This is a genomic window from Streptomyces sp. NPDC059957, assembly GCF_042730015.1.
Lineage (GTDB): Bacteria > Actinomycetota > Actinomycetes > Streptomycetales > Streptomycetaceae > Streptomyces.
The window spans coordinates 20129-60964 of sequence record NZ_JBHWMB010000056.1 but is presented as its reverse complement, the minus strand read 5'-3'; the positions used below and the strand labels follow the sequence as shown (position 1 = coordinate 60964).

Below are 40836 nucleotides of genomic sequence, written 5' to 3'. Positions count from 1 at the left end.
TGTAGGCGCGGTTGACGGCGATGTCGACGGCGCAGTCGGCGAGCATGCCCTGGATCAGCTGGAAGTCGGCGATGGGGGAGCCGAACTGGCGGCGGTCGACCGCCCAGTCGCGGGCGAGCTCCAGCGCCCGTTCCGCCGCACCGATCGTGCGCGCGGCGATCATCAGCCGCTCCTCGGTGAACCAGGAGCGGGTGATGTCGTAGCCGGTGCCCACCTCCCCGAGCACGGCGTCCGCGGGCAGGCGGACATCGGTGAAGGTGAACTCGGGGTGCTCGTAGACGAAGGTGTGCATCCAGCGGGGCACCCTGGTCATCTCGATGCCCGGGGTGTCCTTGTCGACGAGGAACAGGGTCGGCGCCCGCTCCTCCCCGGCGGCCGCGAGCACGATCATGAAGTCCGCGTGGTCGCCGACGGTGACGAACCACTTCTCGCCGTTCAGCACCCAGCCGCCGCCCTGCGTACGCGTCGCGGTGGTCCGCAGGCTCTGCGGGTCGGAGCCGGCCTCGGGCTCGCTCACCGCGTAGCAGTCGCGGCGCTGCCCCCGGATCACCGGGACGAGGTACCGCTCGCGCTGCTCCGGCGTGCAGAAGGACAGCGCGTTGGCCGGACGCCACACCATGTCCCACAGGGCGCCGGTGAGCCGTCCGAGCTCGGCCTGGACGGTGACCTGCTCCAGGATGCTCAGGCCGGCGCCGCTCCACTCCGCGGGCATGTTGACGGCCTGGAGGCCGCTGTCGAGGACGGCGTCGCGGATCTCGGTGTGGGCCTGCGGGGGCAGGCCGTTGTTCTCCTCGCAGTCGAGCTCGTACTTCATGATGAACCCGGTGAGGGCGCGCGCCGAGTCGCGGAGCTCTTCCTGACGGGCGGTGAGGCGGAAGTCCATGGTGTGTTCGTCCTCGTGGTCGCGATGGTGATCGTGGTGTGGTCGTGGTGACGGGGGCCGCAGGCGGTGGCGCGGGCGGGGTGGTGCAGGGTCCGTCAGGAGCGGCCGGGCAGCGCGAGTGCCCCCGTACCCCGCTTGACGAGCTCGTTGGCGATGATCAGGCGCTGGATCTCGGAGGTGCCCTCCCAGATCCGGTCGACGCGCAGCTCCCGGTACATCCGCTCGACGGGGTACGAACGGTCGTAGCCGCGGCCTCCGAAGATCTGGACGCACCGGTCGATGACCCGCCCCGCGGCCTCGCTCGCGGCGAGCTTCGCCGTCGACGCCTTGGCGTGCAGGGTCTTGGGGTCGGTGTGCGGCTGGTCGGCCTCCCAGGCGACCTGGTGGGTGTAGGCGCGGTTGACGGCGATGTCGACGGCGCAGTCGGCGAGCATGCCCTGGATCAGCTGGAAGTCGGCGATGGGGGAGCCGAACTGGCGGCGGCCGACCGCCCAGTCGCGGGCCAGTTCCAGGGCCCGCTCCGCCGCCCCGACGGTCCGGGCGGCGATCATCAGACGCTCGTCCGTGAACCACTCCTTCGTCAGCTCGTAGCCGTTGCCGACCCCGCCGAGCACGTCCTCGTCGGCGACGAAGACATCGGTGAAGGTGAACTCGGGGTGCCCGTTCACCGCGGAGTGCATGAACCGGGGGACCCGCGTCATCTCGACGCCCGGCGCCTGCTTGTCCACGAAGAAGAGGGTCGCGGCCCGCTCCGGGCCCGCATCGGCCTGCACCAGCAGGAAGTCGGCGATGTCACCGCAGGTCACGAACCACTTCTCACCGTTGAGCAGCCAGCCGCCCCCGGTGCGGGTCGCCGTGCTCGTGCACGAGCCGGGGTCCGATCCCGCCCCGGGTTCGGTGACCGCGAACGCGTCGAACCGCTCGCCCCGGATGACGGGCAGGAGGTACTTCTCGCGCTGCGCCTCGGTGCCGTGGGCGAGGACGTTCGCGGGCCGCCAGGGGATGTCCCAGAGGCAGTTGGTGACCTTGCCGAACTCCTCCTCGACGATGACCTGGTCCAGCAGGGACAGGCCGGCGCCGCCCCAGGCGGCGGGCATGTTGATCGCGTAGACGCCGGCGTCCATGGCGGCGCGGGTCAGTTCGCGGACCGTCTCGGCGGGCAGCGGGCCGCCCGCCTCCTCGGACTGGTCCTCGTACCCCATCAGGAGCTGTGCGTAGGCGGCGGCGCGGGCCTTGAGGGCGGCCTGCTCGGGCGTGTAGCGGAAGTCCATGACGTTCTCCAGGCCTAAGGGGCTTGATCTTTGCGAGGGTTGAGGATGGGGAGGGGCGTACCGGGTCAGCCCAGGACGGCCCGTGCGTCCAGTGCCAGGGCGCCGTCCGGGCGGACCAGCAGCGGGTTGACCTCCAGCTCGGCGATCTCCGGATGCGCGGCGGCCAGCGTCGTGATGCGTTCGATCACGGCGGCCGCGGCGGCGACGTCGACGGCGGGCCGGCCGCGGACACCCGCGAGCAGGGCGGCGCTCCGCAGCCCCCGCAGCAACTCCTCGGCCCGCCGCGCCGGTACGGGCGCCAGCGCGAAGGCCACGTCGCGCAGGGTCTCGGTGAGGACCCCGCCGAGACCGACCATGGCCACCGGTCCGAAGCGGGGGTCGTGGTTCACGCCCACGATCAGCTCGACGCCGTCCGAGAGGTCCGCCATCGCCTCGACCGAGTACGAGCCGGCGCCGAGCCGGGCACGCATGTCCCGGTAGGCGGCGAGGAGCGCGTCCCGGTCGTCCAGGCGCAGCGCCACGCCACCCGCGTCGGACTTGTGCAGGAGGTGCAGGGCCTTCAGCACGTACGGTCCCTCGAACTCCGCGGCCGCGGCCCGTACTCCGGCCTCGTCGGTGACCTCACGGGCAGCCGGGAACGGCACGCCTGCGGCACCGAGCAGCCCGCGCACCTGGTGGTAGCCCGGGTCCCGCAGCGGCGCGGCGGCGGGGGGCAGCGAGGGCAGCGCGGGCAGCGTCCGCGGGGTCGGCGGGGTCGGCGCGGAGCCCGAGGCCCGACCGGTCATCGCCGTCAGCGCGCGGGCGGCGTCCTCGGTGGCGGCGAACACCGGTATCCCGGCCCAGGCCAGCACCCGGCAGCTCGGCGATTCGGGGTACATCGACTGCACCACCAGGGGCTTCGGCGACTCCGCGAAGTGGGTGACGATCTTCTCGGCAGCCCGCATCTCGCCCTCCGCGAGCACGGAGCCGCCCGCCTGGCCGCCGCCCAGACCCCCGTCGGACGCGGCGTACCCGCCGAAGTAGCCCGTCATCAGGACCGCGTCGACCTCCTCGGCGGCGAGCAGGTGCCCGACCGCGTCGGCGTACGAGAGGGGCTCCTGCTCGCCCATCCCCGCCAGGTCGACCGGATTGCCGACCGCGGACTGCGGCCACAGCACGGTCCGCAGCCCCGCCTGGGTCGCCTCGGCGAGCTCCGGCACTTCGAGCCCGGCGTCCTCGGCGGCGTCGGCCGCGATGGCCCCGTGGCCGCCGCCGTCGGTGAAGACGGCGGTCCGGCGGCCTCCCGTACGAGGTCCGGGCCGGCTGCTCACGGCGGCCAGTACGACGGTCATCTCCCGGGGGGTGCGCACGAGTTCCACCCCCGCGTCGCGGCAGGCGGCGGCCACGACGTCGGCCGAGGTGGTGAGCGCTCCGGTGTGCGACCGGGCGCTGCGGGCGGAGGCGGAGCCGCGCCCGGCAGTGAGCAGGACCACCGGTTTGCCCGCCGCGGCGGCGGCCGCGGCGAAGGCCCTGCCGTCGCCGAAGTCCTCGGCGTACACGGCGATCGCGGTGGTGGCCTCGTGGCGGGCGCAGTCCTCGACGAGGTCGACGAGGGTGACGTCGGCCTGGTTGCCGAGGGAGACGAACCGGGAGAAGCCCAGGCCGTGCGGAGCGCCGCGCAGCTGCAGTTCGAGGGCGAGGTTGCCGCTCTGGCTCAGCAGGGCGGTGCCGCCGGGCGCGAAACGGTCCGAGGCGAGGTACAGCTCGGTCGTGTTGTCGGCGATGCCAAGGCAGTTGGGGCCCACGAGCACGGCTCCGGCCTCCCGGACCCGGGCGACGACCGCGCGCTGGCGGGCCGCTCCCGCCGGGCCGGCCTCGGCGAAGCCGGCGGTGATGCCGACGATCGCCTTCGCCCCGCAGGCCAGGGCGTCCTCCACGGCCGCCTCGAAGCCACTGCCGGGGACGGAGATCACCACCAGCTCGACGGGTTCGCCGATCGCGGCGAGGGACGGGGCCGCCGGTCTGCCGAGTACGGTGCCGCCGCGCCGGTTCACCAGGTGCACCGGGCGCCGGCCATCGGCGCGCAGCGCCTGGGAAGCCACCGCGTGGCCGTACTTCGCCGGGTCGTCGCTGGCGCCGACCACGGCGACCGAGCGCGGGTCGAAGAGGGCAGTCAGATCGCGTCCCATGTCACTTCTCCACTCGGAGGGCGGAGTTGGGGCAGCTCGCGGCGCAGGCGTGCGCCGCTTCCTCGGCGCCGGGCGCCACGGCGACGGCGATGACCTTCGCGTAGCCCCACTCGTCGAGTTCGACCAGGTGGGGTGCGTGTTCCTGGCACAGTCCGTAGCCCTGGCAGCGGGTGGAGTCCAGCAGGAGTTTCACGGGGGTTCCTTTCAGCACGGGCAAGCGGGGTACGAGGCGTCGTCCATGGCCGCGTCGTCCACGGCTGCGTCGTCTACGGCCGCGTCGGCGACCTCCGGTACGGACACGGCGAGGCGACCTCCGTGGCCACGGCCGGGCAGGGCGGCGGTGCAGTGTGGACAGGGCCCCCGCAGGTGGGACCGGACGGGTCCGGGGAAGGCGGTCAGCAGGCTGCCGGCGATGCCGGCGGCGGCGTCGAGCAGGCCGCACGCGCCGCGCCCGCGCAGCCCCAGCGACCACCGCTCCAACTGGGCGGGGGTGCCGGGCGGGGCGGTGCCCGCGGCGAGGGCGTACACGGCGTCGCGGACCGCCGAGGTGCCCGAAACGCAGACCCCGCACTGCCGCGCGTTCTCCGCGGCGAGGTGGCCCACGGCGTCCGCGGCGGTGCTCACGGGGCAGGCTCCGGAGGCGAGGAAGCGGATCGCTCCGCAGCCCAGTGCCGTGCCCGCCGCGGCGAGCGCGTCCGGTTCGAGGGGGAGGTCCAGGGCGCGGGCGTCGACGAGTCCGCCGAACAAGCCGCCCATCAGGGCCCCGGCCGGGTCGGGGACGCCGAGCTCGGCGGCCAGCGTGCGCAGGGGGACTCCGTAGCGGACTTCGGTGAGGAGGGGGGCCACGAGGCTCCCGCCGGACAGCGTCACCAGGGTGGAGCGGGCGATCGACTGCCGCAGGCCGGGGTGGGCGGCGGTGAGGGCGATGCGGGCGAGCGTCTCGACGTTGGACACCAGGGTCGGTGCGCCGCCGACCCCGCGCTCGAAGGGGCGGGGCGGTTTGGCGGTGGGCAGGGCCGGGCCGCCGTCGATCCGGCGGACGACCGCGGTCTCCTCCCCGGCCACGTAGGTGTGGGCGGTCTCGACGACCTCGACGGGCAGGCGCGGCTCCCGTTCGGCGAGGGCCCGGCGGACGCGGTCGGCGGCCACCGGGTCCGACAGGTAGACGTAGCCGCGTACGGCGCCGGTGACCGCGGCGGCGTGTGCGAGGCCGTCGAGGACCAGATGGGGTCTGGCGCGCAGCAGCCAGCGGTCCTTGACCGAGCCGGGCTCGCCCTCTTCGCCGTTCGCCACCACCACCGGGGCGCCGCCGCGCTCGCGGACGGCACGCAGCTTGACGGCGGCCGGGAAGCCGGCCCCGCCGCGCCCGCGCAGACCGGATGCGGCGAGGTGGCGCAGCAGCTCGTCCGGGCCGGTGGCGTCGGCGTAGCCACCGGTGGCGAGGTAGGCCTCGGCGTCCTCCGCCGCGCCCGGGGCGGCTCCGAGCACGGAGCCCGGTGACCGCCCCGCAGGGAATCGGATCGTGGTCATCTGCTGCTTCCTGTCCTGGAGTTGGCGCGGAGGGTTCGTACGGCGCCCTCGAGTGCGGCGCGGTCCCCGGCGGTTCGGGCGTATCCCGTTCCGGGGAGGCCGATGAGCATGCGGTGGTGGTCGAGGACCACCTCGCCGGCGAGCAGGGCGGCCGGGCCGGCGTCCTGCCCGGCGCCGCCGGCGCCGCCGGCGACGGCGGTGACCAGCGCGGTGACCTCGGCCAGGTACCGCAGCCAGTCGCGCCGGCTGCCCCGTAGGACCAGGCGCTCCAGGCGGCGCCGCTCCGAGGCCACCAGCTCCGGGGGCGGTTCGGGATCCAGGGGGTGCGTGGGACGGGTGGGCCCGGTGGGCTCGGTGGGGCGGGTAGGCCCAGTGAGCCCGTTGGCCGCGCTGGGCCCCGTACGCCCATTACGCCCCGTGCGCCCCGGATGGTGTGAGGAGGCGCGAAGGGCGGCGACCGCAGCGGGCAGTTCCCGCTCCGGTTCGGGGGTGAGCCCGAGCCAGTCCAGACGCCGACGACCGCTCATGCGTGCCTCCGGGAGGGGTGGGGTGCCGTGAGCGACCGGGCCGGTGACGGGGAGCCGGGGGCGGGGTGGGGATGCCCGGGGTTCACCGCGGGGACGCCGATGGCGTGCGGCAAGAAGGGATGGAGTGGGGTGCGGGTCCGGGCGGGTGCCCGGGCGGCGGGGCTGCATTCGGCCAGACAAATGGCCCAGAAGAGGATGAACACCGGTGCAGCGACGAGAATTACGCTAGCTGACCGATCGGTCAGCGTACAAGTCTTGACCCAGCGGAAATCAGCCAGCAATCTGGCTGTCCAATCGGTCAGCAAGGCCTCGGCGTCGCCCCGGCCCGCTGCCCACCGCTGTGTCGTCTCGACGTCCACCGCCGAGACCGACCGCCGCACCGCCGGTACGGAGGAGTCACCCGATGCACTCCAGAGCCCCCGAAAAGCCCCCGGCCGACCAGTCGGTCCCGCCCGACGGGCAGGCCCCGCCCGACCAGCCGGTCCCGGACGTCCAGCCGGTCCCGGACGTCCAGCCGGTCCCGGACGTGCCCGGGCCCGCCCTGTCGGCCCGCTACTACACCGATCCCGCCACGGCCGCCGAGGAGATGAGCCAGGTCTTCGCGAAGGCCTGGCAGCTCGTCTGCCACGAGTCCGACCTGCCGAACCCGGGAGCCCGGCTCGCCGCCACCGTCGCGGGCCGCGAGGTCCTTGTCGTCCGCACCGAGGACGGCGGCCTCGCCGCCCACCTCAACGTGTGCCGCCACCGCGGAACGCGCCTGGTCACGGCCCCCAAACCGGAGGGGAAAGCGATCCGCTGCCCCTACCACGGCTGGACCTACCGCCTCGACGGAACCCTGGTCGGAGCCCCGGAAGCGCGCCAGATCCCCTGCCTCGACAAGCCCGCGCTGGGCCTGTTCCCGGCCCGCGTCGAATCCTTCCTCGGCTTCGTGTTCGTCAACCTCGACCTCGACGCGGTTCCCCTGGCCCAGCAGTGCGCCGGGCTCGCCGAGGCCGTGGGCCACTACGCCGGGGCCGGCCTGGTCCCGGTCGGCCGCGCCCGGATCCACGACCTGGCCGGATCCGAGGTGCAGGAGGCCAACTGGAAGGTGACGGTCGACAATTACCTGGAGGGCTACCACGTGCCGGTGGCCCACCCCGGCCTGATGCGGCTGCTCGACTACCAGGCGTACAGCTGCGAGATCGAGGAGTCCTACGCACTGTTCGCCTCGCCCCTGCGGGACAAGCCGTCCTCGAACTGGGCCGAGCGCCTCTACCAGCGCATCGCCGCCCCCATGCCCGGCCTCGCCGAAGCCGACCGGCGGGTCTGGCGGTACGCGGTCATCTACCCGAACACCCTGATCGACTTCTACCCCGACCACGTCCTGGCCTGGACGGCGATCCCGACGGCGGTGGACCGGGTGGCCGTCCCCGGAGCGTTCTACACCCGGCGCGGTACGAGCCTGCGCACCCGCCTCGCCCGCCGCCTGAACATCCACATCGGCTGGATCACCAACGACGAGGACGTCGAGCTGGTCGCCCGGGTGCAGAAGGGGCTCTCCACCCCCGGCTTCGAGCCCGGCCCGCTGTCCCGCCGCGAGTCGGCGGTCGCCTGGTTCGCGGGCCGCATCCGAGCGGACCTGGCCGCCGGCGCCTCTCCCGCCGGCGCCTCTCCCGCCGGCGCCTCTCCCGCAGGCACCGCTCCCGGCACCGATCCCGACGCGGCCGCCACCGAGCGCTGAACCACCCCTGAGGCACCTTCCGTTCACTCCACGCCCCAAGGCCCCCTACGGAGAGGACCCCGCATGTCCCCCGAGGCACACCCCCTGTCCAGACGCTCCCTCCTCCGCGCCGGCACCGCCGCCGCGTTCGGCCTCGCCGCAGCCGGCTGCGGATTCGCGTCCGAGGACGACCCGGCCGGCAAGGCGGCCGGGGAGACGCCGATCGACGTCAAGGTCGACGGCGACCTCGTCTACTTCAACTGGGCCGACTTCGTCGACCCGGCCGTCTTCGAAGGCTTCGAGAAGGAGTACGGCGTCAAGGTCGTCCAGTCGAACTTCGACTCGATGGAAGGCATGGCCGCCAAGCTCAACTCCGGGAACCAGTACGACATCATCTTCCCCACCGCGAAATGGTCCCAGCGCCTCGCCGCCGGCGGCAGGCTCCGGTCGATCGACCACACCCGGCTGAAGAACGCCGAGGCCGTGTTCGGCGGCTACGACTACTTCGCCGACCCCTGGTACGACCCCGGCTCCCGGCACACCGTGCCGTTCACCATGTACAAGACCGGCATCGGCTGGCGCCGCGACCGGCTCGGGGACCTGACCGGTTCCTGGGACGACCTGTGGAACGAGAAGGCCAAGGGCAAGGTCTTCGTGCTCGACGACCGCGACGAGGTGCTCGGCATGGGCGCGCTCAAGCTCGGTCTCGGCCTCACCACCGACGACCAGGACGACCTCGCGCGCGTCACCGACACCCTGCGCTCGCTCCGCCCCCGCCTGCGCGGCTTCTCCAGCGACAGCTACAACAACCTGCTCAACGGCAACGCCGACATGACCCAGGCCTGGAGCGGGGACATGGCCGCCATGCTCGCCCAGGCGGAGGATCCCGCCGTCTTCGGCTTCGAAGTCGCCCGCGAGGGCGCCCCCGTCAACTCCGACTGCTACGCCATCCCCGCCAACGCACAGCACCCCGGCACCGCGATGCTCTTCATCGACTACATGCTCCGCCCGGAAAACGTGAAGAAGAACATCGAGTACATCGGCTACCCCATGCCGGTCCGCGGCACCGAGGACACGTACGCCGCGCTCGTGGAGCCCTTCCCCCAGTGCCAGGTGACGGCGGCCGACCTCAAGGACGACCTCTACTTCCGCAACGGCACGGCGAAGGGCGAGCAGCACCGCGACGCCGCCTGGACCGATGTGAAGGCCGGCTGACATGCCACGACCTGACCCCCAGGATCCCCAGGATCCCCAGGATCCCCAGGATCCCCAGGATCCGCAGGGCCGATCCGGCCCGCCCCGTCCGCCGCGCGGGGGCCGGGCCCGGGCGGAGGCGAGGCTGTGGACCTGGTTCATGCTCCCCGGCACCCTGTGGATGACCGGCTTCCTCCTCGCCTCCCTGCTCCTGGTCGCGACCCTCGCCTTCGGCACCACCGACCCGCTCGGCAACCCGCGCTTCGGGCTCAACTTCGAGAACTTCGCCGCGCTCGCCGATCCGGCGTACCGCACCGTCCTGCTGCGCTCGATCGGCTACGCGCTGATCACCTGCCTCATCTGCCTGGCCGTGGCCTACCCCGTCGCCTACGCCATCGCCCTGCGCGGCGGCCGCTTCAAGAACCTGCTGATCGCCGCGATCGTCGTGCCGTTCTTCGCCAACTACCTGGTGCGGATGTACGGCTGGTCCGTCGTGCTCTCCGACGACGGACCGGCACTGAAGGCCCTGCGCGCGATCGGCCTCGCCGACGGCGACACCAAGATCCTCCAGACCGGCCCGGGGGTCGTCGCCGGACTCGTCTACGGCTTCGTCGTCTTCATGATCATCCCGCTGTACGCGGCCATGGAGCGCATGGACACCTCGCTCATCGAGGCCGGACGCGACCTCTACGGCGGCCCCTTGAGGACCTTCCTCTTCGTCACCGTGCCCGCCACCCGCCAGGGCGCGGCCGCCGGCTGCGTCCTCGTCTTCCTGCCCGCCATGGGCGACTTCGTCAGCGCACAGCTCATGGGAGGCCCCGACCAGATCATGATCGGCAACCTGATCCAGGACAAGTTCTTCCAGGGCCAGAACTGGCCGCTCGGCTCGGCCCTGACCATCCTGCTGATGGGGGTCCTGCTGCTCGGGATGCTGGGCTACCTGAGGCGCACCCGCAAGGACGAGGCGGAGGCGGTCCGATGACGACCCCGCGCCCCGTTCCCCGTACGACGCCGCCACCTCCTACGCCGCACGGTGCGAAGACCGTACGCACCGCCCTCCGCGCCGCCGGTGAGGCGAAGGGGAGGCCCGCCGCCCGGCCGCGCCGCCCCGGGAGACGGCGCCGCGGAGCCGACCGCCGGCCCCGGTTCGCCATCGCCGTCACCGCGGTCTTCTTCGCACTGCTCTACCTCCCCGTCGTCGTCGTCGTCCTGTTCTCCTTCAACGCGCAGAAGTCCCTCACCGTCTTCGAAGGGGCGAGCCTGCGCTGGTACGCCGCGTTCCTGCGCGACGACGCGCTCATCGACTCGCTCGGCATGAGCCTGCGGGTGTCCCTGGTCGCCATGGCCGCCTCGCTCGTCCTCGGAGTGGCCCTCGCCCTCGGACTGGTCCGCGGCCGCGGCCGGCTCGGCTCCTTCGCGGGCCTGGTCATGCTCGTACCGCTGATCACCCCGGAGATCGTCACCGGCGTCGCCGCGATGATGCTCTTCAAGGGCCTCGGCATCACCCTGTCCACCACCACCGTGATGCTCGCCGAGATCACCTTCTCCATCTCCTACGTCACGGTCATCCTGCGTTCCCGCATCGCCGCCCTCAACCCGGAGGTCGAGGAGGCGGCGATGGACCTCGGAGCCACCCGCCGACAGGCCCTGCGGCTGGTGACCCTGCCCGCGCTGCTCCCCGGCATCCTCGCGTCCGGGGTACTGATCTTCGCGCTGGTCTTCGACGACTTCGTCCTCGCCTACTTCACCACCGGCGTCGACCCGCAGCCGCTCTCCGTCCGCATCTACTCGGCGATCAGGTTCGGCGTCCAGCCCACCATCAACGCCGTCGGCACCCTGATGCTCGTCGGCTCCATCGCCCTCATCGCGTTCGCCCTCGCCATCCCGCGCCTCTTCGGCCGCCGTGGCGGCCTCGACCTCCTCCCGGGGAAGTGACACCCATGCAGCACCCGAACCCCGACCCGCCAGTGGACGCGCACCCCGCCGTCCGCCTCGACCGGGTCGCCAAGCAGTACCGCAACACGGACGCCTACGCCGTCCACGACGTCACCCTCGACATCGCCCCGGGCGAGTTCTTCTCCCTCCTCGGCCCGTCCGGCTGCGGCAAGACCACCCTGCTGCGCATGACCGGAGGCTTCATCGACCCCACGGAGGGCAGCGTCCTGCTCGACGGCGAGGACGTCACGGGGCTGCCGCCCAACAAGCGCAACGTCAACACCGTCTTCCAGAGCTACGCCCTCTTCGACCACCTCTCGCTCGCCGACAACGTGGCCTTCGGCCTCAAGCGCAGCGGCGTTCCCCGCGCCGAGATCCGCCAACGGGTCGGCGACATGCTGGACCTCGTACAGCTCGGGGAACTGGCCGGCCGCAAACCGCCCACGCTCTCCGGCGGCCAGCGCCAGCGCGTCGCCCTCGCCCGCGCCCTGGTCAACCGGCCCCAAGTCCTGCTCCTGGACGAGCCGCTGGCCGCCCTCGACCTGAAACTGCGCCGCAGGATGCAGGTCGAGCTCAAGCAGATCCAGCGGGAAGTCGGCATCACCTTCGTCTTCGTCACCCACGACCAGGACGAGGCCCTGACCATGTCGGACCGCCTCGCCGTCATGAACGAGGGCCGCATCGAGCAGTGCGGCACCCCGGAGGACGTGTACGAACGCCCCACGAGCAGCTTCGTCGCCTCCTTCATGGGCACCTCCAACCTGGTCCCGGGGACCTACCGCTCCGGCCGCGTCCTCCTCGACCAGGGTCCCGCCCTGCCCGTCGGTCCCCGGTCCGGCGTCCCCGACGGCAGCCGGGTCAGCCTCTCGATCCGCCCCGAGAAGATCTGGCTCTCCGGCTTCGAACCGGGCATGGCCCAGGTCAGCGGAGTCGTACGGGAGACCGTCTACTCCGGCCCGACCACCACCTACCTCATCGAACTGGCCCCGGGCGTCACCGTGTCCGTCCTGGAGCAGAACACCGTCCGCTCCCGCATGGAGGACCGCTGGAGCGGCGGAGAGCGGGTCGAGATCGGCTGGAACCCCGAACACTGCCTGGTCCTCGACTGACGGGTCCCCAATGGTTCCGGCCCCCCGCAACCCACCCCCCCGCCCCCGCTGCCGTCCGGCTCCGGCACCGACACGGACACCGACCGAAGGAAGCACACCCATGAACCACGACGTCATCGTGCTCGGCGCCGGACTGGCAGGTCTCGCCGCCGCGCGCGACCTGGCCGCGGGCGGGGCCGACGTCCTCGTCGTCGAGGCCCGCGACCGCGTCGGCGGACGCGTCGAGCAGACCACCCTCCCCGACGGCCGGCTGGTCCAGCTCGGCGGGGAAGTGGTGGGCCGGGCCCACACCGCCTACACCGCCCTGGCCGCGGAACTGGGCCTCACCCTGGTTCCCAGCTACGTCGCCGAGCCCGGCGCCCTCGTCCGCGCCACCCCCGAAGGAGTCAGTGCCACGGACCCGCCCCACTGGTTCGGCCCCGGCGACGACGCCTGCCACGCCAAGGTCACCGCCGCCTTCACGGGGCTCGCGGCCACCGTCGACCCGGCCGACCCCTGGTCCCATCCCGAAGCCGTGCACCTCGACCGGCTGTCCGTCGGTGACTGGCTCCGCGCCCAGGGCGCCACCCCGGCCGTCGTACGCCTGTGGGAGATCGGCCAACTCGCCCTCGCCGACGGCTCCTGCGAACGGACCTCCCTGCTCGCTGCCCTCCGCAAACACGCCGCCGTACCCGGCACCGGCCACTACGAGTACGACGCGTGGGAGGGCCTGCGCGTGGCCGAGGGCTCGGCGACCGTGGCCCTGCGCATGGCCGAGTCCCTCGGCGGCCGGATCCGTACGGGCTCACCGGTCGAGGAGATCGCGGTACGGCGGCCCGGCCGCAGCTCCGTACGCCTGGCCGGCGGCGAAACCCTCACCGCCGCCGCCGTGGTCAGCGCCCTCCCGGCCGGCCCGCTCCGCGCGGTCGCCGTCACCGGGGTGTCCGACGAGCGGCTCTCCTCCCTGCACCGCCAACGCCACGCCCTCGCCGCCAAGTTCACCGCCGCGTACACCAGACCCTTCTGGCGCGACCGGGGCCTCAGCGGCCTCTCCGAAAGCGAAGGCGTCCTCGGCAGCACCTGGTCGCAGAGCGAGGGCATCCTCTCCGCCCTCGTCCCGCCCGAACGCTACGGAGTCCTCCTCGGCATGCCCGCCCCCCTGCGCACCGCCGAACTGCTGGCCGACATCGCGCGCCTCTACGGCGACGAGGCGCACCGGCCGCTCGCCACGTTCACCCGCATGTGGGGCACCGACCCGTGGACCCAGGGGTACGTCACCCAGTGGACACCCGGAGACGTCATGGCCGTCGGCCCCCGGCACGGCACCCACGAACCCCCCTTCTACGTCTGCGGATCCGACCAGTGGGTGGCCGGCTACATGGAAGGCGCCGTCCGCACCGGACGCGCCGCCGCCGAGGAGGCGTTGCGCCGTGGCTGACACCCCGCACGACCTTGTGGAACCCCCGCACGACCTCGTCGGGCCGCCCCTGCGCAACCACATCGGGGGAGTGGACCAGCCGGCCGCCTCGGGCGCGACCATGGCCCTCACCGATCCCGCCACCGGTCGCGTGCACCGCCACGCCCCCCGCTCGGGCCCCGCCGACACGGACGCGGCCTGCTTCGCCGCGGCGGCCGCGTACGGGCACTGGTCCACCACCACGCCGGCGGAGCGGCAGCGCGCCCTCCTCGGCATCGCCGATGCCGTCGAGGCGCACGCGGAGGCCTTCACCGCCGCCGAGACCGGGGACACCGGCAAGCCCGCCGGGCAGTTCCGGGACGACGAACTGCCCGGGATCGCCGACACCTTCCGCTACTTCGCCGGAGCCGCCCGGAACCTCCCCGGTGCCGCCGCGGCCGAGTACACCGAGGGCCGCACCTCCCTGCTGCGCCGCGAACCGGTCGGGGTCTGCGCCCAGATCACCCCCTGGAACTACCCGCTGATGATGGCCGCGTGGAAGATCGCTCCGGCCATCGCCGCCGGAAACACCACCGTGCTCAAGCCCGCCGACACCACCCCCTCCTCGTCCGTGCTCCTGGCCCGGATCGCCGCGCAGCACCTGCCGCCGGGCGTGCTCAACGTCGTCTGCGGAGACCGCGACACCGGCCGCGCCCTCACCGCCCATCCGGCGGTCGCCCTGATCGCCGTCACCGGCAGCGTCCGGGCCGGACAGGAGATCGCGGCGGCCGCCGCGGCCGGCCTCAAACGGGTCCACCTGGAACTCGGCGGGAACGCGCCCGTCATCGTCCACGAGGACGTGGACGTGAAGGCCACCGCCGCCGCCCTCGCCGAGGTCGCCTACTACAACGCCGGCCAGGACTGCACCGCGCCCACCCGGTTCCTGGTCCACCGCCGGATCCACGACGCGTTCCTCAATGCCTTCGCCGCCGAGGCGGCCGGGCTCCGCGCGGGCGCCGACTTCGGCCCCCTCAACAACACCACCCAACTGGCCTCCGTGCAGGGACTGCTGGACCGCCTGCCGTCCCACGCCGCGATCGTCACCGGCGGCAGCCGGCTCCCGCGCCCCGGCTTCTTCCACGAACCCACCGTGGTCGCGGGCGTCCGCCAGGACGACGAGATCGTGCAGGAGGAGATCTTCGGACCCGTCGTGACGGTCCAGTCCTTCGCGGACGAGGCCGAGGCCCTGCACCTCGCCAACGGAGTCCGCTTCGGCCTGGCCGCGAGCGTGTGGACCACCGACCACGACCACGCGATGCACGCCACCCGCGTCCTGCACACCGGCATCGTCTGGGTGAACACCCACGGCACCACGGTCTCCGAGATGCCCCACGGCGGAGTCAAGCACTCCGGCTACGGCAGCGACCTCTCCCTGTCCGGCCTCCTGGACTACACCCAGGTCAAGCACGTCATGCTGTGAGCGGGGCCGCCAGGGACGGGTAGTCCAGGACCAGGCCGTCGTCGTCGAAGCCGACGTCCGCGCGGAAGCCGTCGGACTCGTAGCGCACGCGTGCGCCGTGCTCGGTGCGCGCGAGAGGCGTGTACGTCTGCCGGTTCGCGCTGACGGCGAGGTCCGGGACCGAGACCCAGGCCATGAGGAAGTGGTGCGGTCCGGTTCCGGGCCGCCGGTGCAGGCCGTGGCGGAGCACGGGCATGGTGTTGGTCAGCGGGCAGAGGCCCAGGTCGCAGTCGAGGGCGCCGTCGAGATCGGGGCGGTACGCGCCGTCCACCGTCCAGCGTCCGCGGTCGCCCCGCAGGTCCAGCTCCCGGGCCGACGCCGCCGTCTCGACCGTCACGTGGAGGCGCGAGGTCACGTAGCCGTCGACGGTTTCGAGGGTGTACGCCAGCCAGTACGGCTCGGGGTCCAGACCGACGGAGCGCCCGCGCGCGGTCAAGGCGCCCTGGGTGAGGTCGACCCAGGCGGTCGAGTAACCCGAGCCGGGGAAGACCTCCCAGGTGCGCACGAGGCGCCGGGATCCGCTCATGCGGTCACCGTACCGGCTGCTCAGGCCCCGTCGGCGGAAGCGGGGTCGTCCAGGGCCAGGAGCGTCAGCGGTACGTTGCCGCGCACGGCCTGAGAGTAGGGGCAGACCGCGTCCGCCCGGTGCAGCAGCGGCTGGAGGTCCGCCGCCCGCCACCCGGGCAGGCTGACGGTGAGGGCCACCGCGAGGCCGTAGCCGGCGGGCGTGTCCGTGGTGCCGAGCTGCACTTCGCACGCCACGCGCGCGGCGGAGGCGTCCGCCCCGAACTCGGCGGCGACCTCCGCGAGCGCGGAGGTGAAGCAGGCGGCGAAACCGGCCGCGAACAGCTGCTCGGGGTTGGTGGTGCCCGGGACCTTCTTGCGCGGCGGGGCCAGCCGGACGTCCAGGCGCCCGTCGTCGGTGCGGACGGATCCGGTACGGCCCCCGGCGGCGTGCGCGGTCGTCCGGTACAGGCTGCGGGTGAGTGGCACGGTCATGGCGTACGGCCCATCTTGCTCGACGAGGACGCTGCCCGGGTGCGGACAGCGGAAGGCGCCGCTCGTGCGGCACCTCGCGCGTCGTCGTGCGTAACCGGGTACGGCGCATCTCGTCCGGGGCCTCGGGTCTCGCGTCGGCCGCCGGACAATCTAGCAACGCGGACGGTCCTGCGGGGAGCCGCCCGCGGTGACCCTCCTCACCCGGGGCCGGCCACTTCGCGATCCGCGGACGCGGGCCGGTACCGGCTCCTGTACACCCCCGGAGGCATGCCCTCCCACCGGTTGAAGGCGCGGACCAGGGCCGTCGCGCCGCTCAGGCCGACGAGCGGCGCTATCCGGTCCAGCGGCAGGTCGGTGGTCTCCAGCAGCCGCCCGGCCCGGCCGTGGCGGGAGGTGTCGAGGAGCGCGCGCCACGACGTGCCCTCCGCGTGCAGGGCCCTGCGCAGGGTCCGGACACTGAGGCTGAGCTCCGACGCGGGCCCCTCGATGCCCGCGTCCGCGAGCGCGGCGCCCTCCAGCCACTGCCGTACCCGCTCGGCGACGGGCACCGCCGCCGACAGCCGGTGCAGGAGCCGGTCGGCGTACGCCCGGTGCAGGGCGTTGAGCGCCGGGTCGTAGAGGGGGCGGCGCCGGTCGAGGTCCTCGCCGGCGACCGTGATCGCGGTCTCCGGGGCGTCGAAGGCGACGGGGCAGCCGAGGACGTGGGCGTAGGGCTCCGCCGAGCCCCTGCGGGGGTGGGCGAACGACACGGCCACGGGCGCCCAGCCGTCGCCGGCGATCCAGCGGCCCGCCCGCACCATGCTGCTGACGATCGCCTCCACCCGCTGGGGGTGCATGGCCGCCGGGTCGGCGGCCGGCCGGAAGCAGACCCGGCCGACGCCGCCCTGGCGGTGCAGGGTCACCCTGCCCGACCGGCTCACCAGGGGGTGGTAGCGCTCGGCCGCCCGTGCGGCGTCCGCGAGGCTGGCGCAGGTGAGGACGAGGTGGCCCAGGATGTGCAGGCCCTCGGGCCTGATGCGGTCGCCCACGAGGAGCCCGGTGTGCGGGCCGGCGCCCACGGCGCCGAGCACTTCGTCCCACAGCGCGCGCACCTCGCCGAAGTCCGGCCCCTCCGTGGGCGAGGCCCGGGGAGCCGGATCGCCGGCGCCCTCCGCCGTGGCGCTGAGAGCGGCGAGGGCGTAGCACGCGGTGACGAAGGGCGGCTCGTTGGCTGACACGCCGGTCAGTCAATGCGCGTGCACCATCCCCGTCAACACCGCCTGCGGGACGAAGCCGGTGCCGGTCCGGAGAGTCAACGCCTTGGCCGCCGGGGTGAATGACGGCGCCGCGGGCAGCTCCTAAGGTCGGCCTTCGGCCCCGGTCCGCGCTCCTGTCATGCCCCCGCCCTGCCTGTGCGGTGCCCTTGCCGTGCTCTTGCCGTGCCCTTGCCGTGCCATGTCATGAACGCATCATGAAGGAGAAAGGGATGGGGATGAACCGACGAAGAGCCCTCGGGCGAAGCCGGTACCTGTTAACCGGCCTGGTCCTCGCGCTGGTCGCCCTGCTGCTCGGCCCCTCGACCGCCGGCGCGGCGGCGGGCCCGCAGTGGTGGGAGCCCGTGGCGCGCCCGGCACCCGACTCGCAGGTCAACGTCACGGGGGAGCCGTTCACCGGGACGGACGCCCAGGGCCGGGTCCGCGGATACGTCGACGGGCACGTGCACCTGATGTCCGACGAGGGCTTCGGAGGCCGCCTGGTCTGCGGAAAGGTCTTCTCTCCGGCGGGGGCGGCGGACGCCCTCAAGGACTGCCCCGAGCACTACCCCAACGGCGTCCTCGCCCTCTTCGACATGATCACCAAGGGCGGTGACGGGCGGCACGACCCGACCGGCTGGCCGACGTTCCGCGACTGGCCGGCCCACGACTCCGCCACCCACCAGCAGACGTACTACGCCTGGGTGGAGCGGGCCTGGCGGGGCGGCCAGCGGATCCTGGTGAACGACATGGTCACCAACGGCGTCATCTGCTCCCTCTACTTCTTCAAGGACCGCGGCTGCGACGAGATGACCGCGATCAGGCTCCAGATCCAGAAGACGTACGAACTCCAGGACCACGTCGACGCCATGTACGGCGGCGCCGGCAAGGGCTGGTTCCGGGTCGTCACCGAGCCCGACCAGGCCCGCAAGGTCATCCAGGAGGGCAAGCTCGCCGTCGTCCTCGGGGTGGAGACCTCCGAACCGTTCGGCTGCAAGCAGGTGCTGGACGGCGCCCGCTGCACCATGGCCGACATCGACCGCGGCCTCGACGAACTGCACCGGCTGGGCGTGCGCAGCATGTTCCTGTGTCACAAGTTCGACAACGCCCTGTGCGGCGTCCGGTTCGACTCGGGCACCCAGGGCATGGCCATCAACGTCGGCCAGTTCCTGTCGACGGGCACCTTCTGGAGCACGGAGCCCTGCCCCGGCGCCGAGCACGACAACCCGATCGGCTTCGGCCTGGCCGCCGCGGGCCACGGGTCGGGCCATGCGGAGGCGGGCGCCGCCGCTGCGACGGCCGGGGACACCGGCACCTCCGAGGCGCAGGCGCAGGCCCGGATCCGGGGCGCCCTGCCGGAAGGGGTCGAACTGCCGCAGTACGGAGCCCCCTTGCAGGCCGCTGCCGCACAGTGCAACCGCCGGGGCCTGACCGCGCTGGGCGAGTACGCGGTGCTGGGCATGACCAAGCGCAACATGATGCTGGAAATCGACCACATGAGCGTCAAGGCGGCCAACCAGGCGCTGCGCGTCCTCGAAACCGAACGCTACTCCGGCGTTCTGTCCACCCACGGCTGGATGGACGACAACTGGACCGAGCGGGTCTACCGCCTGGGCGGCTTCATCACGGGCCACATGTACGAGGCGCCCGCGTTCACCGCCGAGGCGCGCAGGCACGCCGCCCTGCGCGCCAAGTACGGTGCCGGGTACGGGATCGGCACCGACATGAACGGCTTCGCCTGGCTCCCCGGCCCCCGGGCCGCGGCCGGCAACCCCGTCCGCTACCCCTTCCGCAGCCCCAACGGCGGCTCGGTCCTCGACCGGCAGGTCACCGGCTCGCGCGTCTGGGACGTCAACACCGACGGCGGCGGCACCCACTACGGCCTCGTACCCGACTGGATCGAGGACATCCGGGTCACCGGCGGCCAGGACGTGGTGGACGAGCTCATGCGGGGAGCCGAGGGGTACCTGCGCACCTGGGAGGGAGCCGACGGCCACACCACCCCGTACGTACCGCTGGTCCGCGGCCACCGCCCCCACGCCGGGCACCTCGCCTCCTCACGCTCCCTGCCCGCCGGGTTCACCCACGAGGGGGTGTGGAAGGTGCTGCGGGACCCCGCGCCCGGCACGGTCCGGCTCTACGAGTGCAAGGTGGCGAACCACTCGCTGCTGACCCGCGACCCGGGATGCGAGGGCCAACAGCCCCTCGGTGCGATCGGATACGTGTACACCGGCGCGGTCCCGGGCTCGGTGCCCCTCTACCGGTGCTACGCACCCTCCGTGTTCGACCACTTCGTCTCCAACAGGGCCGACTGTGAAGGGCCTTACGTGAAGGAGGGCCTGCTCGGCCACGTCATGCCGGTAGCGGCCGCTCCGTAGCGACCGGCCCGTCAAACGGGGGGCAGGGCCTGTTCGGACCAGACGGTCTTGCCCCCCACCGTGTAGCGGCTGCCCCAGCGGTGCGAGAGCTGGGCGACGATGTACAGGCCGCGCCCGCCTTCCTCGTGGCTCCTCGCACGCCGCATCCTCGGCTGGGTGTTGCTGGAGTCCGAGACCTCGCACGTCAGGGTGTCCGCCCGGATCAGCCGGAGCCGGACCTCGCCGCCGGCGTGCCGAATGGAGTTGGTGACCAGCTCGCTGACGATGAGCTCCGTGCTGAAGGCGAGCTCGTCGAGGTCCCAGGCGGTCAGCTGCTCCAGGACGAGATGGCGCGCGTCGCCGACGACCGCCGGGTCGGCGGCGAGCACCCATGTCGCGACGGAGGCGTCGTCCACCACCCGGGTACGGGCCAGCAGGAGGGTGACGTCGTCCTTCAGCCGGCCCGGTGGCAACCCCTCCACGATGTCGTGCCGGGCCTCGCGCAGCGGCCGGCCCAGTACGTCCGCGCGCAGCAGGCGGTCCGCCAGGTCGCGCATTCCCTGGTCGATGTCCCCCGCTCCGCGTTCGATCAGGCCGTCGGTGTACAGGGCGAGGACGCTCCCCGGAGGCAGATCCCGTTCGACCGGCTCGAAGGGCCAGCCGCCGACCCCCAGGGGCGGCCCGGGGCTCAGCTCGACGTACTCCACGGTTCCGTCCGGGCCGACCACGGCCGGCGGCGGGTGCCCGGCGCTCGCCATGACGCACCTGCGGGTGACCGGGTCGTAGACGGCGTACAGGCAGGTGGCACCGGCCGGTCCGCCGCGCAGCGGCGTACCCGCCTCGCCGTCCTCCGAGTCGTCGCTCTCCGCCTCGGCGGCGACCTGCAGGACCATGTCGTCGACGTGCGCCAGCAGTTCCTCGGGCTCCAGTTCCAGGTCCGCCATCGCGCGTACGGCGCTGCGCAGGCGCCCCATCATGGCCGTGGCGTGCAGCCCGTGACCGGCGACGTCCCCGACCACCAGGGCGACCCGGGCCGACGACAGGGGGATGACGTCGAACCAGTCGCCGCCCACTCCGCTGTCCGCGTCGGCGGGAAGGTAGAGGCCGGCGGCCTCCAGCGCGGGCGTTTCCGAGGTGGCCGGCGGCAGGAGGCTGCGCTGCAGGCCCACGGCAGTGCGGCGCTCCTTGGTGTACCGCCGCGCGTTGTCCACGGCGACGGCCGCCCGGGCGGCGATCTCCTCCAGGAGCACCAGGTCGTCCTCGTCCAGCGGGCGAGCGTTCCCGGTGCGCCAGAGCGTGATCCTTCCGAACCCGATGCCCCGTACGGACAACGGCGCCGTCATCGCCGAATGCGCACCGGGTACGGCCGCGGCCCACTCCGGGGCGGCGTCGCTCAGGGGCGCGGTGGGGCGGGTTCCGAGGCCGGTGACCAGTTCTCCCCGGCACTCCCGCACCGCGGGTCCGCCGGCCTTGGGCACGCCCGCCTCGGGCACGCCGGCCTTGGGTACGCCCGGCTCGGGCACGCCCGCCGCGAGGGGAGCGGCGAAGCGGGCCGTACCCGTACGCAGCACGTCCGCGTCCGCTCCGGCGACGGCCATCCGGATGAGTGGCGGCGCGGGATGCCCGTCAGCGGCCGGCTCGCCGCCGGTCAGGACGGTCTCCGCGAGATCGACCGCGGCACAATCGGCGAACGCGGGCGCCAGGATCTTGACCAGGTCCTCGACGGTGCGCAGGACGGACAGCGAACCGCCCAGCGCGCCCGTAGCGCGGTACAGCAGGTCCAGGCGCCCGCGCGACCGCTCGTGGTCGGTGACGTCCGTGAAAACCGCCGCCACACCCATCGGACGTGCGTCGGGTTCCTGCAGCCGGAACGCCTGGATGGTCACGACCCGGCCGCCCCTCGAGTCGTCCAAGGTGCGCGCGGTCGCGTTGAAACCGATCAGGGGGCTTCCGCTGCGCAGCACCTCCCGCAGCCGGTCGTCGATGATCCGCGCGTCCTCGGCCCACAGGAAGTCGGCGAGGCGCCGGCCCTTCAGGTCGACGGGCACCCCGGTGTACGGCAACAGGTGCGTGTTCGTCCGGAGCAGGCGCAGGTCCGCGTCGAAGACGGCCAGGCCCACGCGGCCCTGCAGGAACAGTTCGTGCGTGAAGGCGTGGTCCTGCCGCCAGCGGGTGACGAGCTCCAGGGGTGCGCCGAGCACGAGGCAGCGGCCCTGGTCCCCCGGCGCGCCGTCGTTCAGCGGAACGACGCGGAAGCCGATCTCCACCTCGCCTCCCGCCCCGTGCCGCAGCACGGCCCTGCCCTCCCACCCGGCCCCTCTTCCGCCTCGCCCCTCTCGCCCCTCTCGCCCCTGAGCCAGAACCGCTGCCCAGCCGCTCGGGTCTGCCAGGAGCTCCCGTGCCGGCCGTCCGCACACGTCGGCGGACCGGCGCTCCAGGAGGGCTTCGGCGACAGGTGTCCAGGCGACGACGGTCCCGGCACCGTCCAGCAGTGCCGCGGCCGTGTTGGTGACAGCGAAGGGGTAATCCTGGTTGCCCTCAGTGGCGCGCATGCGTGCCCATCTCGTCCGCCGGTCCCGCTGTGCCCATGCTGGTCGAAGTCCGCAACGAGGGCCAGAGGCGCTACGCCATCCGGTACCGGCTTGCAGCGGTCAGCGGGGGCCTACGCGTCCCCGGTCTCCCGGGCTCGGACGCGGCTCGGCCTCTTCAGCCACTCGTAGACGCCGGTACCGAGCACCCCGCAGGCAGAGGGGACGGCCAGCGCGTAGAACCACCATAGGTCGAGGACGGCCCCGAAGAACACGCACACACCGCCGAGCGCGGTGAGCATGGCCATGGAGAACAGGCTGGCGTAGTAGGTGGCGGAGCGATCGTTGGACATGGGGACCCCCGGGCGTCGGTATAGGCGCAGAGCATAGACACCCCTTCCGGCCGGGCCACGAGGCCATCCGGAGCGTCCGCCTCGGAGGTGAAGCCGGCCCGTTCCGGGAACCTTCGCTTCCGCCCGAGGGCCTGCTAAGAGTTGATCATGAATGTTGAGACCACTCCGGACCCCATGGAACGTCTGCTGGCCGAGCGGGCCTGTGAGCGACTGATCATCGAGTTCGTCCACCGGCTCGACCTCGGGACCCCGAGCTCGGTGGCGGAGCTGTTCACGCCGGACGGGACCTGGCAGTGGCCCGCCGGGGATCGCCGCATAACGGGCCGCGAGGCCCTTCGCGACTACTTCGGCGCCCGGCCCGAGGACCGGCTGTCGCGTCGTATGTGCACCAACATCCTGGTCACCGTGACCTCCCCGGACACGGCCACCGCCACCGCCTACTTCTCCACGTACCGCGTCGACGGCTACTCCGGGGGCCTGGTGCCACCCCGGCCCCCGACACAAGTGGGCCACTACGAAGACACGTTCCGCAAGGTGGACGGAAGCTGGCTGCTCGCCACCCGGACCCTCTTCCTGTCCTTCGCCGGCCCTACGGAACGCCTCGATCCCCCCGACCCGGGTACCGCGAGCCGATGAGCGCCGGGCGAGTGCGGGTTCGTGAGGTGGCCGGCCCCGGAACGGGCAGTGGTGCGCGCCATCCGCGACGTGGGGTGGATTCGATCCGGGCCGACCGCAGTCGGTTTCGGGGCGCACGGGTGCCCGCCCCGGGTGTGGCTCCGGGGCGGGCACCTTCCGGGCTGCTGAGGGAAGGGGTCCCCGGGGTGGTGCCGGCTGGTCTCAGAGGAGGGATACCCGGTACTTGGCGAGGGCCTCGGGCACCGGCTGGTAGAACGTCGTGCCGCCGACCGAGCAGTTGCCGCTGCCGCCGGAGGTGATGCCCAGCGCCTTCGTGCCGTCGTACAGGGCGCCGCCCGAGTCGCCCGGCTCCGCGCACACGTTGGTCTGGATCATGCCGCGCACCGTGCCGCCGCCGCTGTAGTGGACGGTGGCGTTCAGGGCCGTGACCGTACCGCTCTTCGTGCCGGTGGTGGACCCGCTCCGCTTGACGGGCTCGCCCACGTAGGCGTTGGCGGCGGTGAAACCGCCGGGGTGGCTGAGCGAGGCGTTGTCGTAGCGGACCAGCGCGTAGTCGTTGCCCGGGAAGCTGGACCCGACGGTGGGGCCGATCAGCGTGCTCTGGGCGGAGTTGGTGTACCAGGTACCGGCCACGTCGCCGCCGGCGACCGGCGGCCCGCGGATGACCGTGGGCCAACTCCTCCACGCGACCTACGCAGGGGACGGCTTCCGGTTCTACGACTACGCCGGCACCTTCTACGAGTACCTGTGGCGGGACAAGCCCTCCGAACTCCAGGCCATGTACCGGTTCCTGCGGTCCAACGACGTCGCCGGATTCGACGCCTGGCGACGTCGCCTCGGCGCCGACGCAGCCGTCCAGAGCGGCTACGACGCCTTCCTCGACGAGCAGATGGCCAAGGTCGGCGAACTGTACGTGCCGAACACGGCGTTCGGTGAGGGCCCGCTGCGGGGCTGATGTCCGCCCGGCGACCCGACACGGAAGTCCGCGCAGATACGACCTAGTCGACGTCTTCGCGCGTGGTGCCCATCTTCAGTCCGTCCACCCAGTTGACCGACTCGACGCCGGTGATGGTCGAGCCGTAGGTTCCCCAGCGGGGCACGTTGCCCTTGAGGTCCCAGGTCCGTGCGTCCTGTCGGTCGGCCACCAGCCGGCCGTTGACGTAGAGGGCGAAGGAACCGCTGGTGGACGACCGGGCGTTGATGCCCAGCTCGATCTTGTTCCAGGTGCCCGGGGGCCAGGGGACGCTTCCGGCGGCGATCCATTCCTCGCCCGGTGCGACGTACCAGATCTTCAGCAGGCTGTCCTCCACCTTCATCAGCACGGGGTAGTTCTGGTCCTGCTCCGCATCGGTGCCCCACGATTTCCACTGGAAGACGGTCTGCGCGTTCCCCGTCTTGGTCATGGACTCCCAGCCGAACCAGTACGTCCTGCCCTCCGTGAGGGTCCGGCCGGCGATGCCGAGGCCTTCGCAGCGTTCGGAGCCCGCCGGTTTGGTGAACGCGAAGATCTTGCCGCGGCCGTCGTTCCAGTCGGGCTGGTAGACGTAGGACGGGTCGTCGCACACGACCGTGGCGAAGACGGCGGTCCCTGCGTTGTCCGCGTCGCCGTCCCACTCGACCGCGGCGTGCGCGGGTGATGTCGTGGCGAAGGTGAGTGCGGCGGCCAGGGCGGTGGGGGCGATGAGTCGGACGTTGCTTCGCTGCATGCTGTCCTCCTGGGAGTGGGGGGAGTGGGGGGGAGTGGGGCGCGGGGGAGTGGGTGAGGGCCGGGCTGGCAACGTTGTCAACCCGACGGTGGAGGGCCCCTCCACCGGGCGGTTCAGCCGAGTCGGACCGTGATGGACTGCGGCCCCCCGGCCTGGGCCGTGAGGTCGCCGAACGTGAGGGTCAGCGCATCGCCGGTGGTGGCCCCGGTGACGGTGGACGGCTTGGAGAGGACCTTGGAGACGCGGCGGTTCCACCGGACCTCCAGCGAGGTCGCCTGCCGGGCGGGGTCCGAGACGACGACGGTCGCGGTTCCGTTCCGGTTCTCCCGGATCAGGACGGAGGCGGGGGCGTTCGTGGTGATCTTGTCCACGGTGCCCGGCGACCAGAAGTTGACGGCCGTGAAGCCGAGCTTGGCGACGCGGACGCCCTGCTGGTCGGCGGTGTTGGCGAGGATCTTCAGCCGGCCCCGGTCGCGGGAGCGCTGCTCGGTCGTCCGTATGCCGGCGCCCGGCAGGAGGACGTAGGCGTAGCCGGCGTCGGAGGGGTCCGTGCCGTGGTCGGTGAACAGGGTGAGGTAGCGGCGGGTGATCGGGTCGGCGGAGCCGCCGGTGTTGATGTCCTTCCAGGCGCCGGTGCGTTCCTCGCGTACGGCGCCGAGCCTGGCCCCGGCGGGGAAGACGTAGCCTGCCTGGCCTTCGATGTGCGCCCACTCGGCGTCCTCGAAGGTGGCCGTCCAGCCCTGCGTGGCCGGCTGCGGCCTGCCGTTGACGGTCAGGGCGGGGGCGCCGGTGGTTCCGAGGTGTCGGTTGTCGATGGTGGTCTCGACGGGGAACCCGTCGGTGGAGCCGATGCCGGCTCCGAGACAGACGATGGAGTCGTCCAGCCAGAACCAGGACTTCTTGGCGCTCATCGTGCCGGCCAGGCCCTTGAGGTGCTGGCCCGTGGCGCCGAACTCGCCGTCGGTGGTGCCGCCGACCCAGGCCGCGTCCGGACGGGGGCTGCCCCAGTTGCCGCCCTGCCCGTCCGCGAGGGGCTTGCGGGACGCGGTGATGCCGGGCAGCCGGTACGGGTCGACCGTGGGCCAGTACGCGTCGGAGTACTGCTCCAGGCCGAAGTCGCTGCCCCACCAGGACAGCCAGCCGGCGCCCGTGTGGTAGCCGCGGGCGTGCTCGCCGTTGCCGAACTCGTAGTGTGCGATGCGGTTCGACGCCATGCTGACCGAGGCCGCCCAGCCGCGGCGCCGGTGGGTGACCCGGTCCATGTTGTGGAAGAGCCGGTGCCCGACGGGCTCGGGAGCCGCGGTGACCGAGGTGTCGTCCTGCAGGCCCTGCAGCAGCGAGGCCCGGATCAGGCTCAGGCCGGGGTTCTTGAGGGCGGGGTAGTGGTAGTCGCGCCGGAGCCAGCCCTTGACCATGGCGCGCCACCGCGCGTTCTCCTCGGGGGAGGCGCCCTGACCGAGAAGGACGAGGGTGGCGAGGAGGCCGTGGGCGCGCAGGTGGTCGCTGCCGCCCTGCCGGCTGATGCCCCGGGAGGAGACGTTGTCCATCATCAGGCCGTTGTAGATGAACGGTGCGACGGCCGATTCCACGGTGTCGAGGAAGAGCTGGGTGTTGGGGTCGTTCAGCTGCCAGGCGGATCCGCGCAGCAGCGCGAGGATGCGGCCCACGCCGTCGTGCAGCACCGAGCCGTAGCCGCCGATGTACGGGACGGAGGTGTGCTGGATGAAGGAGCCGTCGGTGTAGAAGCCGTCGCCGGAGGTGACGTACGGGAAGACGGGCGTCAGGGCCCGGGCTGCCAGGGCGATCTTGTCAGGGTTCTCTCCGACGACCCCGCGCAGGATGATGCCGCGGCACAGGTCGACACGGTTCGCGCCGGTGCTGGTTCCGGTGTACGCGGCCACGGCCGAATCGGGCAGGAAGTGGTCCACGGCCGCGCAGAAGCGGGTCTTCTGGTCCTGCGTCAGGTGGTCGTGGATCAGTACGCAGGTGTCCATGAGGGCCTGCGGGGCGCCGATCTGCCAGTTCCACCAGTTGCCGTACGGGACGGTGGCCGGGTTGTAGACCTGGTCATGGAGGTGCTCGAGTCCGGTGATGACCGCTTCGAGCAGGGCGGTGTCGCCGGTGAGTCCGGTTCCGGGCTGGCAGAAGGCCTGGGCCATGACGTTCAGCCTGGTGTAGCTGTCGTTCATGCGGGCCGAGAAGGCGTACGACTCCGCGTCGAGATCCGGATCCGGGTCGGCCCAGATCACACCGGGCCACAGGGAGCCGACGGCGGGGGCCATCGTCGAGAGGTAACCCCGGGCCGTGGCACCGAGGTTGGCGAGCAGCGTTCTGAAGGGTTCGGCCGTCGGACTGAATCCGGTGCCCAGGATCAGGTTCCGCCACTTCGCGCGCAGGGCGGCGAACTCCTCGCCGGTGGCGGCCGCCCCGGCCGCAGTGGCCGGGAGGGAGGTCCATCCCGTGAGCCCCAGCGCGAGGGCGCTTCCCCCTGCCGCATGCAGGAAGGTACGACGGGGCCAGGCGGAAGAAGTCATGGAGGAACCAATCTGGTGCGGCGGTATCCGGTGCGGCGTTGGTCTCGCTGGTCGGCCAGACTTCGATTCCGGTGACCGGAAGTCAATGCTCCGCTCCCATTCGGTCAAGAAGCGGTCACCGGGCGGCCGTTCGGGTCACCGGGCCGCCGATCGGTCACCGCGCCGCCGTCCGGGTCAGCGACCCGCCGTTCGGGCCGGCCGGCCGCGGAGCCGGGTCCCGTCCGCGACGGGGGAGGGGGCGCCGCAGGAGCTGCGCACCTTCAGCCGCGGCAGCAGCGCGACGTGCGAACTCTCGGCCCCGGGGTTCTCCAGCCGGCGCAGCAGCAGGTTCAGCGCTGCTTCGCCGACCGCGCCCTTCACGGGTCCGACCGAAGTCAGCGGAACGTCCGCCAGCGTCGCCAACTCGTCGTCGTAGCAGACGATCGAGAACTCCTGCGGCACGCGCAGGCCCCGCTCGGTCAGCCGCTGGAGCAGGACGATCGCGGCGGAGTCGGGGTGTACGAGAGCGGCGCGCACCTCGCCCGCGCAAGCGAGGTCGAGCAGCCGGTCGAGGCGCCGCTCGAAGTCGTCGGCCCCGCCCGGCCCCGGCCCTCCGGCCGGGGAGAGGTCGTGCTCGGGCAGCCCGAGGGACCCGACCGCGGCGCGGTACCCCTGCCGCAGGGCGGGCGAGGTGTGCGTGGCGCGGGACAGCAGGGCCACGCGGCGATGGCCGAGGGCCGCCAGGTGGCGCACGCCGGCGGCGGCGCCGTCCGCATGGGCCGAGCTGACCCGGTCGATCTCCGCTCCGGGCGAGCCCGCCGGCACGTGCCGCTCCACCAGCACGGCGGGGACCGGCAGGTCCGCGAGCTCCTGGAGGTCGCCGGGGCCCGGGCCGTCCATGCCCCAACTGGGGGTGAGGAGCAGGCCGGTGGCGCCCGCCTCGATGAGGGTGTCGATCCGCGTCTTGTCCTGGTCCCTGTCGTACTCGGTGGTCGCGACGAGCAGCCGGGCGCCGACATCGGCGGCCGCGTCCCGGGCGCCGCGAATGACCGACGGGTAGAAGTACCCGGCCGCCGGGACCACCATCCCGAGCACGAGGGGTGCGGCCGCGGGCACCTCGGGCGCCAGGCGTGCCAGGCGCGCCTCACGGGGGCTCAGCCGTGCGGTCGGCCACAGCGCCGACCCGTGCAGCCTCCGTACGAGCCCCGCGTCGGAGAGCGCCGCGACGTCCCGCCGCGCGGTTTCCACGGAGATCCCGAGCTCGGTGGCGAGGTCGGAAATCCGCACGCTCCCGTACTCCCGCACGAGCCGCAGCACCCTCTTGTGCCGCTCGTCGACCCTCTCCCGCATGCGATCTCCCTTGACCCCTCGGGCTGCTTCAGCCTAGCGTGATCCGTGGCCCGTAGAAAGCGCTTTCTATGCGGGGCTTTCCTCCTGCCGGAGCCCCGTCGGCCGACGAGTCGAGCACCACCGGAAGTCACCGAAAGAGAGCGCTCACGTGAAGCCACCCCACCCGCCGGTCACGACGTCGATCACGGCGCCCGCTGCGACCCCGGTCACGACGCTGGCCACGGACGCGACCGGCTTCCTGCGGAACGGCCGCCCGCACCGGATCGTCTCCGCCGCCATCCACTACTTCCGGGTGCACCCCGACCTCTGGGCCGACCGCCTGCTGCGCCTGCGCGCCATGGGCGTGAACACCATCGAGACCTACGTGGCCTGGAACGTCCACGAGCCCAGCCCCGGCGCGTTCACCTTCGGCGGGCCGAACGACGTGGCGGCCTTCATCCGAACCGCCGGCGACCTGGGTCTCGACGTCATCGTCCGGCCCGGCCCCTACATCTGCGCCGAATGGGACTTCGGCGGACTGCCCGGATGGCTGCTGGCCGACCGCACCATCAGGATCCGCCGCCGCGACCCCGCGTACCTGGCCGCCGTCGACGCCTGGTTCGACACCCTGGCCCCCGTACTGGTCCCCCTCCTCGGCAGCCGGGGCGGGCCGGTAGTGGCCGTGGGGGTCGAGAACGAGTACGGCAGCTTCGGCAACGACACCGGCTATCTGGAACACCTCCGCGACGGCCTGGTCCGACGGGGCATCGACTGCCTGCTGTTCACCACCGACGGCGCCGACCACGGCTTCCAGCTCGGCGGCCGCATCCCCGGCGTCCTGACCACCGGCACCTTCGGCTCGCGCCCCGAGAGCTCGCTCGCGACCCTGCGCACGTACCAGCCGGAAGGACCTCTGGTCTGCGTGGAGTACTGGCACGGCTGGTTCGACCACTGGGGCGAACCGCACCACACGCGCGATGCCGAGGACGCCGCCGCCACCCTGGACAGCCTGCTCGCCGCAGGCGCCTCGGTGAACATCTACATGGGCCACGGCGGCACCAACTTCGGCTGGTGGAACGGCGCCAACCACGACGGCGCCACCTACCAGCCCGACGTGACCAGCTACGACTACGACGCCCCCGTCGGCGAGGCCGGCGAACTCACCCGGAAGTTCCACCTCTTCCGCGAGGTCATCGGCCGGCACACCGGCCCCGTCACCCACGAACCCCCCGCTCTGCCCCCGCGCGTGGTTCCCCGGCTGCTCTCCGTGGACGGCCGCGCCTCGCTGGCCGACTCCCTGGACGCACTCTCCAAGCCCGTGCACCACGTCGAGCCGCTGACCATGGAGGAAGCGGGCCAGTCCCTGGGCCTGATCCACTACCGGACCCGCCTGCGCGGACCCCTGCCCGAGGCGGCGCTGCGCATCGACGGGCTGGCCGACCGGGCTCAAGTCTTCCTGGACGGACGGGAGATCGGGCTGCTGGAGCGGGACGAGCCGCTCGCGGCCCTGACCGTCGCCGTGCCCGACGGCGGTGCGGAGCTCGACATCCTGGTGGAGAACCAGGGGCGGATCAACTACGGCCCCCTGCTGGCCGATCGCAAGGGCATCCGCGACGGTGTCAGGCTGGACAACCAGTACCAGTTCGGCTGGGAGATCAGGCCGCTGCCCCTCGATGACCTGTCCGGACTCGAGTTCGGCCACGGCGCGCTCCCGGACGGGCCGTCCTTCCACCGGGTCACCGTCGAACTGGACTCCGCCGCCGACGCGTTCGTCGCCCTCCCGGGCTGGACCAAGGGCATGGTCTGGCTGAACGGCTTCGCCCTGGGCAGGTTCTGGGACCGCGGCCCGCAGAAGACGCTGTACGCACCGGGTCCGCTGTGGCGCGCGGGCGAGAACACCCTGGTGATCCTCGAACTCCACCGGCCCGGGGCCACCGTCGAGCTCCGCGACGCACCGGACCTCGGCACGGAGGCGCCCGCGCCCATTCCCGTCTGGTAGGCCGCGCCGGCCGGTGCCGAACGGGCCCCCGCGGTCCAGTGCGGCGCCGCGGCCGCGGAGGTAGCCGACGGGATCGATGCCGGTGCCGTATCCGGGCGGGCCGGTGCGGACCTCGAAGTGGAGGTGGGCGCCGGTCGAGTTGCCGGTGCTCCCGGAGAGGCCGATCTCGGTCCCGGCGGTGATCTGCCCGCCGGTCCGGACGGCGATCGTGGAGAGGTGGGCCGCCACGACCCGATACGGCCGGAAGGACACTCCGTACCCCGGCGAAAGCCGGCCGTCAGGGCCGGATGGGCCACGGCCCGCCCGCGTGCGGCCGTGTCGCCGCCGGCCCCGGTGCGGCCCCTGCCATGGTGGGCCACCGCGTCCGTCTTCCCCGGGAGGTACCTCCGTGTCCCGACGCCCGCACGGCCAATCCGGCCGGATCCGCCCGTCGCTGCGCCTGGCCGCCGCCACCGCAGTGTGCGGCGCCCTGCTCGCCGTCTCCGTCCAGCCCGCGCAGGCCGGAGCGGACCGCAACCCGCCCCCCGGCGGCGCCCTCCAGCAGGAGCTGCGGGAACTGGTGGAACGGCCCGACGGGCCCCCCGGGGTCATCGCCGTCCTGCGCGACGGCGACCGTACGAAGGTCTACCGGGCGGGCGTGGCCGACGTGGAGAGCGGCCGGCCGCCGCAGGCAGGAGACCACATGCGGATCGCCAGCGTCGCCAAGGCCTTCAGCGGAGCGGTGGCCCTCGGGCTCGTCGACCGCGGCAGGCTGCACCTCGACGACACCATCGGAAAGGTGCTGCCCGGGCAGCCGGCCGCGTGGCACCAAGTGACGCTCCGTCAACTGCTGAATCACACCAGTGGGTTGCCCGACTACTCCTCCTCCCAGGGGTTCATCGACATCGTCTCCGAGGACCCCCGACACCGCTTCGACTCCCGCCGCCTGCTGGAGTTCGTCGCGGACCAGGACCTCGCCTTCCAGCCGGGCAGCCGCTACGCGTACTCCAACTCCGACAACATCGCCGTCGCCCTCATGGCCGAGGCCGCCACCGGACGCCGGTACGAGACGCTGCTGCGCGAGCTCGTCTACGAGCCCCTGGGCCTGCGGGCCACGAGCCTGCCCCAGGGATACCGACTGCCCGAGCCCTACCTGCACGGCTACCAGATCGATCCGCAGGAGGGGCCGATCGACGTCAGCGAGGCCGTGGGCGCCTCGGGAGCCTGGGCGTCCGGAGGCATCGTCTCGACGCCGAAGGACCTGACCGCCTTCATCCGCGGCTACGCGGGCGGCGCCCTCGTCTCGGAGCGCACCCGGCGCCAGCAGTTCAAGTTCATCCCCGGCGCCCTGTCCCAGCCCCCCGGCCCCGGCCGCACCGAGGCGGGCCTGGCGATCTTCCGCTACACCACCCGCTGCGGGGCGGTGTACGGCCACACCGGCAACACCGCCGGCTACACGCAGTTCGTGGCGGCCACGGCGGACGGCCGGCGCTCGCTGACCTTCTCCATCACCGCGCAGACGTCCCTGACCATCAACCCCGACCTGCTCGAACAGGTCCGGCAGGTCCAGGAGGACTTCGTCTGCGCCCTGCTGCGCAAGTGACCGGCAAGCTCGCACCCGCACGGTTCCCGCGGGTGCGAGCTTCACCCCCATGGGGGAAGCTGGGAATACCCCGGTGATACCGGCGGCGCGCACAGTGGCGAGGAAGGTCTTCCGTGAACGTTTCCGCAGGTGGCCGCCCCGAACGCGCATCCCGGCACACCGCATCCCCGCGCACCGCCTCCCGGCGCAGGGTGCGCACCGCCGCCCTGCTGTGCACGGTGGCGGCGATGACGGCCGTCGTGCTCCCGGCCTCCGCGGCCCCCTCCGCACGTACCGGCGGCGCCGCGTCCTCCGCCCGGACCGCGGTCTCACAGGATCCGGTCGTGGTCGTCGACTGCTTCGCGCAGGCCCAGATGCGCCCTCCGGAGTACCTCCTGGCCTGCGGCGACGGGAACAACCGGCTCGTCGGTCTGCGCTGGGAGACCTGGGGGCCGGCCGGCGCCACGGCCACCGGCACCGACATGGTCAACGACTGCCGCCCGTACTGCGCGGCCGGACGCTTCCACGCCTACCCGGTCAGGGTGACCCTGGGCAATCCGCAGGCCTGGCCCGACCACCCCGACCTCCTCCGCTTCACCACGATCCGGCTCGTCTACACCGACACCGCACCGGACCCGGTCCCCAAGGACGTGACCTACAAGCTGGTGTACTGACGCGGAATCCGGGCTCCCGGGTTACGGTCGGCGGCATGGACCTTGATCGGCAAGGGTGGCGCAGGTGTCTGCTGAGCGGGGCGGTGTTCGCCGTGTGCATGGCCGGCACCACGCTGCCGACCCCCCTCTACGGGCTCTACCAGGAGAAGTTCGGCTTCTCGGCGCTGATGGTGACCGTGGTGTACGCCGTGTACGCCTTCGGTGTCATCGGCGTACTGCTGCTGGCGGGCAATGCCTCGGACTCCGTGGGCCGGCGGCCGGTCCTGCTGGCGGGGCTCGGGTTCGCCGCGGCGAGCGCCGTCTGCTTCCTGTGCGCCGAGTCGATGCCCTGGCTGTACGCGGGACGGCTGCTGTCGGGTCTGTCCGCCGGCCTGTTCACCGGGGCCGCCACCGCGTACGTGATGGAGCTGGCACCGCCCGGCGGCGCCTCGCGGGCCACGTTCGTGGCGACGGCCGCCAATATGGGCGGACTGGGCTGCGGCCCGCTGCTCGCCGGGGTCCTCGCGCAGTACGCCTCCTGGCCGCTGTACCTGCCGTTCGTGGTGCACCTCGGGCTCGTGGCGGGCGCGGCCGTCGTCCTGCTGCGGCTCCCGGAGACGGTCCGTGAGCGCCGGCCGCTGAGCACCGTACGACCGCAGCGGCCCGCCCTGCCTCCGCAGGTGCGGGCGGTGTTCGGGCCGGCGGCGATCGCCGCGTTCGTGGGCTTCGCCCTGTTCGGGGTGTTCACCTCGGTCAGCCCGGCGTTCCTCGCGCAGTCCCTGGACGTGCACAACAAGGCGTTGAGCGGGCTCGTGGTGGCGCTGGCCTTCTTCGCCTCGACCGCCGGGCAGCTGGCCGTCGGCCGCGTCGGCGTGGAGCGCTCGCTGCCGCTCGGGTGCGTCGCGCTCCTCGCCGGACTGGCGCTGCTCGCGGGCGCGCTGTGGTGGGACCTGCTGGCGCTGGTGGTGCTGAGCGCCCTCGTGGGCGGACTCGGGCAGGGGCTGGCCTTCCGCGGGGCACTGTCCGCGGTGGCCGGGGCGTCGCCGGCGGACCAGCGGGCAGCCGTGATCTCCACCCTGTTCCTGGTGGCGTACACGGGCATCTCGCTGCCCGTGATCGGGGTGGGCGTACTGGAAGGACCCCTCGGGCTGGAGGGTGCGGGACTGGTGTTCATCGGCTGCATGGCGGTGCTCGTCCTGACCGCGGTCGGCTACCTGCTCAGGCGCCCGGCGCGGGCCGCCGCGCACTGAGCGGACGAGACCGCCCGGCCCGGCGGCGGCCGGCGCGCGGGTCCGGGGGACTCACGCGCCGCCGGCGGCCGCGGGGTACGCCACCTCGGCCATCGTGTCCGGGACCGCGACCGGGGGCGGGACCGCCCAATGGCGGTCCTGCTCGAAGGTGCGGAGCAGGTCCGCCGCCACGCTCACCGCGATCGTGGCGGGCTCCTTGCCCGTGATCTCGGTCAGCCCGATCGGGGTCGTGATCCGGTCGATGGTGCCGGCGTCGTGACCGCCCTCGGTGGCCAGGCGCTGCCGGAACCGCGCCCACTTCGCGGAGGAGCCGATCAGACCGATCGAGCCGAGACCGTCGGTGCGCAGGGCGGCGTCGCACAGTGCGGCGTCCTCGGCGTGATCGTGCGTCATGATCAGGACGTGGGTGCCGGGCGGCAGCTCCCCGAGCACCGTCTCCGGAAGCAGCGGGGTGTGGTGCACGTGGACCTGCGCCACCGCGTCGCCGAGCACCCCCAGCCGCTCATCGGTGAGCATGTCCGGGCGGCTGTCGACGAGGTGCAGGTCGAGGTCCTGACGGGCCAGGATGCGCGCCAGTTCCAGACCGACGTGCCCGACACCGAAGACGGCCACCGCCTGGACCACCGGCAGCGGTTCGAGCAGCACGGTGACGGCTCCGCCGCAGCACTGCACGCCGTGCCGGCCGGTGACCTTGTCGTTGAGGGCGAACTCCATCAGCTCCGGCTCAGGATCGGCCGCGCCGCTCAGTTCGCGCGCCCGGTCGATGGCGACGGCCTCGATGTTGCCGCCGCCGATCGAACCCCAGGTCCCGGTCCGCCCCACGACGAGCTTGGCACCGGCCCGCCGGGGCGCGTGGCCGCGCACGGCCGCGACGGTCACGAGCACGCCGGCTTCCCGGCGTGCCCGCAACCGCGCGACCGCGGCGACCCAGCTCATGTCAGACATTGCTCAAGGCGCTTGCGTCGGCGAGGACCGGGCCGCCGTCGGCCGCCGCCTGCCCGTCGCGGAACGCACCGCCCCGGCGCGCTCCTTCGATCGCCCAGTACACCGCCTCGGGCGTGGCCGGCGAGGCCAGCTCCACGCTGATCCCGGCGGGCCCGAACTCCGCGGCCGCCTGCCGCAGGGCCTCCCGTACGGAGAAGGCCAGCATCAGCGGGGGCTCACCGACCGCCTTGGACCCGTAGACCGCGCCCTCCTCGGTGGCGTTCTCCAGCAGCCTGACGTTGAACTCCTCGGGCATCTCCGAGAAGCTGGGCAGCTTGTACGTGCTCGCGGCCTGGGTCAGCAGACGGCCGCGGTTCGGGCCGTCGCCGGAGTCCCAGCGCATGTCCTCCAGCGTCAGCCAGCCCGCGCCCTGGACGAAACCGCCCTCGACCTGACCGATGTCGATCATCGGTGAGAGGCTGTCGCCGACATCGTGGACGATGTCCACCCGCCGGATCCGGTACGCACCGGTGAAGCCGTCCACCTCCACCTCGGTCGCGGCCGCACCGTAGGAGAAGTACTTGAAGGGCGAGCCGTGGAACGCCTTCGCGTCCCAGTGCAGGCCCTCGGTCCGGTAGAAGCCGGCCGCCGAGAGCTGGACCCGCTGGAAGTACGCGGTGCGCACCAGGTCGTCCCAGGCGAGTTCCTTGTCGTTGCCGAGGGCGCGCGCGACGCCCTCGACGATGCGCACGTCCGAGGCGTTCGTACCCAGCTGCGTGCCGGCCACCTGGAGCAGCCGCTCGCGGATCTGCTCGCAGGCGTTCTTCACCGCCGCGCCGTTGAGGTCCGCCCCCGCACTGGCGGCGGTGGCCGAGGTGTTGGGCACCTTGTCGGTGCGCGTCGGGGCCAGCCGGACCTTGTGCAGCGGGATGCCCAGCGTGGTCGCGGCCACCTGCAGCATCTTGGTGTGCAGGCCCTGCCCCATCTCGGTGCCGCCGTGGTTGATCAGGACGGAGCCGTCCTTGTAGACCAGCACCAGCGCACCGGCCTGGTTGAAGGCGGTGAGGTTGAAGGAGATGCCGAACTTGATCCCGGTCATCGCGAGCGCCCGCTTGGTGTTCGGGTGCGCGGCGTTGAAGGCCGCGATCTCGCGCCCGCGTTCGGCCAGGGCGGCGTCGTCCTTGACCTGCTGCCAGATGACGGAGATCCGCTCGGGGTGGGGGACGGGCTGCCCGTACGGCGTCGACTGGCCCTGGCGGTAGAAGTTGCGCTCGCGCAGCTCCATCGGATCCAGGCCGAGCAGCGGGGCGCACCGGCCCATGATGTCCTCGATCACCAGCATGCCCTGGGGGCCGCCGAAACCGCGGAAGGCGGTGTTGGAGACCTTGTTGGTCTTGGCGATGCGTCCGGCGATGCGCGCGTTGGGCAGCCAGTAGGTGTTGTCGATGTGGCACAGCGCGCGGGCCGTCACGGGCTCGGACAGGTCCAGGCTCCAGCCGCCGTCGGCGGTCAGGGTGGCGTCCAGTGCCTGGATGCGGCCCTCGGTGTCGAAGCCGATCTTCCAAGTGGCGTGGAACCCGTGGCGCTTGCCGGACATGGTCAGGTCCTGGGTCCGGTTGAGCCGTACGCGGACCGGCCGGCCGGTGAGCTTGGCACCGAGCGCGGCGATGGCCGCGAACCCGTGAGGCTGCATCTCCTTGCCGCCGAAGCCGCCACCCATCCGCAGGCACTGCACGGTCACCTCATGGCTGTGCAGGCCGAGTACGTGGGCGACGATCTCCTGGGTTTCCGAGGGGTGCTGGGTGCTGCTCTGGATGAACATCTGCCCGTTCTCGTCGAGGAGAGCGAGCGCCGCGTGCGTTTCCAGATAGAAGTGTTCCTGGTCGGAGAACTGGAACTCCCCGGTGAACACGTGCGCGGAGTCCTCGAAGCCCGCGTCCACGTCGCCGGTCACCATCAGGGGCCGGGCGCCGTGGAAGCTCTCGGTCTCGATCGCCTCCCGCAGGGTGATCACGGAGGGCTGTTCGTCGAGCTCCACCTCGACGGCCGCCGCACCGAGCCTGGCCGCCTCCACGCTCTCGCCCAGGACCCAGGCGACCGCGTGCCCGTGGAACATGACCGTGTCGGGGAAGAGGGGCTCGTCGTGCTTCATTCCGGCGTCGTTGACGCCGGGCACGTCGGCCCCGGTCAGTACGCGGACCACACCGGGCACGGCGAGCGCCGGCTCGGTGCGCAGCGCCGTGATCCTGCCGTGGGCCTTCATGACCTGGACCGGGTAGGCGTGCAGGACGTCCTTGGTGCGGTGGACCAGGTCGTCGGTGTAGAGCGCCGCACCGGTGACGTGCAGGTTCGCGCTCTCGTGCGGCATCGAAACCCCGACGACGGGCTTTTCGGGGCGCTGGGACAACTGGCTCATGACTTCGCCGCCTCGGTGGTGTGCGCGTACAGCTTGAGCAGGCTCTGGCCGAGCATCGCGGAGCGGTAGAGGGCGCTGGCGCGGTGATCGTCCATCGGGGTGCCCTCGGCCCGCAGGATCCGGGCCGCGGCCTCGACGGTTTCCGCCGTCCAGGCGTTGCCCTCCAGGGCCGCCTCGGTGCTGAGCGCGCGGATCGGGGTGGCGGCCACGCCGCCCAGGCCGATGCGCGCCTTGCGGACGGTCCCGTCCTCGATGTCGAGGGCGAAGGCGACCGCGACGCTCGAGATGTCGTCGAAACGCCGCTTGGCGATCTTGTGGAAGGCCGTGACGGGCGACAGCGGCAGCGGGATGCGCACCGCGCGGATCAGCTCGCCGGGACGGCGCACGCTCTGCCGGTAGCCGGTGAAGTAGTCGGCCAGGGGGACCTCGCGCTCGCCGTCGCCGCCGGCCAGCAGCAGCGAGGCCTCCAGCGCGAGCAGCACCGGCGGGCTGTCGCCGATGGGGGAGCCGGTGCCCAGATTGCCGCCGAGGGTGGCGCTGTTGCGGATGAGCCGGGACGCGAACTGCGGGAACAGCTCCGCCAGGAGCGGGACGCTGCCGTCGAGCCGGCGTTCGATCTCGGTCAGCGTCTGCGCCGCCCCGATCTCGATGTGGTCGGACTCGACGCGCAGCTCCCGCAGTTCGGGCAGTCGGTCCACCGCGATCACGCAATCGGCCCGACGGGAGCGGATGTTCACCTCCACGCCCCAGTCGGTGCTGCCGGCGACCACCACCGCCCCGGGTCGCTCGCTCAGCAGCCGCACCGTCTCCGCGAGGGTGCCGGGCCGCAGGAACACGCTGTCGTCCTTGGCGTATTCGGTGGCGGCGGGCTCGGGCGGGGACTGCTCGCGGCGCTGCGCCAGGACGTCGTCCTCGGTCGGCGAGCCGACGGCGAACGCGGCATCGCGGATCGGGCGGTAGCCGGTACAGCGGCACAGGTTGCCGCTCAGCGCGTGCAGGTCGAAACCGTTCGGGCCGTGCTCGGGGTCGACGCCGTCGGCCGGGTCGGTGGTCGAGTCGGCGGCCGGGTCCGCGTGTGCGCAGCGGTCGGGCCGGTAGTACTCGGAGGCCATGCTGCAGATGAACCCCGGTGTGCAGTAACCGCATTGGGAGCCGCCGCGGACGGCCATCTCCTCCTGTACGGGGTGCAGCGCGGTGGGTGCGCCGGACGCGTCGACGGTGGCGAGGCCCTCGGAGGTGACGACCTCCTGACCGTCGAGGGCCAGGGCCGGTACCAGGCAGGCGTTGACGGCCACCCAGTCGGTGGGCTTGTTCACCCCCGGCCGGGCCACGAGCACCGAACAGGCGCCGCATTCGCCTTCGGCGCAGCCCTCCTTGGTGCCGGTGAGGCCGCGGTCGCGCAGGAAGTCCAACACCGTGGTGTGGGCTGCGGCCGGAGAGATCGGTGTTTCTTTCCCGTTGACCGTGATCCGCGCCGCTACCACGGCACGTCCCCGTTCCGGGGCGCGGTCGATCGGACTGTCCTAGTTGCCATGGCAGGAGCTTTCTCGTTCAGTGGCCGCGGCTCGACAACCCGGAGCGCGGCAGATCGGCACGCGAGGAGGCGCCGTAAGTGGTGACAGAGTGGTGGAGAACTTCCGGGGCCGCGAGCGGGCACGCCGGGGAATGGGGGCTGTTCAGCAGCCGTGTGCGACCCGACCCGGAGCCCAGGCGGTCTGGTGTGCGAGGCGAAGCGGTACGGAGATGGTCGACATCCGGCTTCGCCTCCTTCCAGTGGCCCTCGAGTTGGTTCGGTCGAAGTTACGTGCCGAAGATTGATCGGTCAAGCACATCTCGGTCGATAATACGAGGGCCGGCGACGTCGAGGGTGAGGCCGTGCGGCTGGAGGATCGTGCGGGTGTCGAAGGTCGTCGCGGTGCCGGGGGACTGGCTGATCCGGTAGTCGCGGGTGAGGGTCGCGGCCGCGATGGTCATGGCCGTCGTGGCGAAGTGCGTACCGAGGCAGTTGCGCGGTCCGCCGCCGAAGGGCATGAAGGCGTACTTGGGCAGAGGGGTGTCGGGGCGCTCGATCCAGCGGTCCGGGTCGAAGGCGGCGGGCCGGTCGTAGTGGTGCGGGTCGCGGTGGAGGACGAAGGGGCTGACGCCGACCCGCTGGCCGCGGCGGAGCGGGAAACCGGCGAGCTCGGTGGGTTCCTCCACGGTCCGCTGGACGAGCCAGAGCGGGGGATACAGCCGCAGGGTCTCCTTCACGACGGCCCCGGCGACGGGCAGCCGGGGCACATCGGCCGCGGTGGGGGGTCGCCCGGCGAGTTCCCGGTCGGCCTCGTCCCGTACCCGGCGGCGCAGGTGCGGGTGCCGGTCGAGGAGGAGCAGCAGCCAGGAGAGCGCGGCGGCCGTGGTCTCGTGGGCGGCGAACAGGTTGGCGACGATCACGCTGGTCGCGCCCTCGCGGGTGAGGGCGCCTTCCTCGCAGGCGGTGTCCAGGAGGTCCGCGACCGCGGGCGGGGAGTCCTCCCGCCGGGTGGCACGGCGGCGGCGCATCAGGGCGGAGACCTCGTCGGCGAGGTCGCGGGAGGCGCGGCGCAGGCGGTGTCGGCGCAGTGCGTGCCAGCGGGCCGGCAGGGGCAGGGCGGGAGGCAGCAGCGCGTCCTGCAGCCGGGCCAGGAGGTCGGGGACCGCGCCCGTCTCGGGTCCGAGGCAGAATTCCGCGATGAGGTGGGCGGTGAGGTCCTCCAGCGCGGGGATCGCCTCGATCCTGCCGCGTGCGCGCCAGGTGTCCGCGTGACGGGTGACGGCGGCCGCGAGGCGGTCGCCGGCGGCCCGCGTACCGGTCCGGTTCAGGCCGCGTCCGGCAAGGGCGCGGGCCCGCATCCACAGGGCCAGGTCTTCGGAGGCGCGGCTTCCGTCGGTCGCCTCGCCCAGCAGGTCCCGGGCGATCGTGTAGGTGGTGTTGGTGTGCTTGAGCACCTGTTCCGCGAGGACGGGCGAGTTCACGAGGTACAGGTCGTCGTCGACGCGGACCAGGTCGCCGTACCGCTGCTGGTCGAGCAGGAAGCCGAGGCGGTCCCGCTCGAACGCACGCCTGTTGCCGTGGGGGGGGGGGGCAAAAAAAGAAGAGAGGGAAAGGGGGGGAAAAAAGAGAGGAGGGGCCCCTCCCCCTGCAGGAGCAG

The 40836-nt window shown here is 72.7% G+C and carries 33 protein-coding genes, 2 pseudogenes and 1 riboswitch; of the genes and pseudogenes, 15 read left to right on the top strand and 20 right to left on the bottom strand.

Features of this window, described 5'->3' with window-relative positions:
• From ACFWBW_RS30285 to ACFWBW_RS30260, 6 genes are all read right to left on the bottom strand, one after another.
• On the bottom strand, positions 1-883 hold an 883-nt coding region (locus ACFWBW_RS30285; RefSeq protein ID WP_385379055.1), incomplete at its 3' end, for an acyl-CoA dehydrogenase family protein.
• Between the two features lie 95 nt (positions 884-978).
• Positions 979-2154: an acyl-CoA dehydrogenase family protein gene (locus ACFWBW_RS30280; RefSeq protein ID WP_385379052.1), complete on the bottom strand. Its 1176-nt coding sequence runs from the start codon at positions 2152-2154 to the stop codon at positions 979-981.
• Positions 2155-2219: 65 nt separating this feature from the next.
• The gene (locus tag ACFWBW_RS30275; protein WP_385379050.1) at positions 2220-4322 is read right to left on the bottom strand and encodes an acetate--CoA ligase family protein; all 2103 of its coding nucleotides are present in this window, start codon (positions 4320-4322) and stop codon (positions 2220-2222) included.
• A gap of 1 nt (position 4323) precedes the next feature.
• Positions 4324-4515 carry a ferredoxin gene (locus ACFWBW_RS30270; protein WP_385379047.1) on the bottom strand — a complete coding sequence of 64 codons (192 nt, stop codon included), beginning with the start codon at positions 4513-4515 and terminating at the stop codon, positions 4324-4326.
• 11 nt (positions 4516-4526) lie between these two features.
• Positions 4527-5852 (bottom strand): NADH-ubiquinone oxidoreductase-F iron-sulfur binding region domain-containing protein, encoded by a 1326-nt coding sequence (locus tag ACFWBW_RS30265; protein WP_385379044.1) that lies wholly within the window; start codon positions 5850-5852, stop codon positions 4527-4529.
• On the bottom strand, positions 5849-6379 hold the full coding sequence (locus ACFWBW_RS30260; RefSeq protein ID WP_385379041.1) for a hypothetical protein: 531 nt from the start codon (positions 6377-6379) through the stop codon (positions 5849-5851). The genes ACFWBW_RS30265 and ACFWBW_RS30260 overlap by 4 nt, the downstream gene beginning before the upstream one ends.
• Before the next feature lie 403 nt (positions 6380-6782).
• Between ACFWBW_RS30260 and ACFWBW_RS30255 the strand changes: the two genes are divergently transcribed.
• From ACFWBW_RS30255 to ACFWBW_RS30225, 7 genes are all read left to right on the top strand, one after another.
• Positions 6783-8099 (top strand): aromatic ring-hydroxylating dioxygenase subunit alpha, encoded by a 1317-nt coding sequence (locus ACFWBW_RS30255; protein ID WP_385379038.1) that lies wholly within the window; start codon positions 6783-6785, stop codon positions 8097-8099.
• Positions 8100-8162: 63 nt separating this feature from the next.
• Complete coding sequence (locus tag ACFWBW_RS30250; RefSeq protein ID WP_385379035.1) at positions 8163-9293, top strand: spermidine/putrescine ABC transporter substrate-binding protein; 1131 nt, start codon at positions 8163-8165, stop codon at positions 9291-9293.
• Positions 9294-9432: 139 nt separating this feature from the next.
• Positions 9433-10254 (top strand): ABC transporter permease, encoded by an 822-nt coding sequence (locus ACFWBW_RS30245; protein ID WP_385379032.1) that lies wholly within the window; start codon positions 9433-9435, stop codon positions 10252-10254.
• On the top strand, positions 10251-11207 hold the full coding sequence (locus tag ACFWBW_RS30240) for an ABC transporter permease (protein WP_385379029.1): 957 nt from the start codon (positions 10251-10253) through the stop codon (positions 11205-11207). Before ACFWBW_RS30245 ends, ACFWBW_RS30240 begins: the two co-directional genes overlap by 4 nt.
• Before the next feature lie 5 nt (positions 11208-11212).
• Complete coding sequence (locus tag ACFWBW_RS30235) at positions 11213-12316, top strand: ABC transporter ATP-binding protein (RefSeq protein WP_385379026.1); 1104 nt, start codon at positions 11213-11215, stop codon at positions 12314-12316.
• 100 nt (positions 12317-12416) lie between these two features.
• The gene (locus ACFWBW_RS30230) at positions 12417-13733 is read left to right on the top strand and encodes a flavin monoamine oxidase family protein (RefSeq protein WP_385379023.1); all 1317 of its coding nucleotides are present in this window, start codon (positions 12417-12419) and stop codon (positions 13731-13733) included.
• 100 nt (positions 13734-13833) lie between these two features.
• Complete coding sequence (locus ACFWBW_RS30225) at positions 13834-15171, top strand: aldehyde dehydrogenase family protein (protein WP_385379064.1); 1338 nt, start codon at positions 13834-13836, stop codon at positions 15169-15171.
• On the opposite strand, the gene ACFWBW_RS30220 is transcribed toward ACFWBW_RS30225, so the two are convergent.
• From ACFWBW_RS30220 to ACFWBW_RS30210, 3 genes are all read right to left on the bottom strand, one after another.
• Positions 15161-15736 (bottom strand): putative glycolipid-binding domain-containing protein, encoded by a 576-nt coding sequence (locus tag ACFWBW_RS30220; protein ID WP_385379020.1) that lies wholly within the window; start codon positions 15734-15736, stop codon positions 15161-15163. The two genes, ACFWBW_RS30225 and ACFWBW_RS30220, sit on opposite strands and share 11 nt — an antisense overlap.
• 20 nt (positions 15737-15756) lie before the next feature.
• Positions 15757-16209 carry an Ohr family peroxiredoxin gene (locus ACFWBW_RS30215; protein WP_385379017.1) on the bottom strand — a complete coding sequence of 151 codons (453 nt, stop codon included), beginning with the start codon at positions 16207-16209 and terminating at the stop codon, positions 15757-15759.
• Positions 16210-16284: 75 nt separating this feature from the next.
• A riboswitch (guanidine-III (ykkC-III) riboswitch) is annotated at positions 16285-16348 on the bottom strand.
• Between the two features lie 58 nt (positions 16349-16406).
• Complete coding sequence (locus ACFWBW_RS30210; RefSeq protein ID WP_385379014.1) at positions 16407-17426, bottom strand: AraC family transcriptional regulator ligand-binding domain-containing protein; 1020 nt, start codon at positions 17424-17426, stop codon at positions 16407-16409.
• Between the two features lie 254 nt (positions 17427-17680).
• Here ACFWBW_RS30210 and ACFWBW_RS30205 point away from each other — a divergent pair, with 254 nt between their 5' ends.
• Positions 17681-19819, top strand: coding sequence for a hypothetical protein (locus ACFWBW_RS30205; RefSeq protein ID WP_385379011.1), 2139 nt, complete (start codon positions 17681-17683; stop codon positions 19817-19819).
• Between the two features lie 11 nt (positions 19820-19830).
• Here the strand turns inward: ACFWBW_RS30205 and ACFWBW_RS30200 are convergent, their stop codons facing one another.
• Complete coding sequence (locus ACFWBW_RS30200; protein WP_385379008.1) at positions 19831-22350, bottom strand: SpoIIE family protein phosphatase; 2520 nt, start codon at positions 22348-22350, stop codon at positions 19831-19833.
• Between the two features lie 110 nt (positions 22351-22460).
• A complete protein-coding gene (locus tag ACFWBW_RS30195; RefSeq protein WP_385379005.1) occupies positions 22461-22679 on the bottom strand; it encodes a hypothetical protein in 219 nt (72 codons plus the stop codon).
• Between the two features lie 147 nt (positions 22680-22826).
• Between ACFWBW_RS30195 and ACFWBW_RS30190 the strand changes: the two genes are divergently transcribed.
• On the top strand, positions 22827-23315 hold the full coding sequence (locus tag ACFWBW_RS30190) for a nuclear transport factor 2 family protein (RefSeq protein WP_385379002.1): 489 nt from the start codon (positions 22827-22829) through the stop codon (positions 23313-23315).
• Between the two features lie 201 nt (positions 23316-23516).
• On the opposite strand, the pseudogene ACFWBW_RS30185 reads toward ACFWBW_RS30190, so the two are convergent.
• A pseudogene (locus tag ACFWBW_RS30185) lies at positions 23517-23951 on the bottom strand (S1 family peptidase); the annotation flags it as partial.
• Positions 23952-23976: 25 nt separating this feature from the next.
• Between ACFWBW_RS30185 and ACFWBW_RS30180 the strand changes: the two are divergent.
• Positions 23977-24270 (top strand): hypothetical protein, encoded by a 294-nt coding sequence (locus ACFWBW_RS30180; RefSeq protein ID WP_385378999.1) that lies wholly within the window; start codon positions 23977-23979, stop codon positions 24268-24270.
• A gap of 43 nt (positions 24271-24313) precedes the next feature.
• Here the strand turns inward: ACFWBW_RS30180 and ACFWBW_RS30175 are convergent, their stop codons facing one another.
• From ACFWBW_RS30175 to ACFWBW_RS30165, 3 genes are all read right to left on the bottom strand, one after another.
• A complete protein-coding gene (locus tag ACFWBW_RS30175) occupies positions 24314-25021 on the bottom strand; it encodes a heparin lyase I family protein (RefSeq protein WP_385378996.1) in 708 nt (235 codons plus the stop codon).
• Positions 25022-25134: 113 nt separating this feature from the next.
• Positions 25135-27555, bottom strand: a complete 2421-nt coding sequence (locus ACFWBW_RS30170) for a polysaccharide lyase 8 family protein (RefSeq protein WP_385378993.1) — start codon at positions 27553-27555, stop codon at positions 25135-25137.
• 174 nt (positions 27556-27729) lie between these two features.
• On the bottom strand, positions 27730-28884 hold the full coding sequence (locus ACFWBW_RS30165) for a substrate-binding domain-containing protein (protein WP_385378990.1): 1155 nt from the start codon (positions 28882-28884) through the stop codon (positions 27730-27732).
• Positions 28885-29032: 148 nt separating this feature from the next.
• Here ACFWBW_RS30165 and ACFWBW_RS30160 point away from each other — a divergent pair, with 148 nt between their 5' ends.
• Positions 29033-30862 (top strand): beta-galactosidase family protein, encoded by a 1830-nt coding sequence (locus tag ACFWBW_RS30160; RefSeq protein WP_385378988.1) that lies wholly within the window; start codon positions 29033-29035, stop codon positions 30860-30862.
• Between the two features lie 114 nt (positions 30863-30976).
• On the opposite strand, the pseudogene ACFWBW_RS30155 reads toward ACFWBW_RS30160, so the two are convergent.
• Positions 30977-31090, bottom strand: a pseudogene (locus ACFWBW_RS30155) (M23 family metallopeptidase); the annotation flags it as partial.
• 160 nt (positions 31091-31250) lie between these two features.
• Between ACFWBW_RS30155 and ACFWBW_RS30150 the strand changes: the two are divergent.
• The 3 genes from ACFWBW_RS30150 to ACFWBW_RS30140 all read left to right on the top strand — a co-directional run bounded on the left by ACFWBW_RS30150 (position 31251) and on the right by ACFWBW_RS30140 (position 34326).
• On the top strand, positions 31251-32444 hold the full coding sequence (locus ACFWBW_RS30150; RefSeq protein WP_385378986.1) for a serine hydrolase domain-containing protein: 1194 nt from the start codon (positions 31251-31253) through the stop codon (positions 32442-32444).
• Between the two features lie 113 nt (positions 32445-32557).
• Positions 32558-33097 (top strand): hypothetical protein, encoded by a 540-nt coding sequence (locus tag ACFWBW_RS30145; protein WP_385378983.1) that lies wholly within the window; start codon positions 32558-32560, stop codon positions 33095-33097.
• 35 nt (positions 33098-33132) lie between these two features.
• The gene (locus ACFWBW_RS30140) at positions 33133-34326 is read left to right on the top strand and encodes an MFS transporter (protein WP_385378980.1); all 1194 of its coding nucleotides are present in this window, start codon (positions 33133-33135) and stop codon (positions 34324-34326) included.
• A gap of 51 nt (positions 34327-34377) precedes the next feature.
• Here the strand turns inward: ACFWBW_RS30140 and xdhC are convergent, their stop codons facing one another.
• The 4 genes from xdhC to ACFWBW_RS30120 all read right to left on the bottom strand — a co-directional run bounded on the left by xdhC (position 34378) and on the right by ACFWBW_RS30120 (position 40633).
• A complete protein-coding gene (gene xdhC / locus ACFWBW_RS30135) occupies positions 34378-35262 on the bottom strand; it encodes a xanthine dehydrogenase accessory protein XdhC (RefSeq protein ID WP_385379061.1) in 885 nt (294 codons plus the stop codon).
• Position 35263: 1 nt separating this feature from the next.
• Complete coding sequence (gene xdhB, locus ACFWBW_RS30130) at positions 35264-37666, bottom strand: xanthine dehydrogenase molybdopterin binding subunit (RefSeq protein ID WP_385378977.1); 2403 nt, start codon at positions 37664-37666, stop codon at positions 35264-35266.
• Entirely contained in the window at positions 37663-39150 is a 1488-nt protein-coding gene (locus ACFWBW_RS30125; RefSeq protein ID WP_385378974.1) for a xanthine dehydrogenase small subunit, read from the bottom strand. Before ACFWBW_RS30125 ends, xdhB begins: the two co-directional genes overlap by 4 nt.
• 316 nt (positions 39151-39466) lie before the next feature.
• Entirely contained in the window at positions 39467-40633 is a 1167-nt protein-coding gene (locus ACFWBW_RS30120) for a cytochrome P450 (protein ID WP_385378971.1), read from the bottom strand.
• Between ACFWBW_RS30120 and ACFWBW_RS30115 the strand changes: the two genes are divergently transcribed.
• A partial coding sequence (locus tag ACFWBW_RS30115; protein ID WP_385378968.1) for a hypothetical protein occupies positions 40622-40836 on the top strand: 215 nt, incomplete at its 3' end. The two genes, ACFWBW_RS30120 and ACFWBW_RS30115, sit on opposite strands and share 12 nt — an antisense overlap.

What these genes read in the sequence shown, in the direction of transcription:
- ACFWBW_RS30195 (WP_385379005.1), bottom strand. Translation starts at nt 22,679, where the DNA reads ATGTCCAACGATCGCTCCGCCACCTACTACGCCAGCCTGTTCTCCATG.
- ACFWBW_RS30265 (WP_385379044.1), bottom strand. Translation starts at nt 5,852, where the DNA reads ATGACCACGATCCGATTCCCTGCGGGGCGGTCACCGGGCTCCGTGCTC.
- ACFWBW_RS30250 (WP_385379035.1), top strand. Translation starts at nt 8,163, where the DNA reads ATGTCCCCCGAGGCACACCCCCTGTCCAGACGCTCCCTCCTCCGCGCC.
- ACFWBW_RS30220 (WP_385379020.1), bottom strand. Translation starts at nt 15,736, where the DNA reads ATGAGCGGATCCCGGCGCCTCGTGCGCACCTGGGAGGTCTTCCCCGGC.
- ACFWBW_RS30200 (WP_385379008.1), bottom strand. Translation starts at nt 22,350, where the DNA reads ATGCGCGCCACTGAGGGCAACCAGGATTACCCCTTCGCTGTCACCAAC.
- ACFWBW_RS30230 (WP_385379023.1), top strand. Translation starts at nt 12,417, where the DNA reads ATGAACCACGACGTCATCGTGCTCGGCGCCGGACTGGCAGGTCTCGCC.
- ACFWBW_RS30240 (WP_385379029.1), top strand. Translation starts at nt 10,251, where the DNA reads ATGACGACCCCGCGCCCCGTTCCCCGTACGACGCCGCCACCTCCTACG.
- ACFWBW_RS30170 (WP_385378993.1), bottom strand. Translation starts at nt 27,555, where the DNA reads ATGACTTCTTCCGCCTGGCCCCGTCGTACCTTCCTGCATGCGGCAGGG.
- ACFWBW_RS30275 (WP_385379050.1), bottom strand. Translation starts at nt 4,322, where the DNA reads ATGGGACGCGATCTGACTGCCCTCTTCGACCCGCGCTCGGTCGCCGTG.
- ACFWBW_RS30235 (WP_385379026.1), top strand. Translation starts at nt 11,213, where the DNA reads ATGCAGCACCCGAACCCCGACCCGCCAGTGGACGCGCACCCCGCCGTC.
- ACFWBW_RS30205 (WP_385379011.1), top strand. Translation starts at nt 17,681, where the DNA reads ATGAACCGACGAAGAGCCCTCGGGCGAAGCCGGTACCTGTTAACCGGC.
- ACFWBW_RS30245 (WP_385379032.1), top strand. Translation starts at nt 9,433, where the DNA reads ATGCTCCCCGGCACCCTGTGGATGACCGGCTTCCTCCTCGCCTCCCTG.
- ACFWBW_RS30255 (WP_385379038.1), top strand. Translation starts at nt 6,783, where the DNA reads ATGCACTCCAGAGCCCCCGAAAAGCCCCCGGCCGACCAGTCGGTCCCG.
- ACFWBW_RS30180 (WP_385378999.1), top strand. Translation starts at nt 23,977, where the DNA reads ATGACCGTGGGCCAACTCCTCCACGCGACCTACGCAGGGGACGGCTTC.
- ACFWBW_RS30140 (WP_385378980.1), top strand. Translation starts at nt 33,133, where the DNA reads ATGGACCTTGATCGGCAAGGGTGGCGCAGGTGTCTGCTGAGCGGGGCG.
- ACFWBW_RS30190 (WP_385379002.1), top strand. Translation starts at nt 22,827, where the DNA reads ATGAATGTTGAGACCACTCCGGACCCCATGGAACGTCTGCTGGCCGAG.
- ACFWBW_RS30175 (WP_385378996.1), bottom strand. Translation starts at nt 25,021, where the DNA reads ATGCAGCGAAGCAACGTCCGACTCATCGCCCCCACCGCCCTGGCCGCC.
- ACFWBW_RS30225 (WP_385379064.1), top strand. Translation starts at nt 13,834, where the DNA reads ATGGCCCTCACCGATCCCGCCACCGGTCGCGTGCACCGCCACGCCCCC.
- xdhB (WP_385378977.1), bottom strand. Translation starts at nt 37,666, where the DNA reads ATGAGCCAGTTGTCCCAGCGCCCCGAAAAGCCCGTCGTCGGGGTTTCG.
- xdhC (WP_385379061.1), bottom strand. Translation starts at nt 35,262, where the DNA reads ATGAGCTGGGTCGCCGCGGTCGCGCGGTTGCGGGCACGCCGGGAAGCC.
- ACFWBW_RS30280 (WP_385379052.1), bottom strand. Translation starts at nt 2,154, where the DNA reads ATGGACTTCCGCTACACGCCCGAGCAGGCCGCCCTCAAGGCCCGCGCC.
- ACFWBW_RS30260 (WP_385379041.1), bottom strand. Translation starts at nt 6,379, where the DNA reads ATGAGCGGTCGTCGGCGTCTGGACTGGCTCGGGCTCACCCCCGAACCG.
- ACFWBW_RS30165 (WP_385378990.1), bottom strand. Translation starts at nt 28,884, where the DNA reads ATGCGGGAGAGGGTCGACGAGCGGCACAAGAGGGTGCTGCGGCTCGTG.
- ACFWBW_RS30215 (WP_385379017.1), bottom strand. Translation starts at nt 16,209, where the DNA reads ATGACCGTGCCACTCACCCGCAGCCTGTACCGGACGACCGCGCACGCC.